Source organism: Paenibacillus solani (assembly GCF_050475945.1).
Lineage (GTDB): Bacteria > Bacillota > Bacilli > Paenibacillales > Paenibacillaceae > Paenibacillus_AQ > Paenibacillus_AQ solani_A.
Map to the genome: position 1 here is coordinate 922744 of NZ_JBCMXJ010000005.1, position 57671 is coordinate 980414.

Genomic DNA, 57671 nt, shown 5'->3' on the forward strand with positions numbered 1-57671 from the left:
GACCGATGACGGCAATCGTTCCGACATTCGGATCCAAAGGCAGCGTGTTTTCTTCATTCTTGAGGAGCACGATTCCTTCAGCTGCTGCTTGATAGGCCAGTGCTACATGTCCCTTGCATCCTATGATTCGCTCCGCCCATGTCAGATCTGCATAAGGACGATCAAAGAGACCGAGCATGAACTTCAGTTCCAACACGCGTCCGGCTGCCTTGCTCAGATCGTCTTCGGTGATCCGTCCCTGCTCCAGCGCTTGATGAAGATAAGTTTGGAACATAGTCCCGGACATCTCCATGTCGACACCGGCTTTTAACGCCTGGGCCGCTGCTTCCTCGCCTGAATCAGCCGTATTATGGCCGCTTGTCAGCATATGGATAGCGCCGCAGTCGGTGATGACAAAGCCGTCGAAGCCCCATTCCTCGCGAAGCACATCCTGCAGCAGGTACCGATTAGAGGTGCAAGGTATTCCGTCAATTTCGTTATAGGCGGTCATGACGGACAGGGCTCCCGCTTCAACGGCCTTGCGGAACGGTAACAGATCAACTTCATGAAGCTCCCGGATGCCTATATGAGCGGGTGCTCCGTTCCTCCCCCCTTCGGAAGCGCCGTAGCCAGCAAAATGCTTCAGCGTAGCCAGAAGACTGTCATGCGAATCAAGGCTCTCGCCTTGGAGTCCCCGCACTGCGGCAACCGCAAATTCGGCCACCAAATAGGGGTCTTCGCCGAAGGTTTCTTCGGTACGGCCCCAGCGGGGATCCCGTACCACATCCAGCACTGGCGAATAGGTTGCCGCTCCCCCTTGTGCTCTGGTCTCGGCAGCAACAGCTCGGCTCATGCTTTGGAACAGCTCCGTGTTCCAGGTGCTTCCGATCGTGAGTGGAACCGGAAATACCGTCGCTCCGATCGCCATATGCCCGTGGGAGCATTCCTCTCCGAACAGAATCGGAATCCCGAGCCGCGAATGCTCAATGGCATAACGCTGAATCTCGTTGACCGCTTCAGCCCCTTCCCGGGGAGACAACCCGTTCGCAAGCGTCACACCCGTCCAAGGATCGGCACGCAGCGTACCGTACAAAGAACCGATCCTTCCCTCCATAAGCTGCGACTTAAATTCTTCGGTAATCCGAATCGTGCCGTCGTCGTTTCTTGTATAGGCCTTCCAGCCGAACGGCTGGATCAGCTGACCGATTTTCTCTTCTGCCGTCATCCGTTCCAGCAAGTCCTCGACCCGCTCCGAAATGGGCAGTGACGCATCTTTGTAATCCATGGTACACCCTTCCTTTTTCCATTTGATTGTTCGAATGATTACATAGTGAAAGTCTGTTGTGATTTCTTCGTGTTAGATGTTATTCCCCATTTAAAGAGGAGGCTCTCCGGTACGATTCAATCGGCCGGAGAGCCTCCTATATGTGTATCCTGCAGAAGGATCGCTTCATGCCTTAAGTAGCCTGTTCATCCTCAAGCGAACACGCATCTTACCTTTTAAGGGCGAAAGCAATTCAAGATTTAGAAGGTTAGCTCTGCAAGATGCGAACTTCCTCCGGCCGGTATATCGTCCGCACACTTCCCCCCGCGTCGGTCGTGAACATCACGGTACGTTCCCGTTCCAACCCGAAGGCATAGACCGTCCCTGAAATAGGGTCCTTTACTTCAATTTCTGTGTTTGCCCCATACTCGGAGACGAAGACATAGAAGCTTCCTTGTCCAAACGACAGCTTGCGTCCATAAATCCCCGGGAGCTCGCCTCCCTTCAGCCATTCTAGCTCAGGTGATACGGCTGCTGTGCGAATGGCTTCAGCGTATAGCGCCTCAATCGGCTCCCAACGCTCGTTCAATTCGACAGGGAGCGGACACCAGATGAATCGTCCTGAACCCAAAGTCACCGTGACTGGCTCTAGCGGCCCATTCAACCGACCTTCCGGACGATCCACCGCCAAGGCGTTGATCTTCCGCTCACCGTACGAAACGGAATAATGCACTCCCGCCAGCTCCAGCATTTCTTCTCGGAGAACGTTAGCATGGACGGTTTCCCCAATCTCCTGCTGCAGACGATCGGATACCTGTCCCCAATACGCATCGGTGCGCAGCGGGCCTGTCCACAGGACAGTGCTTCCTTCTCTTGCTAGCTCGAGGAGCTGCGCGAACGCAGCATCATCGAAATTGTGCGCACTCGGCACGATGATCAGCTTGGCCGGATAGCGCTTCAAGTCCTCCAGCTGGTATTCACCGATGCCGCGAGGATGGACGTTCATGCCGAACGTCAGCGTGCGTATAGCCCTTGTTGTAGCTTCGTACGCCAGCTTGCGGCTGGAAAAATCATTCGAATACGGGAATACGACGGCTATTTCCTCCAGCTGCCGTTCATTGTCAAACAGACCAGCTGCTTCCTTCATGAAGCCGCCGAAGTCATAAGACACATCGGCCTCAGGCTTCTGTGTTCCGTCAGCCCGCAGCGCTCCGATGTTGGACTCATTGGCATTGTCCATGAAATAGTTTATATTCCAAATCCACTGAACCGCCCCGGCGCCTCCGGTCGAAAACGCATAAGCATATTTCCGCTCCAGGATGTTGCGCAGCTCTTCCTCCGTCCGCTTGGCAATCCCGTCCGGACGCTGAACGTGCATAATGCCGGTCTCTTGGATCAGATTCGGCTTATCCGGCGTTTTCGTGAAGATACTATCCCAAGCCAGATGATCGTTCTGCCACCAGGAATGGACCGTCGTGTAATCGACGACAGGACCGTAGAATGACGGCGACGGACGCTGAGAGCAGATCCCCTCATCCTGTCCGACCGTTACCAGCTGGCGAGGGTCCGAGCGGCGTATAGTCCCGATGAGCTGGGATGCCCAGCGATTATGCATGTCCATCGTGAAGAGCGTGAAATCCACCCATGGGCCCCATTTTTTCGGCTGCAGCACGCTGTTGAACAGCTTGTCATCCGGGTTTGGCGCCGGCGCCACGTTGAACGATGGCAGCTCGCCTGGCGTCATGTTCCAGCATTCCTGCAGAAGTTCAATATCACCTGAATAACGGTCACGGAGCCACTCGGCCCAGGCCTGACGCTCAAAGCGGTCCCCTACCGTCACCGGCCCTTCGAAGATTCGCTTCGGATCAAACAGCGAGGGCTCATTGATCAGGTCCCAATGCACATTGGTTGTGCCTCGGTGACGGGTTACAATAGAAGAGATAAAGCGTTTCTGCGCCTCCACCGAACGCGGATCCAGGTATGGATTCACTCCTTCCCATGCTTCCGGGGCAAACGAGAAGAATGTGAACGTCACTTCCAGCTCATGCCGCTTGGCAGTCAGGACAAAGGCATCGATCGCCCGCATCACGTCTTCGACGGCATGGCCATCGGCAAACATGATCATCCGGTAGCCTGTCCATATGCCCGTCCGAATCAAATTGATCCCTGCCCGCTTCATTTCAGCCATATCCGCGTCCCACCGCTGCACGTTTGGCAGATGAAGAAACTTCCGCGCCACGTCGGAGGTCATATAGGTCATGCCCACAATCGGAACCGTCCGCTCTCCGCGGCGGAAGTAATCGCGTCCGCATTCCAACCTTTGCCCGGCTTGCAGCAGGGAACGGTCAACGCCCCAGACCGCCTGGGTCAGGCAACGGTGCTCCCCGGATTCGGACACGGCTTCACAAACGATACGGTACAGCCCTGCTTCCAACCGTACGGGCACCGACAAACGAATCTGCTGCAAATCCCGTTGATCCATGTCGGTATCCGTTGCCGCATGACCGGTCCAGACGGCTTCCCCGTTATCCACTTTTATAACGCGAACCGCAAAATTCCATCTCCGCTCCGGAACAGACGTCCGCGACAGGGCCTGCAGCTGAATCGTTAACCGCAGCTGTTCGCCTGGCTCATAGGAGGCATAGTTCGGCTTCAGCCAGAGCTCGGTAACGCCCGCGCCGGCATATTCGGCCAGCTCCTGCAGGACGTCAAGCCCGCCCATCTCCCAGAAAGAGGCACTAAGCTGCTGGTTGAGCAGTATCCAGCGACCGCCGGCATAATCGCCTTTGTGCTGCTCCAGCATCACGACCGGAGCGGACCTCTCGCGTTGATGTTGGTCTATTCCCGTCAGCAGCGGCGAAATGACAGCATCCATCGGGCCACACGCGCCCATCTCGGACGGAATGTCGCTCGCTTTGGTCGGATGCAGCGTCAAGCCCCAGGTAGGCTCGATGCCGAACAGATCCTCGTGCCCTTGGAGAATTGGATATTCGGTGGATGCCTTCAGCTCACGGACTCGTGACACATCAACTGCCAGAGCATCATGAATATCCATTCGCTGATGATAGGCCAACTGCTCACGTTCGGCTTGCCAGGCACCATTTACCTCCCGGACTGGCCTGCGGAATGGCACGCCTCCGGCATGCACCAGGCCACCGCCATCCTTCAGATGGGCTTCAATGGCCGTCCATGCCGCTTTTGGAAAGTACGCGCCGTGAAGATGAATCAGAACATCCCAGCCGCCTTCCGCCAACCGCTCGGCCAAATTCGCAGCACCAGCGACCTCCGCCCATTTCCGCAGATGCTCCAATGCCTTTGCCGCTGGGCGTTCACCTTCATAAGGAAAATGTTCATCATAAAATAATAGTGTTTTCATACTCTACTCCTTTCCCGTTCGTGGTTGACCATCAACGTACACGGACGTTCCACGGGTCCTAGCCCAATCTGCAATGCGGGAGGGATCACCGGTCCAAAGGCGTTCCTGTCCCCATTGATTAGTCTCCGGCCGGCTCTCACACTCGATGCGGATGACAGGGAAAAGCTCGGTCGGTCGTTCCCGCGGCAGCCCCTCGATCAACAGGACATCATCCTCCTGGCGGAACGCCAGCTCCTGTCCCGTCGTCAGCAGGGTCACCCGAACAACAGGTGTGACCAGATCCGCCAGCCTCAGCACGGGCCTCCCATCCCAGAAACGAATGATAAGATACAGATGATTGTCTTTCGTCGTCTGCCGCCCGTAGGTAATAAACTCCGTGAGGTTACCTCCATCCGAACCGTATATGGCCTCACCGTGGACATCCAGCCATTCGCCGATCTTCAGCGCTCGCTCCACGAACGCCGGTGGCAGTTGACCGTCCGGCTGCGGCCCGACATTAAGTAGCAAATTCCCGCCCACGGTACCGCCCTTCTCCGCGCATTCACACAGCATATCGAGGAGGACGTCGGCTGGGCGCCATCGTTCGCCGTTTGTATATCCCCATAGCCGCCACGTTGTTACCTGGCTGGATTCCCACAGACGCTTCTGGTCAGGAACAATGACATGCTCCGGCGAGCCGAAATCGCCAAGTACCTCGGAATCTCCCGACCCGCCACCGCCATCCGCGTGCAGCTTCTCCTCCTCGGATAGCCCAAGACGGTTGTTGACCAGAATATCTGGCTGAAGCGATTTCATCCGCTCGACCAGCTTGATACTGTCCAGATCCTCCGCAGTTCGCGGCCAGACTCCATCAAAAAAGAAATGATCGATGCGTCCGTATTTTGTTACCAGCTCCTCCACCTGGGCATGCAAATAGCGTTTCATATCATCCCAGCCCTCCGGGTCCTTCTCCGGCCCGTCGAAATAAGCCGGAATGCGCCAATCGATCCAGGAGTAATATAAGCCGACCCGAAGACCCTGAGCCCTGAATGCATCGGTAAATTCGCGCACCAGATCCCTGCCGGGCGCCTGCTTCGCGCTTGAATAATCCGTTGTTGCCGTATCCCATAAGCAATATCCATCATGATGTCTTGTCGTCAGGCAGGCATATTTCATTCCCGCCTTGCGCGCTGTGTATGCCCACAGCTCGGCGTCAAAGAACTCGGGATTCCACTCGCAGGCATGTTGCGCGTATTCTTTCTGGTCCAAATGCTCCCGGAACAGAACCTGTTCGCCTCGCCCATACTTAGCATAGGGACCGAAATGAATAAACATGCCGTACCGGCTTTCAGTAAACCATTGCCATCCTTCTCGAATGGTTTGTTCTTGCTTGGTCATGAACTGCGTCCTCCTTATGCTGCACCGCTCTTTTAGATGTGGTCATGCTTGATCGTCGTTATCAGTGTTATCCTACGAGATGCATTAACGCTTCCTATGTTCTTTACTCTAGCCCGGGTGTCCCTGTCTTGAACACTTTACTTTTGAGAGAAAACTTTAATTTTAGTCAATATCGAAATATTGAAGGCAAAAAAAAAGCAACCCCTCTCCGGCCCTGAAGCCAGGTAAGGGATTGCCTGTTCCAAAATGTTTCGTATCACTTAAGGCGCAGTGCTTACGACTGGCCAGCTCTCCACTCATCGAATTGCCGTTGATACTCATCCACGACCTCATCCAGACCGGCCGACTTCATAGCCGCCAGCATTTTGTCGTAGCCATCCTCAAATTTCACGACTCCTTGCATGACCGGGTAAACACTGGTCTTCAGCTCGGCAATGCAATTCGCGTATTGCGAAGCAACGTTTGTTGGATCAAAAGTAAAGCCGATCGTGATGCTGTTCACCGCATCATCGGCAACCGTCGTCCGGCGCTTCAGCCGTTCAGGGTCTGTGTTGGTTGGATAACGGTTCATCTCCACATGGCCGAGCAGCCAGTACGGAAGCTCATAGGCCGGAGAACCATTATCGTTCTTGGCCAGATAATCCTTGGTATTCTTGCCGGTATCCTTCCAATGCACGTCCTTCACACCGCTTTGAACGAGATCCATGTTTTCCTGACTGCTGTATACCCAGTTCAAAAATTGAACGCCAGCCTCCGGATGAGGGGACGTGGCCGATATACCGTTGGAATTCCGGATCGCATAAGATCTGAACTTCGGCTGATCAGCCAAATAATAAATATCCAGCTTCGCATCCGGGAACGTTTGGCGTATCGTGTCGCTCACGCCAACATCGCCAGGGCGGTACAAATAACGTCCCGCCAATTCTTCCTGATTGATGACTTCCGTCGGCGTTGTAAGCAAGTCACTCATGATGAGCCCGCGCTTGTATGCCTTGTTCATATACAATACATCTTTCTTGAACTCCTCGGTTTCAAACCAGGACTTCACATTCCCCTGCTGGTCCACGTAAATCATATTGTCCGCTACGGTAAAAGGGTAGGTATCGTACGTCGTATGAAGGAAGTAGGCAGGCTCCTCCAGCATCTTGATGTACACGTTCTTGTTGTCCTGCGGCCAGTTTTTCTTCAGCGTCTCCGCTACATCAAGCAGCTCCTCCGGTGAAGTCGGTGGCTTCAGGCCGTTGGCTTCAAGCAGGTCGGTACGGATCGTGAACATGCCGTCATTAAAAGCAGTATCCGCCCAGAAGTTCGGCACATAAGTGATCTTTCCGTTGATTTTGGACGATTCCCAAATCCATTCCGGCATGGAGGCTTTCAGCTCGCTGCCGTACTGATCCAGCAGATCGTCGATCGGAATGATCCCGCCGCTGCCGGCGAGGACCGTTGGGCCTTTACTATCATGCATGATGGCGATCAGCTCGAATTCCTCACCCGTCGACATCATGAGGTTCGTCTTCTGATCCCATACGTCCCAAGCAATATATGTCGGTTCGTACGTAAGATTCAGACCATCCGCCTCAAGCTTCTCATTAATCGCCTTTACCACCGATGCCAGATCCTGCGGCGCGGAACCCGGAAGCAAGTAACGTACAGGCAGCTTGGCCACGCCGTCTTTCTCCCCGCTTGCCGATCCGCTATCACTCCCGCCGGAGCAGCCTGCGATCATGGAAACCATGAATATCGCGACCAAGAATAATGCTAGCGCTTTCCTTTTTTTCATCTGTGTCTCCCCCTGTCTTCATTTTGTTTTGTCATGCGGTACGATTCCTATCTTAAGGAGACATTAGGGATGACGTATACTTCAAAATAATCGTTTTCGCCATTTTAAAACGCTTGTAGAGGTTGTTCAGAAAGTCATCTTTTGATCACGAAGCAGGTCAGGAAGCAATCTCGACGTCGAATCTTGAACTCAGCCGGGCCTTCCGTTGCTCACGTAGATTACCTACGCTTATGCTTCCGAAGCCGTTTTCTCATGAAAACGTTCAGCTCCGCTACTCAGTCCTTAGCTTCATCTAACCTAAAGCGTTTTGAAAAAACGCACATCGGAAGCAAAAACTTCGGTGCTGAAAAGTCGATTTTCTGAACTCGCACTTGATCTCACCCATTACTGAGCCTTTTTCGTCTCGATTGCATGCTGGCTTCTGAACTGTGCAGGCGAGATTTGATAGTGTTTTTTAAATAACGTGTAGAAATAGGTTGTATTCAAAATGCCTACTTGTTCGCTTATCGATTGAACGGATTCTTCGGTGCTCGCCAGAAGCTCCCTCGCTTTTTCCAATCGCACGGCATTCAGGTAATCGTTGAACGACAGCTCGCAATGCGCTTTGAACAGCTTGCCAACATAACTTCGAGATAGCTTTACCTCACCTGCAACCTGCTCGAGCGACATATCCGGTCTTGCATAATGCTTCCTTACGTAGATCTGAATAAAATCCACCACATCCGCGTGTCGAACCGTTCCCGATTCTTCGGACAGGCTGCACAGCCGCAGGGCGAGATCCTTTAAGGCATCCGCGGTTTCCTGAAGCGTCTGGAAACGGGTGATCCGCCGCGTAAAGTCGAGGAAGAGGTCCGCGCTGTCCCGATTTTTCACCGTATGGACATTGAGCTGCTTATACAGTCCGCCGATGAACTGGTTAAAGAAAAACATGACTTCATGGTAGTTATAATCGCGGATTTCCTTGATCCAATGATCAATTTCCTTCTCCAGTTTATCGCGTTGCTGCAGCTTGATGGCTTCAATGATACGCTTCTCCCGTTTGTCCGGATACTGCGCCTCGGAATGCTCCGCATCAGCGGTAATGAGTGGATCGCCGTAGAACAGCCTGCCCTTGCCTTTAAAGAAACGCTGGTGGAAGCAGGACTGCGCGCAATCAAACGATTCGAGCAGCTCTTCGTATGTTTGCGCAGCGGTTCCGATACCGACCGTGACCGATACGCGGAGCGTTCGGAGAATCTCTCCCTGGATCTCCTCCAGCATGCCCAATACATGAAGCGGAGGCCTGCTCTGTTTCATGGGGAGAATGATCGCCACGGTTCCGTCCCCGACTGTCGCAACGCTTGCTCCTTCCGGCTCCAGCATTTGCTGGGCCGCTCTGGCAACAGCAGCAGAGGAATAAGATTGCAGATCCTCATCCTCGCCTCCGGGTGAGCCGTCCTGACTGTCGAGCAGAAGTACCGCTGCCAAGAAATAAGGGCCCCTGCCCTCTCCTGCCAAACGGCGATATGCCGTCTCGTCGCCGCCCTTCAGCAGCTGCAGCACATGAGCCGCTCGCGCGACGGAGGCCTCCGACTCCATCGAGCGCATTTTCTCCGTCATCTCGGCGTACGTTGTGTCCAATATCATAAATTCGTTGATTTGTCGCCGGTTCTCCTTCAATCTCGGAATGGAACTCATTTTTTCCAGCAGATGCCGAATCGGATTATACGCATGATGAGTCAGCCAAATCGACAAGAACATGCTGATCACAAAGCTTGCTAGAGCCAGTACCAAAGCCGAGGTTCGTAAGGCCTGCATATTGAACAGTAAATTTTGATATTGACTTACGCTGATAAATGTCCAGTTCATATCCTTGGATTTGACGTAAGTAACAAGGCTCTTGCGGCCATCAATGGAGCGGGTGAAGTAGCCACTCTTCGTATCCGATGCCAGAATGGATTGGACGTAGGACTCCTTCGAAATATCCTCCATAAACCGGGACTGATCTGAGTGGGTGATGATGGTCCCCTTGTCGTCGATGACGTACAGTGAATCCACCGCTTCATTACTATAGCCTCCGATAAGATCCTGGATGGTGTCGGTACTCATGTTGATCACGATCGCACCTTTGGAGCTTAACGGCGAATAGTAGCTTGGGAGGAGGACAAAAGTAAGGACGTCTTCGCTCTGGTTTGCCGAAGTGGTGGAGATGGTGCGCGGGAACAGGTGAAAATAAGATGTATTCTTGCTGTTAATCTCCTCCAGCAGCACATCCTCCTGCTCTTTGGTGATCCCCTTTGTATTCAAATAGGTGTTGTTAGAGCCGTTGTAGATCCCGATCGAATGGATGAACGGGTATGTAGATTGGACTCGATTAAGAGTGCCGAACACTCCATATTGTTTCAGCGGATCGGCCTCTTTGTCCAAGAGGGCGTTCACGATCTCCTTGTCGCTAAGCAAAAGATTGCCTACATTATACACCTGGTCGCGGATTACACTGGATACGGCGCTGTTCTGCTTCAGCATCGACTCGGATATTTTCCCTACCTCCTTCGCGGTGCTCCAGGAGAACATCATGTACAGGACGACGGTAACGAGGGCAATCATGGCTGCCGTAAGCAAAACAAAGCTGAGAAACATATTTCGGTAAACTGCATAACGGAATAATCGCTGCCGGATCATATTCTCCCTCCTTGCCATTTGGTCATTATAATAGGTGAAATTTTATCCATTACTAACACGATATGTAATCTGCATGTTAATTGTAAGCATACTTCCTAGGGATCCAATCACTTGGAAGGGATACATATTTCACTCTAATCTTACATTTGCTCAGGGCATTCATCAATATGAAAACGCATTCTTTATTTTCCTTGCCTGGCTTAAATTCAATATAATCTTAGGACTAAACCCTTATAAAATAAGGGTTTTTCGGTCATTGTTCAATTCGGATGAAGCTGTGCGAAATACTCGAATTTGAAGTTTTTCTCGTTTTTTATAGCACGCCGCTATCCCTTCAATCCGTTCGATCTCCATTTTCATAGTTTACCGCTCGCGGCAACTCTCTTTACACTCAAGTCAGAACCGCTACGATTGCAAACCCATCACACAAAGAAAGGACGTGCTCACCTATGAAAAAAAGCCGCTCCGGCTTCCTGCGTGAAATCCGGTCGAACGGATCCGCATACCTGCTCGTCGTACCGGCAGCCATTTATACGCTGGTCTTCGGTTATTTCACGCTTCCCTACATGCTGATCGCATTCCAAAAATTCAACTTTAAAACGGGACTCTTCAATTCTCCTTGGGTCGGCTTTGACAACTTCAAGTTCTTCTTCTCGTCACCTCGGGCATGGGAGGTCACCTTTAACACGCTGAAGCTTAATTTCTTATTCATCATTGTCGGGACTCTTGCAGCTATGGCCATGGCTATCCTCTTCAACGAACTTCGCAGTCGCTGGTTCTCGAGAGTGACCCAATCCACCATTCTGTTTCCACATTTCTTGTCTTGGGTCATCGTCAGCTATATCATCTACAGCCTGCTGTCGACCGATTACGGTATCCTGAACCGAATCCTGGCATTCTTCCATATCGATCCCATCAACTGGTATGCCTCTCCACAATACTGGACCGGGATTCTTACAACCGCGGCGGTATGGAAGGATCTCGGAATGAACCTCGTCATCTATCTGGCGGCCATTACAGGGATTGATGACAGCTACTACGAAGCTGGCCGGATCGACGGTGCCACACGTTGGCAGCTCATTCGCCATATTACCATTCCGCTAATGCTGCCGACCGTATCGATTCTAACCTTGCTGGCCTTGGGCAAAATCATGTATGGCAGCTTCGACATGATATACGCCATCGTGAAGGACAATGGCCTGTTGTATCCTACCGTCGACGTCATCGACACGTATGTGTTCCGTTCCCTCCGCACCATCGGGAATCCGGCACAAGCAATGGCTGTCGGTCTGTATCAATCTGTAGTTGGATTTATTCTTGTATGGAGCAGCAACAAAATCGTGAAAAAGGTGAATCCGGACCATGCATTGTTCTAAGATGAAAACGGAACCATTCGGAAAGGAGCGAAACCTAGATGACGTCCAGACCTAAATTTGCCGACGGTGTTAACGCCGTTCTGATCGGCATTATCTCCATCCTCTGCATCTTGCCGATGCTGCTGGTGCTCATGGTGTCCTTTACAGATGAAGCCAGCATTAAACAATTCGGATACCAGCTGTTTCCGACCGAGCTGTCCCTTGATGCCTACAAGCTGCTCCTGTTCGGCAGCACACCGCTGTACAGAAGCTACATGATTTCAATCCTTGTGACGGTGGTCGGTACGGTCCTGGCCGTCACCATTACATCCATGGCTGGCTATACGCTAGCCGCCAAGCATATCCGTTATCGCAACGGACTCGGACTGTTCTTTTTTATCACAATGGTGTTTAACACGGGCTTGGTGCCCTGGTACCTGATCAACCTCAATCTCGGTATAAGTAACACGATCTGGGCCCTGATCATTCCATCCTTGGTGTTCAACCCGTTTAATCTGTTTCTCGTACGTAACTATATGTCCCAAATTCCGCCATCCCTCACGGAGGCGGCCAAGATTGACGGTGCGAGCGATTTCTATATCGCGTTCCGGATCTTCTTCCCGCTGTGCATGCCCGTCATTGCCACAATCACGCTCTTCTATGGCATTGCCTATTGGAACAACTGGTTCAACGCCATCATGCTGGTGGACAATGAGAAGCTCTATCCCCTTCAATACTTGCTGTTCAAGCTGAACTCCGAAATCAGCATGATCCAACAGATGCAGAGCAGCGGAGCCATTCTTGGCAGCCAGACGCTTCCTCAGGAATCGGTGAAGATGGCTACCGCCATTCTAACGATCGGACCGGTCGTGCTGTTCTATCCTTTCCTGCAGCGGTATTTTATTAAAGGCTTGCTGATTGGATCTGTGAAGGAGTAGGTGGCGATTTATCTACTTTTCCTCCGAAGGTCACAGGACTTCGTGGCGGGAATCATCCGTATAATCATAAGAGGCTAACCGCGAAAGCGGTTAGCCTCTTTGTAATGATGAGCAGTTGTTGGAGTATCACCTATTCATGCCGTGCTCCATGACGCCCCATTGTTCCACTAACGCAAGCGATCCTTCATTTCCTCGAGCACGATTCCCCACCAAGAAGAGGAACGAACGGCAGTAAGATCTATGTCTTTAAGCTCTCCCTTCATTTGCTCAAAGGCTGCCTTCCACTCACGCTGAATCTGCGAGGCGTCCGGGCGGGTTTTCGGCTTGATCTCTCCTCTTCTGAACTTCTCAAGCATCTGGCGAGATTGTTCTGCCGTCAAGATCATGGGAGGAAGATCGGGCTGTAAGTGTTCTGTCTGTTGTTTGAATACAAGTACCCTGTCCATGAATGTGAGCAGGCTTTCGATGGAGGCGTTCATATAAGTGGGTTTCTGTGCACCATCCTCGGTTACTGCCCAAATCCCCCCTGTGTCTGTATTCATCGCGACATGAAGCCCTTCGCCCCAAATCTCTCTTCCGATTGCGATATAGTCTCCATGAACGTTCTTAAGCTGAAGAGCTTCATGAAATAAAACGCCTAAAGCAGGCTCCTGTTTATCAAAGTCCGGTAGTCCCCATTGCACTAGTAATTCTGCTGCATCTTCGGGCATCCCTAAGCTGTCTAAAGCATCCTTGGTATAAGACAGTGCTCCATGAGCATACAACGTTTCGAATTGCTGCTTCATATAGATACCTCCTCTATAAACCTGAACTGGTACGCAGACTTTAACGCATTATGACTGAACACAATCTATAGATATTTACCAAAATAGAACTCTAACGCTTTCCGGGAATATCCGTCGCTTCCTTGCCACTCCGACATCGAGAAGAAATCATCGTCCCTCCTCGGGCGTGTTCGAGGCGTATCCTGCGGAGCCAATATGCCGGTATATCCCCAAATTTCCATAAGCACATCTCGTTCATGCTTGCTTGAAGGCAGCACATCCTTCCAGCGTTTTTCCAGATGACGGGGGCTTTCTTGCTCACCGCATTCTTCGACCGTTCTAAGCAGATTGTGCAGGATGCCAATATCCTCATCGCTTACCGGCAAGCTCTCTTCATGGCTTAGCTGCTCCAGGTCCAGCCAGCAGTAGAGCAGGTGATTCAAACGGATGCCTCCCCATTTGACACGTTCGAAATTTAGCACGTTCAGGTCGGCCTGCAGATAGTCACGATCCGACTGAAGCCCGGCGTGATTGCAATCCCCGCAGCTGCTGTAATTCGGCAAGGCCGAGCGCCGTTCTTCGTACGTATGTAGTGGCAGATGCGAGGTTAGCGCCCAGCTGGAGAGCGCGCTACGCAAATGAACTTGTCTCGTGGATAAGCTGTGCAGGTATGCGGCAGCTACCCTCTCTTTAGTAACCTCCTGATGCAGGCTGTGGAGCCTCTGTATCAACTCATCGTGCCCGATTGTGATGGGATCGAACATCAGCCCCTTGCTTTTTGCATACTCATAATCCTCACCAGCGAACGGCAGAGGACTACTCTTCCAGCCGCTGGATGACCAAAATGTTTGCATTAAGATCTTCTTCGCCTTTTTGTCCATACTCTCTACTTCCTACTTCCCATTTTTTTCTTTTTCTATCATATCAAAATAAGCCCTTGGTTCAACACTATGAAAAATTATAGATTAGGGATCAATGCACCTTTCAAGCTAAATAACCAGTCTCCTGAAATTATTCAGCGACTGGTTATTTAGCGTTGTCTTATGAATTGAATAATAACAGGTTAGGTGATCATTCTGTTTCACGCTATCTCACAGATTGACCTATCATTTTAATGATAATACTAGGAATGACCAGCAGCAGCACGATAGTGCCGTAAACGCCAATTGTATAGCTGGTAACGTAAACGAGACCGAATCCCTGATGAAATAGGGTGGTAATAAGATGAATTAACATGTTCGTAAAACAAAAAGCGTAGCTTCGGATCATCCAGCTCCGGTGCTGGAGGATTCGTTTCTTTTTAATCTGTACGAACGCCACAATGGTGATAACCAACCAAATCATATTAAGAGCATTGAAACCGATACTGCTTATTTTTCCACCTGTAGCGTAAGGCGCCATGTATCCGGAAGTAATCACGACAACAAGTACGGACAATAAATAGACATAGCCGTTTAGGCGGTGGAATCTGCGGCTTTTGTCAAAGATTTTACGCGAAAAGTTTAACAGCCCCGCCGCCATGGCGATACAGGCAAACACAACATGAATACGCATGACGGTTAACCAGGCCGGAAGATTAAGCTCGCGCTTTAAGCCAATTTTATGGCTTAGAAACCCAGTAGCTTCGGGATCGCTAATAAAATTAGCCACCAAGCTGTAAAGGATAAATACAATACTGATACCGGCTAAGAGTCTATATAATAACTTCCGATTCTTCATGCGATCTAAAGCTCCCTCCGTATCACTATTCCTATGTATTCGCATGTCAGAATACCCTCTTGCCTGTTAATTTGGATGCCGGCAGGATACCAGCCCTGGCCAATCCAGTCATCTGATATCCATCGGCAGTCACTTCAAATTTCAGGTTTAATCGCATGGGCTTCGTGATTCGCAGCGACCAGGTAAGCTTGTTGCCTTGAAGTAAGGGGGTTATAAATTCGACCGTCTCATCCCCTTGAGTTGCCTTGCCTTGTATGATTCCGTTCCTTATGGCGATGGAGAGCCTCACTTCCAGTTTACCAACAGGTGTTGCGATTGTCGTATCCCAGTCTCCGTTAAAGTCAGTTTCCATGGCTGAGTTTATGTCCTCGGTGTTAGTCATCCCCGCTTTGTTCATTGCCATGTTCGTTTCTTCATCAGTCACTGCCACATGAGAGCTAGGCATAATTCCCTCTTCCCGCCATACCGTTCCTCTCCGTTCATACTCGAATAGCTGCTCTACCGCGTGTGCGATGCGTGGTCCGAGCTCTCTTTCCACCAGATACAGCGCTACATCGAGTCCTGAAGTAACACCGCCGCCTGTAACCAGGTTCCCATTGTCCACTAAACGCGCCCGCACAGGAGTGGCACCAGTTGCTCCAAGTGCATCCATTCCCATATGATGCGTTACTGCCGGTCTGCTTTCCAGTAGCCCTCCCATAGCCAGTAACAGAGAACCACCACAAACTGTAGCAACGATGATGTCTTTTTGTTCCAGTGCCTGCCCGATCATCCCTGTCAATTCTGTATTCATAGCTCGCGACAGAATTGCAGGGGGCGAATCGGGACCCTCACCTGTGGGATCGCCCGACGCACCAGGTATCAGAATGATGCCCGCTTGTTCCGGATTCAGTCTGCCACTCGCTTCAATTATCAAACCTTTGGTTCCGCTAGCGACGGATCTTGGACCTTCAGCAGTGACAAGTTCTATGCTTAACGCGTTTTCAGCATATATTTCAGCAGCACTAAAAACTTCGTACGGTGCAAGGGCATCCAGAAGATCGAAGCCATCAAATAACACGATTTGAACCATTAACATTGATAAACCCCCTTTAATTTCAAGTCAGTGTGTTGACTTTCCAAACCTGCGACTCGTTCCACAAAAAAATGATAACAAATGAATATCTCAAACTAAGCTGAACAATGGTAACAAAAGTATAAACACAGCATCACAAAACATGAAATTACGCTTGTTCTAGTAAAAATAAATGATAGACTAGGCTCAAAGGTGGGATATTCATGATCGAAGGACTTACGATACTGGTAGTAGACGATGACCCAAGTATTGTCGAACTATTGAAGGATTTTTTGGAATATGAGAATTTCAAAGTTATAACTGCTTACGATGCTTCTCAAGCTTGGGCCTTGTTAAAGCAAAATTCCATTCATTGTATTATTCTTGACATCATGATGCCGGGACAGGACGGATTGGAGTTATGCCGCCGGATTCGGGCCGAGAGTAATGTACCTATCCTTTTCTTGAGCGCACGCAGTGATGATGTGGACAAGATTCGCGGGTTGACGCTTGGCGGCGACGATTATATCGTCAAATCCGCCTCACCCGGTGAGATCGTAGCTCGGGTAAAGGCTGTATTGCGCCGGTCTTCTTCTGGGCTGCAAATAGAGGACAAAATCTTGGATTTTGGTCACATCAAGCTAAATCTATCTTCAAGAGAAGTGACGGTTGATGGAAAAAATATCGTGCTCACACCCAGGGAATACGAGCTGTTACAGCTATTTCTCGAACATCCCAAGCATGTTTTTTCATATGATCAGCTCCTCTCCAAACTGTGGAATGGAGTAGGTGATAGGCATACGATTCGGGTGCACCTCGGTCGTCTGCGCGATAAAATCGAACCCGATCCGAATCACCCTCAATATCTGGTCAATATATGGGGAATAGGGTATCGCTTTGAAGGAGGATAACATGAGAACTCTTCGCATTCGTTCATTTATCATACTGATCCTTTTCTTTCTAATGATCGTGCCGTGGCTCTTCTTTGTTTCAGCTCACTTCATGGAGACAGGAACACTCAGCTTTACAAAAAAAGGCCCTCGAGATGAAATGATGCAGAAAAATTTGAAAGAGACCATACAGCTGATCGAAAGCAGCACGGACAAGTGGAGTGATCCAAGTTGGCAAAATCAATTACATACCCAATTGCAACAAACCCAGATGGAAGCAGTTATTGTATCCGCAACAGATCAGGAAATTTATCGGTCTAATCCGGAGAAGAACAGTAGATTATCCTCAAGCGAACGGTTCTCCGTCATAGAAGACAGTCGGTTGCTTGGAAATGTCGTCATTTATATGCCGAATTCAAATACAATACCGATCATTTCGATATTAGCTGGAATATTATTGGCCTTCTTTATAATCGGTGTTGAAATGCGAAGGTTCCTTCTGAAGCCTCTTGAGAAGATGAGCTTGGCAGCTAGGCAAATTGCCGCAGGAGATTGGGAGGTGGAGCTGCCTCAGTCCAGAATCACCGAAATCTCGGAGGTACGTGATGGATTCGAAGTGATGATTGAAGGACTTCAGGCATCTATTCAAAAACAAGCGGAATTGGAGGAAAAACGTCGATTCGTGATCACAGCCATCGCGCATGATTTGCGAACCCCATTGTTCGCATTACGAGGTTACCTGGATGGCCTGGAGCAAGGCATCGCCCAATCCCCAGATCAAATAGCTAAATATATAGCCGTATGTAAAGAGAAATCGGCGCAATTGGATGGGTTAGTAGAAGATCTTTTCACGTTTACAAAAATGGAACATGTAGAGATGAAGCTCCATAACCAGACAATGGATATTAAGACCATCATCCAGAAATCAATTGATAATCTAAGTCCTTTAGCTCAGCAAAAGCATATCTCCATCTCGTGCCATATTTCAGAAGACTCCTTCATTAAAGGTGACAATCAATTATTGGAACGAGCGATGAACAATTTGCTGGATAATGCCATCAGATACACTCCCGCTTATGGCGAGATTATTGTTCAATGTCACAAAGTTGATAACAAGATCCAGTTTACGATTCATGATACGGGGCCAGGGTTCTCCCTGGAAGAACTGCAGCGAATTTTTGAACCTCTATATCGTGGCGAAGCATCCAGAAACCGTTCAACCGGCGGCAGCGGATTAGGTCTGGCGATATCGCAAAAAATTATAAGGCTGCACGGAGGCGAACTCTCCGCAAATAACCATTCGGATGGCGGCGCCCTGCTAACAGGCTGGATACCTGTGGTTCTATAAATATAGGGATACAGGATGTGTTCAATGGTTAAAGATAGGCTTTCCGTTTATTATTCAACAGAATGAATCGAATTGTTCAATATCTGGAAAAATTACGGAGAGGCATTAAAGTGACTAAAGTAGAGACAAGCTAATCTTCCGGTTTCGTAAAAAAACAAAACAAGAACTGTACATCAACAGTTCTTGCAGTGCTCCTCATCTTATTTGGAATTTAAAAATGGGTAGTCCGTGTAACCTTTGCTGCCTCCACCGTAAAATGTTGTACGATCTGGTTCGTTAAACATAGCACCCGTTTTGATTCGTTCAACAACGTCCGGATTAGCTAATGCCCATGCTCCGACGGGAGCAACATCAGCAAGATTCGCCTCAATGTCCGTATCAACCTGTTCGAGAGGACGTCGAGACTATCTTCTCCTTCATTTATACCTACAAAGTCCAGATAGAAATAATGTTGCCTACAACGAAAATACCAAGAACAAGCAGCATCGCCTTCTTACGTTTTATGCCAAAAAATAATAACGGCATGGTCGGACCTGATATGGCAACAACAAGGGCAAAAAGACTCACTAACAACCCCGCTTTAGATACACTGACATGAAAGTGCTCAGCAATATGGGGTAATATCCCTGAATCACATAAGGAAAATGTTACTTTTATATAGTCAACCCTTTATCCAAAATGGTCAATTTTTCAAACCCGCCATGATCCTTAAACGTGAGGGTTAATGGCAGCCTTGACATAAAATCCCGGCTCGTCGGATTATCATACATTTTAATTATGAATTCTTCGTTGTTGAAGGTCATTTTGATCCTCATATCTGTCAAATCGTTATTCGTCTGCTTGTTTGCTTCAAACGTATTTTGTACTGATTTTGCAATTTCGGCGTGAACGGCGCCCTCTTCTACCAATCGAGCCGTTTTCTTTCTCTTTTTATGTTAACTTGTGCTCGTTACCGATGTTCAATTTGTTATCCCATACTCTGTCTCTGTTTCTTGATCCATTGTGCATTTTATTTTTCTTCGAACAATTTCTCGCCGCGATGGAGCCGCCATGCAATTTTAGCCGTATGAGGCGTCTCACGGGAAGTCGGGGCGTGTGACGCCAAATAACGGGTAACCGCAACAATCAGCGTTTCACGAGCCTTCTCAGCGAACGGTCCAGACTCGGAAGCCCAGCGGTCATATTCCGCCACGGCCGCCTCGTACATCTGGAAGGTATGGAATTCCGCATCCTCTCGAAGCAGCGCATGACCCAGTACATTGAATAATGGCTCCGGCTCTCCGCCGCTGCCCAGATAGCTGATCACCCATGCCGCTGCTGGCGCCACTTGCTGTTGCTTGTCTAGAATCTCTAGCAACTCCGTTGGCTCCGGTACTTCCTTCGCCGTGTCCAATACCTTCGGTCTCGGGGCAGCCGGAATGTTCAAAAACCGGTCAAGGTAAATGGTAGCCGCCGTGTGGAAAATACCGCGAACCAGCATGGAATCGGCGGAACGGATCAAGCCTTCGTGAACGGCATGAGCATGCGTAAACGTGTGCAGGACTGAGATCCAATCCCCAAAATCATTATTCGTATGGAAGCGAACGATCCGTTCCGCAGCAGCCAGAGCGGCAATTTGCGAAATGCGCACCGGAGAGGCACCTCCGAGCAATGCGTCCTTCAACATGCGAACCGTCTGAAGTGGATCGTCTCCAAGCAGCGCTTGGAACAGCTCTTCGTCATCGATGTCAGAACTGCCGCTTTCAGAGGATATGTCCTTTTTAGAAAGCTCCTCAAAGGCTTCCTTCAATGGTTGAACCAAATTGACCGGAGACTGCCAGCTATGAAGCTCTTCGCTGCGGGATACATTTCCGAACATAGGAACGAGTGAAGCAAGGACATATTTGCGTTGTTCCTGTCCGACATACTTCAAACTCTCGAATGCCTTGTTATGGAAATCCAGCGTATGACCGCCATTAATATAAAAATGGTCTGTCGCCGCCATGCTCATCATAGTGAACAACCGCGTATCATCGACTCCCGCTTGTACGGCTGTCAGCAGTACCCGTTCCGCGCCGCGTGTATCCCGAACCTCCATACAATCGCGGTACCATTCCGTTAATCGTTCTTCGGAGACGCTTGTATTCGGAAGCGGGTCGAGCAAGTAGCGCGTTCCGCTTCCGGCTGATTCGCGCGCCGTGTGCACTAATCCTTGGAACAACGCAAGGATGCGGCCTTGTTTATCAAGCTTTGGCAGAATGTTAGCCATCGCAGCCAGAATGGTTAATCCGGAACCCCACCCTTGCCTGCGCTGTTTAACTCCAAACTCGATCCCGATCGCTGCAATGTCCGTCTCTGGAACACCCGCCTCCATTAATCCGACTATGGCCTTGGCTATGACAAGCCCGATATTTTGTTCAAGACCGTTCAGAAGCCGGTCTTTGTACTGCTGTACTTGATTGCTGTTCCTTGAATTCGGATTGACCCAAATCCATCCCTGATGAATGGTTACGTCGTGTACCGGAACATCGTCCGCCCAAGGATCAAGCGTTCCGCCGCTGCATACGTCAAACCTCGCATGATGCCAATGACATGTTAAAATTCCGTTGCATAAGCTTCCCATATGAAGCGGAAAACCGAGGTGAGGGCAGCGGTTGTCAAGTGCATGCACCTTATCCTCGTGATAAAAAACTACGATGCCTCCCTTGACCAGCTTCGGGCCTTGCTCTTGAAGTTCATCTACCGTACCTGCTTGAATCCAACCGTTCATGTAAACGCCTCCAATTATCAATAATCTAAATTGCTTTATAGCTTATAGAATATCTTATTCCCAACACTTTTTAAACATTAATGTTTAAAAAGTGTCCGTTTTTTTATATCGCATAGGCCATAAACTTCACTCTGGGACCTGAATATTAATTATCAGTTCGTATGTTCCAGGGATAGCATGCGAATGCTTGAATGTACTACTGCGATGCTGCAGCCTATTCTGTAAAAGGGTCCCACGATCCGGTAATCACCAGCTCTTTACTTCACTTTTTCAAACGTTACTGTGAAATCATCGTTCATAGACTGAAGCTTGTTGGTAAACGCCTCAAGGTCAGATTCAATCTTTCCTATTTTAACCAGTTCGCTTGAATAGCTCCAATCTTGATAATACATGTTTACATCTTTCCAAGGGGCGTAATAACCGATATCCCCCACTTCCGGTACGCTTCCTGACGGGGCGCCTTCCGTAGTCAACCCTTCATCCAAAATAGTCAATTTCTCGAATCCGCCATATTCCTTAAACGTAAGCGTCAATGGCAGCCTTGAGATAAAGTCCCGGCTCGTCGGATTGTCAGGCATCCCTACCGTGAATACTTCATTGTCAATCGAGAACGGAGTCAACCATGCAGCCTACGCCTACACGATCGCCAACAGCATACTTGGTCACTTCCGAACCAACCTGAGAAACAATCCCGGCGATCTCGTGTCCTAGGACGAGAGGATATTCAACCTGTCCCCAACTTGAATCGGCGACTGGTTGTTTAGTTTTGTCTGAATGTGAATTTAATGCTATATTTAACGGCTGACTGCCAACATATCAAGGTTCTTGCTCATATCTCTACATATTCGAGAAACTTTTTAATCAATCCATACTGATTGCGATTTTTATAATAAATTCCACCCACCGAAAGGTTAAAGTTAAATGGATAGCTTAGCGGAATCGCAAGAATTCTTCCACTTTCCAAATAGGGATCGTCTTTAATCATCAAGCTGGTCATCAAAGCTATGCCCAACCCCTCAGATACAGTCTTCTTAACTACCTCCGAGTTAGTCGTTCTAAAAATAATATTGAGCGGTCCATAATGCTTCTCAAAATCCTCGATCAGATTATTGTAAAAACTTCGATCGTATAAAACAAAAGGATACTCCTTGACATCCATAAGTTGTAATTCTTGATTCAGTGCCAGCTCGGAATGGTTGGGAACAATAACATTAAACCTTCCCTGATGACGAAAAGATTGCAGCGTTATGTCTTTAGGAAGCATCTCTTCACCATTATTAAATAGTGTGATTAATCCCAAATCAGCTTTCTTCTGCTCCACTTCCTTCATGATCTCTTGGCTTTCCATTTCTTTGATCATCACGTTGATTTGCGGATAATCTTCTCTGAATCTGGCGAGTGCCTTTGGTAAAAATGCCATGAATATGCTTGGACTTGTAGCGACATGCAGTTCCCCGTTGTAAGTAGACGTTAGGGAATGCACTTCTTCCCGTAGTTCATCAGCTTTTTTTAATATTTCCATTATTTTTTTGATAATGGTTTTTCCTTCTTCTGTCGGAATCGTTCCAAGCCGCGATCGCTTGAAAATTTGGACCCCGAATTCTTTTTCCAACAAAGAGATGGATTGACTGATGGCCGATTGCGATACGTGCAGATTTTCCGCAGCTATAGACATTGATTTGGTATCTATCACTTCTTTTATATATTCCAACTGTTCGAAATTCATAATTATCACACCCATATATCATTTTTACTTATGTAAGTATCAGTAATTTTAATTTTACATTAATATTATACAATCGTAAAATGAAATATGTAAGCTGATTTCAAGGAGTGACAACCCTATCTGGCAAGTCAAAAATGGAAATTAAATAGAAAGAAGGTCCTTTCCATTGGATGCAACGAAATTATGGACAAAAGATTTTTGGGTGGTATCCCTTACGAATTTTTTTCTGTACTTTATCCATTATTTATTAATTGCCTGCATTACCGTATTTACGGCAGAGAAGTTTCATGCTTCAGCTAGCATGAGTGGCTTGGCCGCAGGCATTTTTATCATCGGTATGTTATTCGGGCGTCTTTATTCAGGCAAATCTATTGAGAGAATCGGACGAAAAAAGATGCTGTATTTCGGAATTGTTTTTTCTCTGATTGCGGTACTCCTATATTTTGCAGTCACGAGTTTACCTCTGCTCTTGCTTATCCGTTTTTTGCACGGTATTGGATTTGGAATTGCTTCGACCGCAACAGGAACTATAGTGGCAAACGTCATTCCGAATGAGCGACGCGGCGAAGGTACGGGTTACTATGCGCTAAGCACGACCATCGCTTCCGCGATTGGTCCGTTCCTCGGTATTTATATTAATCAGCATTATGGATTTCAGATGAATTTTGTTATATGTGCCGTATTAATTGTGATGAGTCTCCTGATTTCTGTATGGATAAGTGTTCCAAAAGAGACAATCAATCAAGCGCAATTGAATCCAACAAAAAGCTTTAAGCTAAGCAGCTTCTTTGAACCGAAGGCACTTCCAATTTCGATTGTCAGCATTTTCATTGGATTGGCCTACTCCAGTATTCTCTCGTTCCTTAACACCTATGCGCAGCAAATCCATTTAGTGGATGTGGCCAGCCTATTCTTTATTGTTTATGCTATTGCTACTTTGGTATCAAGACCATTCACAGGGCGGTTGTTTGATAAAAAGGGAGAGAACGTTGTGGTGTATCCGGCACTTATCATTCTTGCTATCGGTTTTCTGGTGATAAGTCAAGTACATCATGGCTACACGCTGTTGATATCCGCCGTTTTGGTTGGGGTCGGTTATGGATCATTTATCCCAAGTGCCCAAGCCATTGCTGTGAAAGCAGCGCCGCGAGACCGAATGGGTTTGGCAACTTCAACCTTCTTTATGTTTGCAGATTTTGGTGCAGGGTTTGGTCCGTTTATCATCGGATTTTTAATCCCCGTCTTAGGCTTTAAAAATTTATATATCGCGATGGCTATCGTCGTGTTAGCGGACATCGCTATATATTATCTCTTGCAGGGAAGAAAAAAGAGAAAAGTAATCGCGCTGTAAGAGGTACCACCAGCAACTTGATCACAGGGGGAATTTCTAAAATAGGATAGCAAACAAGGCAGCTGGCCAACGTGGATCGGCTGCCTTCTTGATTTTATTGAGCTATCAACCTCCAAAAGAGGAAAAATATACTAATAGAGAAGCCTTCATTTTTATGGTAGCATCACTACTGTTGTGTTCATTTATTTTCGATCTGATTATAAAAATTCCCGGGAGAGTTGGGTAGACCAACTAGCTGAATGAACTATGAAGAAAAATCATTCCAGAATCATCCTATTGGTTACCGTATTCTTGATCATTGCTTCACTTATTATATTCATTGACAATGTAAACACTAAGAAAGAATTTGAGGTTAATTCGTCTTATTATACGGGTTTTGTTGCGAGAGTACAGCGGTTAGATGAGACACTTTCTCAAACAAACGAGACCAAGTCTAATGGAGATGTTGTGCACATGCTTGATGTGTATACTTCCATTATTTTAGTGAATGACCAATTAACTCTACTAAAAGAAAATACTAAAGGTTTCCCCGATATAGATATTCTCATCAATGATTTTTCGATATTTAGGAATGAATATGGTTATCTTGTAAAAAATCAATTAGAGGGTCATCATGTCGATCCTGAAATACACTTAAAGGTAGTCACGCAGATCCAATTATTTCTAAATAATCTACCAGAAGAATACGAGAATTCCAGAGAGTTTACTGATCAATTTAATGCAGCAACTGTGCATATTAAACCATTGCTGCACCTTAACTTCTAATAATAATCTGCTATTACGGTGTGATTTTTTCGTGTGTTCAGACAGCTGACTCTTGTTACCAACGTGAAAAACACCTCCAAGGTTATCTCCATGTCTTGACGACATGATTGTATTCCCTTGAAGGTGATTATATTTAACTATCTATCGTCCAAGCCTCTGCAACTGCCAACAAATCTCCGCCTAGCCTATGATCGATCGATATCAATAACAAACCAGTGGCGATACATTGAAGAAATCCCCATTCCCAAATGTTCTCCAGATGGATTCTAGAAGGCTGTAGAACGTGAATATATAGGGATTTTCCTGTAAAGATTTCACAACCAGGGGATAGCTGGATTTCCACTTGGTACAAAACTCTTCCAGAGCGACCCTTCCTTGTTCTTCGTTCTCCGCACGATAGACGGTTTTGAAGTATGGCATATCTCAAGACGATCGCTCACACGTACTTTATGGGCTATGCTGCGTACCACGTGGACGCAGCAGGACTGGTATTTCGCTTGAGGATAAACCTGTTCACTATAAATTAGCAGTGCAGCAACTCTCAATGGTATAAACCCAAAGGTAGTGTTAGTAACACTTCAAAAAGAAAGTTCATTAGTGAGCGGAGCTCCTCCTGGCTCTGTTGCTTATAATCACCGCTGTTTTTATTTTGCAATGGGTAATGGAGCCTCTGATTCAGGAGATGACTATACTAAATCAGGATTTGATAATTTGAAAAGTTTTATCAATAATTATGACGTCACACAGGCATCACACACTGTTCTGTTCGAACTTCTCTCATATGAGATTTAGGAGATTACTTCATCACTTTCGCAAGCTCCGTGAAAATAACCCCGAGTGCGTGAGCACCTGCATCCGGATAACCAATGCTGCGTTCGCCAACAGTACCTGCTCTTCCCATTCGGGCAACAATGTCGGCCGTCTTCTGGGCTCCAAGCACAGCCGCTTCCGCTGCTTTGGTTGCTGCCTGCTTCATGTCTTCGCCTTGCTCTGCACTCTGCGACCAGGCATCTGCGAACGGTACGAGTGCATCGATCAATGTCTTGTCGCCAACGACAGCTCCTCTTCCGAATGATCTTTCACCCGTATCCTGGATTCCTTTGACAACGGCCTGCATCATATTAGCCACCTCTTGAACAGACAACTCCTGCTTCTGACCGGCAGATTTACTCGCCGCTCGGAATGCGGACCCCCAGATCGGTCCGGAAGCCCCGCCGCAATGCTCCATAATGATCATCGAGCAGGCATCAAGGAAATCACCGATTTCACTGAGGTGATGGTTTAGAATATCGTCCCATTCCTCCTTTAGCTGCTTGAAGCCCTTGGCAACACTCATGCCGAAATCACCATCTCCGGCATGGGCGTCCAGCTCGCAGAACGGAACTTCATTCTTAATAATGACCTCGCTCATTTGGTCGACAAGAAATACGATGTTTTGCAAGGAGAGACGGTTATTATTAATCACCGCTGCGGCAGCTTCCGTGTTATTAGTATACGAAACCTTACCCTCCGGCTTCTCTTCCTGGATTACCTCTACATAATTCACTGGCTCAAATGGACCTTTGATCGACAAGGCTGGCGTATCGCATGGTGCGGAGAGCCACTTCTTGAGTGGCTCATCCAGCTTCATAATCGTAACTGACGCGCCAGCCATATCGATGCTGGTCATGTAATTACCGACAAAAGCTTTGAATACCCGCTTGTTTCGGGCCGTCAATTCGCGTATCACGGAATTGTTTAATAAGTACAGCTCCTGCAAGGGCGTGCCGCCAAATCCATTGATCAATACGGCAATCTCTTGTTCCGCTGAATCATTCATCTGCAAGTTGTCTAGCAAAGACGTAACCATCCGCTGGGCTAGCTCATCCGCAGTCACCGCTGTTTCTCTGCGAATTCCCGGTTCGCCGTGAATGCCAACGCCGTATTCCATCTCGTGATCATCGATATGGAATGTCGGGGACCCCTTGGCCGGAACCGTACAGGAGGTAAAAGCGAAGCCGATGCTGCGCACATGATTAATCGCGTGCTGTGCCGCTTCCTTCACTTCAGGCAGGGACAGACCAGCTTCTGCCGCCGCTCCGGCGATCTTATGAACGAGTACCGTTCCGGCAACTCCACGTCTCCCTACTGTATAGAGACTGTCTTCCACAGCAATATCATCATCAACCTTGACATAATCTACTTGAAGGCCATCTTCGCTAGCGAGATGAGCCGCATTTTTGAAATTCATAATGTCGCCGCTGTAGTTCTTGATAATAAGCAGCGTTCCCTTCTTGCTCGCAGAGCTGCGAATCGCTTGATATACCTGAATTTGGGATGGGGAAGCAAACACATCTCCGCACACGGCAGCATCCAGCATGCCGCCCCCCACGAATCCGGCATGAGCCGGTTCGTGTCCGCTTCCGCCGCCGCTGATCAGCGTCACTTTTTCTTGATTGATCTCTTTTTTGGAAATCACTTTGTACTTGGAGTTGAAGTCCAACTCAGGATGTGCCAGAACTAGCCCATTGCACATTTCCCGAACCAGCGTTTCCGGCACGTTCATCAATTTCTTCATTTTATACCTCCTTATTCACTTTATATTGACGTCCCAGCTGGTCTGCGGCCATAATAGCCGACGCCACTGCTTCTTCAGAAATCGGGAATGGCATCGAATGAATGGATTCCTCCGCGATACATGCTTTCTTGGCAACCTCAAGCAGTTCCTCGTAAGTCACATGCTCGACTCCGATATCCGCCAAACATACAGGAAGACCGATCGACAGACAGAAGTCCAGCACTTCCTTCATTTCGGCACGATCCGCATTCTCAAGCATTAATTGAGCAATCGTACTGAACGCTACTTTCTCGCCATGATAATAATGATGTGTTCCTTCCAAAGCAGTCAAGCCGTTATGAATAGCGTGAATCGCCGCCAAACCGCCGCTCTCGAAGCCCAGACCGGATAATAGAATATTCGTCTCAATGATATCCTCTAACGCAGGCGTGACGATATTTTGATCGCATGCCAGCTTCGCTTTGTATCCATTCTTAAGCAGTGTTTCGTAGCACAGTTTGGCAATTCCGAGGGCTGTAACAGTCCCTTTTGCCTCGCCGCACACCCCTTCGCGAACACCGCATGGCAGACCAGCATTGACATTCGAATACGAATTGGCGGTTGCTCTTGCTTCAAAGTAGGTAGAGAGCGCATCCCCCATTCCAGCTACGAGAAAACGAGTCGGTGCATTAGCAATCACCGTCGTGTCAATCATGACTACGCTCGGACTTTGCTTAAAATACGCATAATCATCGAACTCCCCTTCCGGAGTATAAAGTACCGCCGAGTGGCTAGTCGGTGCATCGGTTGCCGCAATCGTCGGTACGATGATCAGGGCCTCGCCTTCAGCGACGCATTTTGCCGTATCAATGGCTTTGCCACCGCCGAGACCAATCGTGCAGGCACATTGATGCTCTTTGGCCAAGGCCTGTAATCTGGCAACCTCCTGCCGAGAGCATTCACCATGAAAGCCGCTTTCTACCAGCGTTATATTAAACTTCTGTTTCGTTGACTCCAGTTTGTCTTTCACCCGGGCAACATCATCGGGATGAGCAATCAGCAGGGCGGATTCACCAAATGTTTTAACAAAATAGCCTAAATTATATAATTCATTCTCACCTTGCACGTATTTCGTCGGGCTAATAAACGCTCTTCTCATGTTCATTCCTCCTGGGCTTCATATTATATCTATCATTATAGGTTACAAATATTCGGGAAGCATGAAACAATAAGGTTTGATTAAAGCGTTTTCTTATCGTATTTTTTTGTTATCTTTATAAAAAATTGTATTATCTTGTCCTATAATAGAATCATTCGATATAATATTCAGTAGAACTACTATAACTTTTTTAGGAGAACATCGTCATGTCCAAATCCCGGTTCGATTTAGAAGAAATCATTGATTTGGAGAAATGGGAGAAGCTGCAGGATTCCTTATCGCTCGTTACCAAAATGGCGATTCTTACGATTGATTACAAAGGTGTACCCGTAACCAAACACAGCTATTGTCAGCCCTTCTGTCATGGCGTACGCCAAGATGCCCATCTCTCGCAATACTGTCAAAAATGTGATGCCCGTGCGGGCATTGAAGCCGTTCGGCTGAACAAGCCCTATATCTATTTATGCCACTTTAATATTATCGATATTGCTATCCCCATCATTATAGATAACCAGTATCTAGGTGCAATTATGGCCGGACAGCTCAAGCTTCGTGAACCCGACGCTCCGATGCTGGAACAGATTGTATCACGGCCACCTAACGTCGAGTCCAATCGAAAATTCAAGGAACTCGAGGAGCACTATGATGCGCTGCCCGTCTTATCCTACGATGAAGTTACGAAGTGCGTGGATCTGCTGCTGCAATTAAGCACCTATATTGTAGAAGAAGCCATTCACAAGCATACCACGATCGATTTATACAAAAAGGTGCTCACTTCCGGCACGGATACGCCAGCTTCCATGGAAGCCTTTCATCATGAGCCCAATCGAGCCGTACGCAACATCCAATCCATCCAGCATGAGCTGTCAGGGGCGCTGATCGATACCAAATTGAAGAATGGTGCTCAAAGATTCGTCTCTTCGAACACTATCCTTCAACCTGCGTTTGATTACATTTTTGCACACAAACATGAGAGTTTCAGCCTGAAAGAGATGGCTAAGCTATGCCATATTAGTCCAAGCTACTTCAGCCGCATCTTTACAAAAGAAACGGGAGAGAATTTCTCCGTCTTCATCGCCAGGCTCAAGATTGAATGGGCTAAGCAGCTGCTGGAATCAACCGATTCGCCGATCCATCAAGTGAGCGATGATTTAGGCTTCTGCGATACGGGCTATTTCATCAAAACCTTCAAAAAGTTCGAGAACCTCACGCCAGCTGTGTACCGGAACATGTATATAAGTAGCCCATCTAAGTAACCTGTTCATCTTAACGCCCATTCACGATAAAGCACCCCTTCGTCCTTAAACGAAGGGGTTTTACACAATTAATTAAATATCATATTCCGATTTCCAGCATTTTCGCCGTTACACTCTCTACCCTGCGATCCATATCCGTTCCGTCAAACTTGGGAAGCTGGAGTTCGCTGACAATGCTCCCGTCGCGCATAAACATAATTCGCTCCGTCCTCGCAGCCACATTGGCATCATGCGTTACAAGCATGACCGCAGTACCTTCCTCGTTGATTTCAGAGAAAATGTCCATGATTTCCTGCGCGGATTTGGAATTGAGCGCACCCGTAGGCTCATCTCCAAAGATAATTCTTGGGCTGTTCATCAGCGCCCGACAGATTCCCGCACGCTGAAGCTGTCCTCCCGAAACCTGGGTAATATCGCGCTTTTCGAGCTCTGCAATCCCTACTCTTTTCATAAGTGCCCTTGCTTTTCTCGTTAAGGATGCAGCGTTCTTTCGCTGATCCCGCATAGACGGAAGAATGATGTTGTCGAGGATATTGAGATTCTTAAGCATCGTGGGCTGCTGGAACACAAATCCCATGCTGGTTCTGCGTATATCAGAAAGCTCATTCTCCGAGGCAGCCGATAAATCCTGATTGTCAAAGACAACCGTCCCGCCATTCACGCCATCAGTCCCGCTTAGTGCAAACATTAACGTTGATTTTCCAGAGCCTGAAGGTCCCATAACTGCAACAAACTCGCCCTCGTTAATGTAGGCGGACACGCCGTCCAGTACATGTCGCTGTTCATCACCTTCGCCGAAGGATTTTACGATATGATCGCCGATAATTAATTTTTTCATAGGTTAAGGTTACTCCTTCATATTCTCGGATATATTAATCTGTCCAACGCTGGAAACACCAATCACGGTTGCGATAAGTACCGAGCCGATCATCATCATTGGACTATACAGATACGCCGATAGCGGATCGATCTCAAAACGAAACATCGACGCTCCGAACGAGGAGATCGCCGCACCTGCAAGCATCTCTCCGGCCGTGTTGGCAAGGATGGTTCCGGCTATGATTCCAACAATCAGAACAAGGACTGAGCGCGAGATATACTGCATCTTCATATCCGAGTTTGTAAAACCGAACGCCTTCATAACAGCGATAGCATGTCTGTCCTTGGCAACAAGCATTTTCATAAACAGTAAGGTAACCAGAACCATGATGATCAGCGCGACGATAACTGCGGCTTTGGCCGCTTTTTTAACGGAGCTTATGGTCGAACCGAACGTTTGCGAAACAAACTCATCAACGTCTGAAATCTTTGCATAATCGAACCTTTCCGCATAAGCGGAAACCTTCTCATGGACCAGAGCTTTATCTGAAAGCTCGGCACTGACAATACTCCACATTATGTCCGCCGTATCGTCGGTGAAAACAGCCTTTGCGGTTTTGCCGCCGTTGGTAATGTCGGAGTAGATTCCACTTACCGTGAGAGCTTTCTCCTTCCCATTGATCACCACCGTGATGGCATCGCCAACCTGTTTACCCATCTCATCGGCGTTCATAGCCGAAAGTGCAATTTCGTCCTCAGCGGGTGCTTTGCCCTTGGCATATGCTATAGGGAATATCAAATGGTCGCCGAGCTCGATCTTGATATTTTCCACAGATCCATCTCCTGTTTTGACTTTGAAGGATTTGGTTGTAAGGACTGCTGCCTTGGTAATGGCAGGGTCGCTATTCATCGTATGTAGTACCTCAGCTGTTTTTTCCGAAATATGGTCGGTTTGTTGAATATCAACACGCATATCGTAGCTTCCGATCCCCATATATTGAATGAAACTCTTGGAGGAGATCGTATTGTGCAGGTTCTGAGGCACCAGGATGATAAATGCGGAAATCACCAGCACGATCAGGCTTGTAACGTATAACCTTTTTCTTGAGAGAACATCTTTGATACCGAGAAAAACATTCGTGCTGAACAGCCTGTTTCCACTCAAGTTAAACCGATTGGTGCCTGTGTTTTTTTCCTGTGCAGTGCCGTAACGTATAGCTTCCGCAGCGGATATGGTCCGAAAGCGTTTCAGAACTCTGTTTGCATAAGCGATAATAGCCAGAAATACAAGCAGTATGCCGATGATTCCAAACAGCGAGGCATAGGAGGAATTGTGGCTTTCCCCCATATAAAGTCTTATGTTCTCAAGAAGCATGCCTTTGAAAACAAGCGAAAGTGCAAACCCCAGCATACTCCCTGCTGCAGCAATCGCTGCGTATTTTGCAAGATAGATCTTCTTGATGTCGGATACACGCAGCCCTATGGCCTTCATGACACCAATCTCGCGGTAGTCGTCTTCGATTTTGGCAAGGAGGGTAAAGCGTATGCACATCAACGAAATCACAACGATAAGAACGCTAACCAGAAGAATAATCCCGATCATCATTCCGTCAGAAAGGGCGTTCATCATTTTGAAAAGTGTATATGTAACCGTTGGTCCGTTCGCTTCAAGCCCTGCGGCAGCATAGGCCGCTTCAAATGTGCGGAGCTCCGACATATCCTTCAATCTAAACTCAATCAGATACTCCATACTGCCTAGGTTTTTAATTTCTGCGTAGTCTTGTTGACTGATCAGAAATCTCTTCGAAGCGGAAAGGCTGGAATTCATTTGCGAATCGCGAAGGAAGCCGGCAATGGTAAATTCCTTCCCGCTAATCATCGCAATGTCGCCAACCTTGGCCGTATTGTCCCTCATATAGCTTATGGGAACATATAGCTCACCGTCGTTAACGTGAATGATGTTTCCGTCCAGATCAAGCAGGTAGTCGAATTTCTTGCTCTGTGTGCTGAATCCGTTATCCTGGACGCTATTCACAAGCGAATGCTCTCCTAATATGATCTGTGCGCCGTCCATGTTGAGAAATTCAGCCACCTGAAAATCTTCGACATTGCCGTGCTGCTTAGCAAAAGCTGTCAGTCGCGCAGTATCGATGTCACCCGAATGCATCTGCATAAAATGTGGGGTCTTCGCTTGTGTCATTAAAGTATGTATAGAACCGGATAAATTAACGATAAGTACGGCCGCTAGTGAAACCAGCATCGCCGCTGCTGCAACGAATATCATGGTCGTGAGCGTGATGAGCTTGCTATTTGATATATCATTGCGAATTATTCTGAAATACATAAGGCACCCCTGTTTTCAAGCATTTTAACCGATCTCAATTGATACAGAATGACCGAAGTCACGCATAACAGCATACCTGCGATGATAATGAGAAACCCTGATCCTCTGCCATCGCCCGTGCCAATGATCTGTCCCACGCTGTCAGCAAGCGCTCCCCCGTCAACTAATAAAGGTGTGAACACATAATCCGCCATCAAGCCCGAAAGCGCATAAGCGACAACAAATCCAATCTGGGAGAGGATTCCGATAAGCGCCCACGCTCTGCCCTGAACCGCATTGTCGATATTGGTCCGAACCAGAACATCTAGGCTCGTGTTGGCAAACGGAAGCATCGCAAAGAACAGAAAACCGGATATACAGATGAATACAATGTTTTCGCGAAATCCGAATCCAGCCATAAACAATCCTACAAAGAACAGAGAAATCGAAAGAATTTTCACATAACCTTTTTTTATAGGAAGAAATCCTATCACCACACTGGATACAAGCATTCCTGAAGCGATAATAGTTTCAACCGTTCCTACGACGGAGCTATCAGTAAAAGTTAGCAGCATCGGTATAGAGAGCGTTTCGATAACTCCAAGGTAAAAGGTCAGAATCGATGTCATGATCACGAGAACCAGTACACCTCTGTTTTTGGAAACAGCATTCCAACCGTCTTTGAATTCGTGGATAAACGACTTAGTCTGTTCGTATGTCTTTGAGGCTAGACCGCTGCGTACAGCTAGAGTAGTAGCCACGGTGACAAAAAAGGTGCAGATATCGATGACAAGCAGCAGCTTAATATCCGAAACGGTGAGCAAAAACCCGGCAAGTATAGGAGATATCAGAAATTTGGCCGAACCCGCCACCTGAACAAGACCGCTTGCCTTGGTGTACTGCTCCTCTGTAAGCAAATCCGTAACCGTCGCTTTATACGCAGGGTCGAGCAGCGATGAAAATATTGAACTGATGGTAACACCCACGCATATCTGCCACAGCTGTGCTTCTCCGCCAAGCATACAGATGAGGATGAATACAAGTCCTATCGCGGAGAGGCTATCGCCTAAAATCATTAAGAGTCTGCGATCATAGCGATCCGCCAGCACTCCCGCAAATGCGCTTAGAAGAAGCGAAGGCATAAATGCTAGCAAGGTTACAAGTGCCATGGCCGAAGCCTTACCCGTTTGCTGGAACACATAGATCCCCAGACCAAAGGCAGTAAGCCCGTTTCCTATTGTTGAAACCAACTGTCCTGACCACAAGAGAAGAAATTTTCTAAAGGACTTTCCCGGATTATTCATCGGTGCGTTCACTCCCTCCACCAAACATTTCCATTACGGCCATCAGGCTTCCACTTTCTGCGCCGAGCAGTCTCTCTACGTTGCAAACAAAGGCCAGCATCCGCGATCCCCGATCCTCGTCCGTCATCGTAACCATATCACCATCAAACACAGTATTCGCATAGATCACCACCATTTCCATGCATTCATATGGGAAAGGAGTACTGAATAGCCCCTGCTCGATGCCTTCACGAATGATCTCCGCCAGAATCGGCGGGACTCCATTGACGATGACCTGTTGTATTTTCTGATGCATAAGCGCATTCTGAGGCTTGTGGATATGCTCCATAATTTCCTTGCTGCTTCCGCTTTCGACATTGCTTATGTTCAGTGCCATCACAACGCGAATAATGCGTTCGATTACAGGTATGCTCTTATCTTTAGCGATTTCCTGTGCCCCATCTAATAGATGAACGTTATACCGATCGATCAGCGCATCCATAATATCCTCCTTCGATTTGAAGTGATGATACAAGGTGCCCCGCGCTATTCCGACCTTCTCGAGAATATCGTTTGTGCTTGTGCCGTCAAACCCCTTCTGAGCGAAAAGCTCATCTGCTGCGTCAAGGATTTCATTCTTACGTTCCTCAGCTTTTTTTACGACTCGCATTATGAAATCACCTCCAATAGACCGACTGTCTGTCGGTATTAGAATAACATGATTTTTTATGTTGTCAAGATGTTGTTAACGTCATGTTAGTGTCATCGATATAACCCGTCGTCTGCTAAAATGCCAAATGATCTCCTTAATCCTGCAGATGTCGCCTGGTTGCTATTTTGATATAGCAAAAGCAGCCCACCCTCTAAGGAGGAATGGGCTGCTTTTTAGTTATTCATAATCCTTAGTTCTCGCAGAATTACTGTCTGATTACGAGAATGTCTTGAGGCGGTCTAGCGGTGCTTTGAATTTGGGCAATTTCAGCATTGGTCAGATTGCGTCCAACCACGATGAAAGAAGAAGTTACATTGTTAAAATTAAAGTTACCCAGGTTCGCAACATTCTGGCTTCCTCTGAACACACGGAAAGATCCCTGAAAATTAGTGCCCGAGAACAATTCAAGCGTAACTTCAGAGCTCGTCAATGTTTCTGAGTCGGAAGCTGGAGAGGACATTGTTAAACCGGAATGCTCCAAGATCCCGAACTGCAACGCCTCCTCGTCTGAAAAGAATCCTCCGAACTGAGAAGTTATTACCAGACCAAAGCGCAAGACGTACTCACTGTTAACCATCTAGGAATGATATAATCTATTACGAAAGTCATTTATTCTCTTATACAAATTCATCCTTCAATAGACCATAATACACCAGGTCTTCATATTGACCTGACTTCTTAACATGCTGCCTTAATATCCCTTCATACTTCATTCCTAACTTCTCCATGACCTTACCTGACGCGGGATTCTTTCCTAGGTAACGGGCAAAAATACGGTTTAATTTCATATCATCAAATGCATATTTTACGATTCCTTTTGCAGCTTCCGTACAATAACCGTTATTCTTGTACCTCTTTCCGACCCAATATGCAAGTTCACCATGATCAAACTTCCTATTAATCCCTATGCAGATTGCACCGATTACATCGTTCTCCTCTTTGTGTACAATGGCTAATTCCAAGGACCGGTCTTCATTAAACTGATGACTATGTGATTTTATCCATGCTTCTGCCATCCCATCCTCGTATGGGTGCGGAATATATAATGTCGTCTCAGCAACATATGGATCACCTGCTAGTCCTTGAACGACTGCTGCATCATCTAGAGTGAATGGGCGTAATATGAGCCTTTCTAAAGGAATGGTTGGCAGTTTCTTCATTGGTATCTCCCCTTATCATATTCTCTTCTGTTTCGGCAATAACACGGTAAATGTCGTCCCTAGAGAGAGCTCGCTCTCTACAGTGATCGTGCCGCCATGAGCCTGAACCAGCTTCTGGACGATAGCCATTCCCAGTCCGGTGCCGTCTGAAGAAGTGTCCGTGGTCGTTCCACGGTAATATTGCTGGAATAAGTGCTCTACCATATGGCTCGGCATCCCGACTCCATTATCCCTGATCCGAATGACAGCATGCTCTCCAGCATCGGTTATTTGCACATAGATATCCGTATGTTCAGGATTGTGAATAATAGAGTTCATCATCATATTTTGCAGGATGCGCTGCATGAATTTTGAATCAAAATCCACATGCATTTCAGGCGGATCTGTTTGAAAATGCAACTGATATCTGCTGGCTTGCGGACTATTGCTGATATCGGCAACTACTCTTTTTGTAAATTCAACAATATCTTGATTCGTCTTCTGTAATGGCAGAGTGCCGTCGACACGATTGAGCTGCGTAACCAAGCTTAAATCTTGTATCAATGCCTCCATATGCATTCCTTTGTCATCGATTTCCCGAATGAAAGAACTCGCCTCTTCCCTCGACCACTCGTACTGCTCATTCAATAAAAGTGCAGAGTATCCCCTGATATAGGTTAACGGTGTCTTCAAATCATGGGAAATCCCTGCAATCCATTCCTGCTTGGCTTCTTCGATCTGAGCTCTTTCGATTTCGTTCGCCTGCAAGATGCCACTCAAGGATTGAAGATGCTGGAGCACTTCCTTGTATAGGCGATACCGCATGCGCAGTTTTCCTTTGCGGTTCACTATTTTGGACATATGATCATCAGGCTGCTTGTAATTATTTTGTGAGAGCTGATGGATCCAAGCCATGATGAAACCGAGCGGACCGCCAAAATACCATCCAAACAAAGCAATGCATAGCAGCGCGCTGGCTCCGAAGGTCACTCCTACGATAAGACCTTCGTCATCTATACTGATTTGATAGCCAAGCGACGGAAGCAGACCTTCGGTCAATATAACAATAAAAATCCCCGTTCCAAGAAGCCACAGGGTGAGTCCTAATGTCAAGTGAATCGTAAACCGAGTTTTTATTCGCATAGCGATGCCTCATTTGGAGGAATGAACTTATAACCGATTCCCCGTAAATTTACGATGATTTTGGGTTTCCGGGTATCATCACCGAGCTTTTTACGCAGCTTGGCAATATGGATGGTGACCGTTTTCTCTTCCCCGAACGCATCATTTCCCCATACCAATTCGTAAAGCTGGGCCGTTGTAAAAATATGATTCGGATGCTTGCAAAAAAAATGCAGCAGCTCAAGCTCCTTTGCCGTGCAATCAACCGGTTGATGCTTCACGGTTAACGTGGCCGAATCCGGATGAAAAGAGAAGTACCCATAATCATACGCTGTATTAGCTGTATGAAGTTGATATGTATTCTCCGTAAGCCTCTGCCGGCGCAGGATCGCCTTGATTCGGGCAATAACCTCCATGGGATTAAACGGCTTGGTGATATAATCGTCTGCGCCGATTCCTAATCCTGTTAATTTATCGAAATCAGTTGAGCGTGCGCTAATAAAAATAATCGGAGCGTTCGTATGTTTTCGAATCTCCATACAAAGCTCAAATCCGCTTAGATCCGGAAGCATAATATCGAGCAGGATCATATCATATGCCTTTTCTCTAATACGCTGCAGTGCACCTTTACCGGAGATTTCTGTATCAATATTCGTAAAATTCTCTTTTCGTAGTGTAATCTCCAATAACTTCAAAATGCCAATCTCATCATCGACAGCTAATATAGCAGCAGATTCCATGAATTCTCCCTCACTTCAAAACTTAATCCTCGAATCAATTTCTATCTTACCCTATTTTTATAGATTACGAGTTTACTCCAGGAATAATATTACGAGTTTTTTCCACAGCGTTTACTTTATTTTTACTTTCACTCTTTAAGCTGAGTGTAGCACATCAATTCGAATCAGGAGGAACTCGGAGTGGAAACCGTCATTCAAACCCATCAAGTTTGCAAAACATTTAAAGGTACAGAAACCATCAGTAACGTCAATATGAACATAACCAAAGGAGAAATTTATGGTTTTTTAGGTCCGAACGGAGCCGGGAAAACCACCATCATGAAAATGTTGTTAAATCTGGTCAAGCCATCATCTGGTGAAATTCGAGTATTCAATCAGCCCATTTTGCCATCATCCGTTGAATACTTGCGAAGAATCGGCAGCATCATTGAATACCCGGTGTTTTACGATCGCCTAACCGCAGAAGCAAATTTAGAGCTTCATTGTAAATACATTGGTTATCAGGATAAGAAAGCGATCAAGGAAGCACTGGGAATCGTAGGGTTGTCCGGAGTGGGGAAGAAGAAAATCCATGAATTCTCACTGGGTATGAAACAGCGGTTAGGGATTGCGCGGGCGATTGTGACGAAGCCTGATATTCTCATTCTCGATGAACCAATCAACGGACTGGATCCGATCGGCATTAAGGATATTCGGGAGCTTCTGCTGATGTTAAAAGAAAATCACGGAACGACCATATTAATTTCGAGTCATATCGTATCTGAAATCGAATCAATCGCTGATACCATTGGTATTATTCATCAGGGGAAATTATTAAATGAGGTCAAGATGGAGGACATTCGAAGACAACAAACCGAATCGCTCGAAAACTACTTCATCAAACTCGTTCATGGGGGTCAACGATATGCTTAAATTATTTCGACTGGAATGGCAAAAAAACAACTTATCCAGCTATCTTAAAGGATTAGCTATATGTATTGTGGCTATTTTTGTTGCTGTGACGCTAATGTCATGGGGTTCTAAAAGTGAGAACGAACCGATGAATTTTGCTGAATTCATGTCTTTGTCGGATATTTTGATTCGAATCACGTTTACTATTTTCTCAAGTGTCATTCTATCTCGTTTAGTCATTGACGAATACAAGAGTAAGATGATCCAAGTGTTATTCACTTATCCGCTGCAGCGAAAAAAAATCCTCCAGGCCAAGCTATCGATTGTCTTTGTTTTTTGTTTTATGAGCATCATCATAACGACGTTTGTGATCAGCGTATTAACGTATTTCTTGAATCCGATGATCGGTTTATTTGAATCTCCGGTACATGTAGCCGATATAATAACTCAAATTCCTGCCACCGTAATCAATGCCTTCATGATCGCTGGAATCAGTCTGATTCCTCTGTGGTTCGGCATGCGCAAAAAGTCGACAGCATCCACAATTACGTCGGCTGTCATCATTGGTTTCATCATTAATTCAACGGTGACTGACGGAAGCAGTTCAACCAGCTTGTTCCAATTCCTTGCTATTCCAATTACACTCTGCCTCATCGGCCTATTATTGGGTTACCTTTCATTCTACAAAGTGGATCAAACTGATGTGGCATAGGAGTTCTAAGCACGTGAATATAGGATAAAAAAACGGGGGGAGTCATGGGGTCGGGGCATATATCCCAAACATTGGGTGAACCCTTGCCCTCATGACTCCTACTTTGCCTTGGCTTGGCTATATCGTTCCATTCGTACTAAACAGATATCCAAAATCTATTTACTATGTTTCCATCCTCTTCAATATAATCGATATCTTGAATCCCGCCGTTCTTTAGTATGGTTTTTTTTGATCCAGTGTTGTCCGCATCACATACTACCAGAACTTTATTTATGCCTAAGTCCTTTGCCTTTTCCAATGCTAAAGACAATAATTGTGTTGCATATCCTTTTTGCCTTTCAGAAGGCCGAATTCCGTATCCGATATGACCACCTGCATTAAACAACTTTTCGCTTAGCTGGTGCCTGATATTGACTGCCCCAACGACTCGATTAGCCTCTGTAACCAACCAATAGGTGGAATCCTTGACCCATCCATCAGGGATATTAACACCTTGTTCATTGTTGTTTAGAAACTGAAGCATGTCATCAAAATCTCCGGGATCTCGATCTATTACCCAAGGCACCATATCTTCTTGACTATCCTTCCAGTCCTGATAAAAGGATAAATACTCGTCTTTAAATTCCGCTGAGGGTTTAACTAAGTTTACAGCCATCTCGTTGTTCACCCATTCCTGTATTAAAAATTCATTTATTGATATTATTGAGTTCTTCTTGCAGTTTGTCTACTTTCTCCTCTAATCTTCGTAAACTTTCTTTTGTATTTTTGGTATGTTGGATTAATCTGGATACGAATCGATATAAACCAATAAAAAACAATACCACCAAAACTACGATAATGATTTGATAGATTAGAGAAGCTGCAAGCATCCAAGTAGCCATAAAATCCCTCCTTCAATCATTCTTTCGGATAGTAAATTTCTGTTATTCCATTTGGCTGCAAGGTATCATTAAAAGTTTCAAATCTTGCCTTCACGGTGTTGATGCCATATTTTTTCTGATGTTCGTGATCGCAAAAATACTGCCAAAATGTACAAATATACTTTTCTTCAAACCGGAATACTTCATATTCTTCTTCAGGCAGCGCCAATGAAACCATCCCTGCAGGCACATCGCTTACACGACTTACCATCCTAGCTACTGTCATGCGCGAACCATCGTCATGGATCACCATATATGTATTATGATCCTTGGTTAGGTTCTGAATCTCACTTCTTCTGGCTTCCAAAGTGGCAAACAATTGCTGTTCTTCTTCATACGATTGTGGAAGTTGGTTCTGCACTCCGATAAGCAGTCGATTACCCAGGCGTTCTGTTCTTGTTGTCCATAAATTCTCCATATTGACGACATTTTGCTCAGACATTTATACCGCCTCCAGTGTTTTTTTACCATAAGAATTATTGGATCGTGTCGTATAAATCAACCTTTACATTACTTTCATCAAGTACATCCCACTCTTCCGTTATTTCCAAATGCCAGGCTCTTAGTTTTCTTTCATATCCGTTCTCCCTCATCCATTGATGCAAAGTTTCATATGTGTGCCTAATCTCATGATTTGGTCCTGTATGTCTAATGACAGCATAATTCTGTTCCGGAATTATTACAGATACCATGCCTTCCGGTACTTCAACAACATCCTTTACCTCTACACAAACCCAATAGCCGTCTTCCGCTTCCGAATAGTCTCCCGCAATGAAAGCTCCAACTAATCGGACTGGGTTGGCAACTTCCTTGATTTCAGAAAGCCGGCTTTTAAGAAGAATGGAAGCTTTAGGGATCTCGTTAACATATTGGTCGCCCTCACAAACCACCCGAAGTCCAACCAGCCTCATCTGCTTTACTTCCTCCATGGTTAGAATATGTATTGATTCTCTAAATTGTTTAATTGATGTTTATATCTGGATCACCAATACCTTCAATTCTTTTTTCTTCTTAATACAAATGCATTATGATTTCTTTCAAACCCGAGTTTCTCATAAAATCCTAGAGCTTTCGGAGCTGATGTGAGCACATATTGAACTTCTTCCTCTCCTAATTTGCTCCTCAGTAGTCGTATTAGTTCTTTTCCAACTCCTAGCCCTTGATAGTCTTTATCTACTGCAATGTCTGATACATAACAGCAATAGGAGTAGTCAGTGATAGCCCTTAAGAATCCTACCAATCTGTCTCCATCTTTTGCTGTTATGATTTCATCGGCATGGTCTATCATTCTTTGCAGCCGGTCGGTATCACCTACTGGTCTTCTGATCCCCGATCTCATAAAGACTTCTTGAACTTCATTGACAGTACAGGCATCATTGATTACATATTCCAAGCTCACAATCAGTCTCCTTAATCTTTTGTTTCTTCTCACGAACCCCTACACGAGTTGCACTTTATCCTTCAACTCTTCATAGGCATCTCTTAACCATGGATGAATGACTTTCAGGGTCTCTTTGCGTTCCCACAGAAAATGAAGATATGCAAATGCCCCATGCGTTAAAGACACCTCCAAATTTCTATTCAGATCATCGATATAAGGCGGACTTCCCTCCTGATCCCAGGCAATCTTGTCAGCTACAAACAATACCCGGTCCAGCAATGAGGAATTGGATCGTAATGTAGTATGACAACCAACGGCGTTCAGGATATCCTGATCCGTAATATTAAAAATCTCTTTCGCCATAACCTTGGATATCTTCTGGTGAATAATCATTGGAAAGATTTCTTCTTCAGGCAATACTTCAATATCTAGCTGTTTTGCTACGTCTATCCTCTCATCGTTTGGAAAAACTGCACTGATGTCGTGCAGCCAACCGGCTATTTCTGCTACAGCAGGATCTGCGTTAAACATCAAAGCGATCCTCCTGGCCTCTGCTCCGACATCCATACAGTGCTTTGCTGTATTTGGACACTGATTCGCCGACAAGAACAATTGAATATCCGTCTTTAAGTCACCCGTTAGAACAAGATGCCGGGTTAAAGGCTGAAAAACAGCATGCATCCTTGATGCCTCCTCTATTTGTACTGTCCTGGGCGGTGGATTATCCTAATAGTTCTTTCTCACTATTCGCTGCTCTGCCTATATTTTTTCTCTTGCCAACTCCACACCCAGAGCCCCCAGAAGTACCCACCGATTGGAAACAAGATAAAAGCTAGTACCGCTTTGGATATAATGTTGCCACTTAGAGTCCATCCATTCTCCAATAAATGAAGATAAAGCGTATAGAGGATAGCTGTACTCAACCCCCATCTCAGAACACCGCTTTGTATGACAAAATGACTCTTTCCTTCGATTCTCAGCTTCTCCCACTCTCTTCTTGATCTGTCATTCATGAATTACCCTCCCTTATACTTCTCCAGATAAATTAAGGTTAGATTTTCATCTATAACAAGTGATTTAAATGTTCGATAGCCGAGCTTATTGTACAAATATAAGTTTCGTTCACTCTTATGTCCTGTAAATAATTCAAATTTTCTGCAATGTGAAAAACTCTCCTCGACTTCATTCATGAGCTTTGTCCCAATCCCCTTGTTCTGGTAGTCTCCATCAACGATAAGTTTTCCAACCATACAAGTTCCATCAAATTCATACGCTCTAACGGAGCCTACAATCCTATGATCCAATACCGCCTTTAGAATGAGTTGACTGGTGTACTCTTCTATCAATTCGTGAAGCGTCTGCTCTAACGGTTGGATGGCATAATCATTATAAATCTCTGCTTCGCTTTGATATGATCGATGCTGTAGGTCTAGAATCTCACCTAAGTCTGTTTCCTCTGCCTGTATGATTTTCATATCATAATCCTCCAGGAGTGCGATAAGATAGATTACTGGATTTGCCTAATATCATCATGAAAGTACTCTGTTATAAGAAATAGAAGTTTACGAAACGCTCTTATGTATCACGATATACGTGTTTTTACAAAAAGGAACCCAGGTCCTCCACAGTATCTCAAAATCACGAATCCCTATTTTTCGATTATAGCTGGTTTCCTTGCAGTTAATGGTGTGCTCCAAAGAGTCTGCCAAGTAAAAGAATTCTTGGTCATACCCAATCACGGGTACAAAGTGTAGATACCTCTGTTTAGGAGAAACCCTTATAAACGCAATAACTGGCACACCTTGGCTAATATGCTTCTTTAGCGTATGAAGGTTGCCGCGGTAAAACAACGCATCGTAACCACGCTTTTTAAAAAATATTAGGATGCCTTTAGGAGTAACCGTTCCATCGGCCAGCTTTCTCGGAAATTGTTTATAAAGCTCGTTACCGTCGGCTTCGATACCTAAATGTCTCAGAACATATGCGCTTGAAAAAGCTGCACATTCATAATGAGGCTGGATGTCCATCCTATTGGGAGTTAGAATCATATACGATCCAGGAATATCGCTAGTGATAATTACGTCCTTTCGCGGAATCCTATAATAATAGAACATCATTACGACTATGAAGATGACTATGATTAGATTGATAATAATTAGCGCCCGCCCCCATCGTAACTTTTACTTTTAACCTTCTTATATTGAGCCTTATTCACTGACAAGCCAAGTTTTTGCATCCTCCGGATCTTTGTAATATCGAATGGAACAATTAGAACTAATCCCCAACTTTTTGCTTAATCTGTTCAGTCGCCATATATCAAAAAAAGATAATCCCACTATCGATATTTTTAAAATATGATCATTTATACGGTTGATGCTTGCCAGGAATTTGGTTAATACTTCTTCAGATATGTTGGTCTCATAAAAGTCGACCCATATCCTTAATCTGCGTTTTGTGTTTCTAATAAAGTCCTCTTCTGCCTTAAACAAATCAAACAAAGCAGCATGGTTCTGAAAGAAACTGCCGTACTTAAGGCAATGTATTTCCCCGTCCTTATAATGATAAGGATAAATAGAGCCTCCAGGCGATTTAACTGTACGCATCATAATTCCCTCCTGTTTTCTGTTCTAATTAGGGGCTCTCATGGTGTTTCGAACCCATATTGCTGCATTTACGAAACGACCCGGCCTTAGATACTTCCTCATCTTAGGCCGGGTCACTGGTTGTTATGAACTTCTTCCATGATTATACATCCGATTAGCAGAGGTGGGTACCCCTGTAGCTTGGATACCTTATAAAAGTATGAGCTTTAATAAATTGCTTTATCTTGGTCTGTATTTATGATAGATTAGTCTAGTTGGGCGAAATATCAGACTTCAGAGAGAAGAAGAAATAATCCGTCTAGAAAAATTATATATAGAATCTATAATTTTTCTAATTGAAGAACCCTCCTTTCTCTCTGAATGGAGGGTTCTTGTCGTTCGTGAATATTCTTAGGAGGGTGTTGCTATGAATTTATTGCCAAGAGAAATTGACAAGCTCATGATCGTAGTTGCAGCCGATCTAGCCAAGCGCAGAAAAGACAGAGGGTTGAAATTAAACCATCCCGAAGCTGTCGCTCTCATCACTTATGAAGTCATCGAAGGAGCGAGAGACGGGAAAACCGTCGCTGAGCTGATGGAGTATGGTGCTTCCATTTTGACCAGAGACGATTGTATGGAAGGAATACCCGAAATGATTGAAGATATACAAGTTGAAGCAACCTTTCCAGATGGAACTAAATTAGTAACCGTTCATAGCCCAATACGATAACTAGAAAGGAGCCTTCATATGATACCGGGAGAATATGTTTTAAGAGACGAAGACATTATTTGTAACGAGGGTAGCGAAATTTTTACCATTTCGGTTACAAACACTGGAGATCGCCCAATCCAAGTAGGTTCACACTTTCACTTCTATGAAGTCAATGAAGCCCTAGAGTTTAATCGGCAGGAGGCATATGGCAAGCGACTCAATGTTCCTGCTGGAGCAGCCGTGCGTTTTGAACCCGGAGACGAAAAGGAAATACAGCTAATTAATTTTTCAGGAGAACGCCGTGTGTATGGGTTCAACAACAAAGTAGATGGAAAATTAGAAAGCGAGGATTCCAAATGAGCTTTAGAATGTCCCGTAGGCAGTATGCTGAAATGTATGGTCCAACGAAGGGTGATTCGATCCGTCTAGCAGATACAGAGCTATTTATTCAAATCGAAAAAGATTACACATCGTTTGGAGAAGAAGTTGTCTTTGGCGGAGGCAAGGTCATAAGAGACGGCATGGGCCAGCATCCTCTTGCAACCCGAAGTGACGGCGTGCCCGATCTAGTCATTACCAACGTTATCATTTTGGATTACACCGGAATTTGCAAAGCCGACTTAGCCATTCGTGATGGAAAAATATTCGGAATCGGTAAAAGTGGAAACCCTCTCATTACGGATAACATCGATATTATAATCGGTGCTTCCACGGAAATCATTGCAGGTGAAGGATTAATTGTAACAGCCGGAGCCATCGATACGCATGTTCACTTTATAAATCCTAAACAAGTAGAAGTGGCGTTAACATCGGGTACAACAACTCTAATCGGAGGCGGTACAGGTCCTGCCGCAGGGTCCAAAGCTACGACGGTAACCCCGGGCGAATGGAATATACACCGAATGCTTGCAGCTGCCGAAGGCCTACCGATCAATATTGGATTTACGGGTAAAGGTCATGCAGCTTCCGTCGAACCATTAGCCGAGCAAGTCAGAGCAGGAGTCATCGGATTAAAAGTTCACGAAGACTGGGGAGCTACCGGTTCATCACTGGACTATGCTCTGCGAGTAGCGGATGAATACGATATTCAAGTTGCCCTTCACGCCGATACATTGAATGAAAGTGGCTTTATGGAAAATACCATGGCCGCTGTTAAAGATCGAGTGCTTCATATGTACCATACAGAAGGCGCAGGCGGTGGCCATGCCCCGGATTTGATCAAATCTGCCGGCTATCTGAACATTCTGCCTTCTTCAACGAATCCTACCCTCCCTTATACGGTAAATACGATTGACGAACACCTTGATATGGTCATGGTTTGCCATCATTTAAATCCTTCTGTACCAGAAGACATTGCATTTGCAGATTCTAGAATTAGAAAAGAGACTATCGCAGCTGAAGATATCCTGCACGACATGGGCGTCTTTAGCATGGTTAGCTCGGACTCCCAAGCGATGGGACGTGTCGGAGAGGTTACACTGCGCACATGGCAGGTTGCCGACAAAATGAAAAGACAACGCGGGCTCTTAAGTGGCGACAGCCAATATGCAGATAATAACCGGGCGAAGCGCTATATTGCCAAATACACCATTAACCCTGCCATTACACATGGTATTTCAGAACATGTAGGTTCTATTGAGATTGGGAAAATGGCTGATTTAGTCCTATGGAATCCCAAGTTCTTTGGGGTAAAACCTGAGATGGTGCTTAAGAACGGCATGGCGGTTACAGGCTTAATGGGCGATGCCAACGCTTCGATTCCGACGCCACAGCCATATATTCATCGTCCAATGTATGCCCAGTTTGGAAAGGCCTTAGCCAGAAGCTCGGCAACTTTTATATCCCAAGCGGCTTATGACGATGGGGTCCACGAAAAGCTCGGATTAGAAAAAATCATCCTGCCCGTAGGTGGAATTCGTACACTAACGAAGAAAAACATGAAGTTAAATTCGGAAACACCCGAAATTACAGTAGATCCACAAACCTATGAAGTAAAAGTAAACGGTGAACTGCTGACATGCGAACCGGTCGATATCGTACCGATGGCTCAGCGTTATTTCTTATTCTGAGGTGAGCGACTTTGATCATTGAGAAAATAGTAACCAATCTGGAACAAATGGATCGTAGCGAAATTGAAAAACGACATATGGAAAAAGTGTACCTGGAGAGCGCGCATTTAATGAAGCGCATTCAGCGAGTCAAAACAGACCATGGCAACGAGCTCGGTATTCGCTTGCTTGAACCCCGGGATCTTGTAGCCGGTGATGTTCTCTATATGGACGATAAGAACATGATTGTCATTGATGTTCTGTCCGATGATCTTCTTGTCATCAAGCCTAGAAGCATCAAGGAAATGGGCACCATCGCCCACCAGCTCGGCAACCGCCATCTTCCAGCTCAATTTGAAAACGATGAAATGCTGGTTCAATATGATTATCTGGTTGAAGAACTCCTCCAACAGCTTGAAATTCCTTATGGGCGAGAAGATCGAAAAGTGAAACAGGCATTCCGCCATATAGGCCATAGTCATGAATAACCAGCTTCTCTCTTTGTTTCAATTATGCGATTCTAATTTTCCTACTGGCGCTTTCAGCCATTCCTTCGGCTTGGAGAGCTATATACAAGAAGATAAGGTGCATAATCAGGAAACAATGCTGGAGTGGTTGAAAGCATACTTACATGAGCAGCTCGTCTATTCCGACGGGCTTGCCTCCAAGCTTGTTTGCGAAGCTTTGATGAATGATGATCTGCAGCAAATCTGGCACCTGGACCGCCTGTTAACAGTCCAGAACTTGCCAAGGGAAACACGTGAAGGCACACAAATGATAGGCGACAGGATGTTGAAGCTGACCGAGTCCATATACGGCTTCCCTATCTTAACGCAATACAGAGATGAAATAAGAAACAAGCATGCATTCGGCCACCCTGCTGTTGTCTTTACGATGGTAGCCCACGGGCTTGCCGTAATCAAAGAAGATACCATCCTCTATTATTTGTACTCTGCGATTTCCAGTCTGGTCCAAAATGCGGTACGAGCCATCCCCCTTGGACAAACAGCAGGTCAAATGATTATTCATCAGTTTATACCCGAATTAAAGCAAGCTGTAGAGCGAATCAAGGCGCTCACAATCGAGGATTTCGGCGTTGTGTCTCCAGGAATTGAACTCTCTCAAATGAAACACGAACGAGTGAATATCAGAATATTTATGTCCTAATTACCAACAAAATGTATAAAGGAAGTGTGTTTAATGAACCCAATTCGAATCGGTGTTGGAGGACCTGTTGGAGCAGGTAAAACGATGCTTGTAGAAAAACTGACCCGGCATCTGGCAAATGAAATTAAAATGGCGGTAGTCACAAACGATATTTACACAAAAGAAGACGCCAAATTCTTAATTCAAAATGGGGTTCTTCCCGAGGATCGTATCATTGGTGTAGAGACGGGCGGGTGTCCTCATACCGCCATTCGTGAAGATGCCTCCATGAACTTCGCGGCGATTGATCAGTTAGTTGAGCGTCATCCTGATGTGGAACTTATATTCGTTGAGAGTGGCGGCGACAATCTTGCTGCTACGTTCAGTCCTGAACTTGTTGACTTCTCGATATATATTATAGACGTTGCGCAAGGCGAGAAAATTCCTCGTAAGGGTGGACAAGGGATGATTAAATCTGACTTATTCATCATTAACAAAACCGACCTTGCTCCATATGTCGGTGCCAGTCTCGATGTGATGGCAAGTGATACCAAGGTATTCCGCGGCGACAAACCTTTCTTTTTTACTAATTTAAAAAATAATGAGGGTCTTCCTGATGTGATGGACTGGATTAGACAGCATGCTTTACTAAAAGGTTTAGAGTAATATGAACGATTGGACTGGCTCTTTATCTTTAGACCTGGAGGACCGCAAGGGGAAGACCGTTGCCAAGCGAGTGTACTTCCAGGGTGCATTCAAAGTGATGCGGCCGATATATGCCGATGATTCGGGACAGGTCTGCTATTACCTTCTTAATCCCGGCGGTGGTTACTTAGACGGTGACCGATACAAGATGCAGTTCTCGGCAGATGAAGGGTCGAGAGTTACTTTAACCACACAATCAGCAACAAAAATATATAAAACGCCTAAAAGTCATGCCTATCAGGAGACTGAAATCAACTTGAAGAAGGGCAGTTACTTAGAATATCTTCCCGACCCACTGATTGCATATCAGCACGCGCATTATAAACAGAAAACGGTTGTCTATATGGAGCCCGGAGCCACTTTTCTATATACCGATATCCTCACCCCAGGCTGGTCACCAAGCGGGGAAAAATTCAGCTATGACACCATCCAGCTGGTGACCGAGATTTATTGGGATGGGAAGCTTGGCGTATATGATCACTTGAAGTTAGTACCGCAGCAGCAGAAAATATCAGGCCTCGGATTCATGGAAGGCTATACCCATCTAGGCTCCATGATTGCGATTAGCGAACAAATGGATGCTGCGCTCCTCGATGAGTTATATGATGCGGTTAAGTCCGTAGAAGCCGACTTTACATTTGGGATATCAGAGGTATCAATCCCGGGATTTTGTCTGCGAATTCAGGCCAACACGACCCAAACCATTGAGCGGATCGTAAACCAATGTCATGCCATCCTTAGCGAGAAATGGAATCATCGTACTCCGAGTTCATTGCGTAAATATTAATACAATTGGCGTCTGCCTTCAGTTCATATTGTCCTATCTTTATACTAAGAAAGACCGATTTCCATTTATTTTGCCATTTAATTGGACATACTGGAACAAAAACCTTTATAATAGGCAACTAATAACTGAACTTTCTTGAGAGGAGACACAATATGACTGAAGACAAGAATGTCCAGCATGAACTTGAGGATTTTGAAGTTGAAACCCTGTTTGAAGATCGTGTGCATGAGCGACTTGCATTCACCTTCAAAGTGGATGGCGATGAGTTCAAGGGACATTTCCACAACGATGAAATTATGTGGCTTAACCCTCACCCCAAGCAGATGATTGGTGAAGAGAAAGCGGAAGATATTGAGTCCACCATTTACTCCTTAATGAGGCACTATGGAATTACGAAGGACATTCAAGACCTGGAGATAAAACCTGTATTTGAAGATACCGCTCATATGCGTCAGCAATTTTCTCTGATAGTGCAAGGTGAAGAGTACAAAGGATTCGTTCACAACGGAGAAATCCAGTGGTTTCATCCCCAGCCGCAACAGAAACTAGAAGATGACCTTGTACAAGTATTAGAATCTGAAATTCATGAAAAAGTTACTCAGCATGAACAAGATCGGAACGCGGGACAGAAGAATTAGAATAATCAGATAATCAAAATCGCCCTTGGCTAGACGGATGCTTGTCGCTTCCATTTAGCCCAAGGGCGATTTTTCTGAGTCTGTAGATCGTTCTACAGTTACGCTATAATTCAATGACACGATCGCAAAGTCTTTGCATCAGCTTCGCTTCATGGGTAACAACGATAATGCCCATCTCTCGCTTCTGAGCAATTTCTGTCACCGCCTGCCAGATTTGCGCTTGTGTAATCGCATCGAGCATGGTGGTCATCTCGTCTGCAATGAGAAACCGAGTACTCGGTCCTAAGGCGCGGGCAACACAGAAACGCTGCAGCTCTCCCCCGGATAACTCGTGGGGCCAGCGTGTTAACCACTCCTGCTCGATCCCCAGAATTTCTAGCAATTCTGCATCAGGATGATATCCTTCATTCAGTATGCTATGCATTTTCCATCTGGCATTTACCGCTTTCTCCGGATGCTGAAGAACCATCTGTACAGGATGATATCCCTTATCGGGTAACGGAGAATCGTTAAAAGTAACGAATCCCTCCAAAGGAGTTTCATAACTGGAGAGTATTCGGCATAATGTTGTCTTTCCTCGTCCGCTCGGACCAGCAATGCCTACGATCTCTCCTGGTTCTACGGATAAATTCACTCCCCGAAACAACCATGGACCATTTTCATAATGAAATCCGATATTGTTTGCTTTAAGTTGCATGGATACACCTCACCATTCCATCCCTGAGCGGCCGCATTTCCGGCTGTGCTAGCATGCATTCAGGTGTCGCCATTCCACAGCGGGGGGCGAATAAGCAGCCCGGCGGCAATGCGCTGGGATGAGGCTGGGACCCTGTAATGGGAACGAAATCATTCTGGGGTAAAGCACGCCATAAAGCCTTGCTGTAAGGATGTCTGATCGCCTCCCCTTGACCTGCAAAATCTTCTACTCTCGCGATTTCGACGGTCGTGCCAGCATAGAATACCGCTATTTTATCAGCAATCTGCAGTGCAGACTCAATATCATGGGTAATCAACATGACTGCACAGCCCTGGTTGGCAAACTCTCTAAAATGGCTCAGCGCTTCCTTAATGACAACAGGATCCAGACCGGGCGTAGGCTCATCTGCAATGATGACCTTCGCTCCGCTTACCATCGCAGTTGATAGCAGCGTCCTCCTCGCCATACCACCGGATAACTGAAATGGATACAAACGCTCTACCTCCCGTCCCAGATGGAAGCGTTCAAATACTTTTCGCTGAGCTTGTACAGCATCTCCGTTTCGCGCGGAGGTACGCACTTGCTTGCCTACCTTCATCAGCGGGTCCAGATAATTGACGGATTGAGGGACAAGTGCAATCTCCTTCCCTCTCAGAGCCTTCTGCCGAGCAGGGGTCAGCTCTTCCCCTTCATATGTCATGACACCACTGACACTTGCATTGGCTGGCAATATGCCCAGGATCGCATGGGCGAGCAAGCTTTTACCTGAACCGCTTGCTCCGACGACGGCAAGAATCTCACCCGCTTCAAGGGATACATTTAAATCGGATATGACCTTATGTTGGCTCTGTTTAAGTCCAGCTGTATATTGCTTAAAAGAGACTGATAAATGGTTCACTTCAAGAATTGACATTTCTTAACTCCTCTTTCTATGAAACGCAATGAATCTCCTTAATCACGATTGCTATCAGAAGATGTAAGCAGTCGGATATTCTCCCCAATCTGATCAAACATTCTCACGATGATCAATAAGCAAAGTCCCGGGAAGAACGCCAACCACCACATCCCTGAAGATAAGTATTTCATGGACTCGGACAGAATGATACCGATCGCTGGCTCATGCGGAGACAAACCTAAGCCGATAAACGTCACAGCCGCCTCATGCAAAATAACATGGGGAAACAACAGCATGAAGCCGACCAAAAATTGCGGGATAATATGGGGGACAATATGATGCAAGGCAATCCACCAGCGGCTCTTTCCCATCCGCCGAGAGACATGGACATAATCCGCAGACCGAATCTGCATAACCTCTGCCCGAATGACCCTTGCCAGACTCGGCCAGTGGGTCAATGTTAATCCGATGACAATGCCTTTGAATCCCCCGCCTAATGTGAAAGCGATAAGTATCAGGGTAACAAGGTGAGGTACACTTAGAAACAGATCAATGAACCAAGAAATCAGCCGGTCAGCCCTCTTGCCCATGGTTGCCGCTGCCATCCCCAGGAACATTGCAATTGAGGCACTTCCAAGCGCCCCGATCAGCCCAACACCTATACTTAGAGTAAGCCCCATGATCGTGCGTGTGAACATATCTCGTCCAAGCCAATCCGTACCGAAGAGATGCTCCAGGGATGGTGGAGAGTTCCGATCCGTCAGGTTCGTTACAATTCTTCCTTCGTCGAGGAATAGACCTCCTATAATGACAAGTGCAAGTAACAAAGTGGACAGGATAATCTTTGCAAGCGCCCATTGCTTATGATTCAGAGGGAATTTCTTCGGCATGATATTCATACCTATCTCCCCTCCCTTGTTCGTGGATCAAGTACACGATAGCTTATATCCGCAAGTAAGTTTCCTACAAAAACAAATATTGTTGTGAAAATGACAATTCCTAATAACAGCGGAACATCTCCCCGTAGCCCTGCTTCTACCGTTGCCTGTCCTAACCCGGGATACGAGAACACTTGCTCAGCCAATACCGCTCCGCCAAACAACTCACTGAACCCAGCAAACTGCAGCGTAATAGCAGGCAAGGCAACATTTCGTAAGCCATGTCTCCAGAACAACACCATACCTTGTTCCCCTCTTGCCCTGGCGAATAAAACATAATCACTGGCCAGAACGTCAATCAGCTTTTCCCGTGTATGAAGAGCCACATTAGCAATACCGACAATACTAAGGGTCAGCGCCGGCAGAATAAGATGCTGAATTCGATCCAGCAATGTCACATCTTCGGCAAGAACACCGGCAGGTACCCCCATGCCAACAGGGAACCATCCCAGCCACACAGCAAAAACGATAAGAACCAGAAGTCCCATCCAGAAGGTAGGAGTTGAAGCCAGGGTGAAGCAGTACCATTTGATTAAACGATCGATCCAGGTCCCCTTCTTCATGGCTGCTAAAACACCCATAACAAAACCAATCACGCCTGATAGAACCCAAGCAGATAACATCAACGCAAGGGAATTCGTGAATCGTTCACCAATAACCTCTATAACCGGACGGCGATAGATCATGGAGGTTCCCAGATCACCGGATAGAACGGCAGAACCCCAGTGATAGAACTGCACCATGACAGGCTGGTCCAGTCCCCAATATTCAGTGATTTTGGCACGCTGCTCAGGGCTAACCTTCAGCATATCTGCGCCAATGTAAGCTTGAATAGGATCAATCGGAGAGTTTTTCACTAACAAAAAGGATATGAAACAGATGGCTACCAATAAAGTAACCATCCGAAATCCTTTTCGCAAAATATATATTCCAAGCTTGCGATCTATTAATTTACGCACCTTTATTTCGTCCATTTCCATTCTACGATATTATCGGTTGCAGGCCAGCCGTGTCCATGAACATGAATCCTTTGATCTCCGATATCCAATCCATCCTTCACAAGGTACAGATGATTAATATTGACTAACCACGCCCAAGCGGCATCACCTTTACCACTGAGGCCCGTAGTCCAATCCCATTGAGCTTTTTTCCAGAACTCAATCGCTTCTTCCTCGGTCTTCGCATGAAGGGCCTTCTCGAAATATTCATCAACTTTCTTATTCGAATAATAGCCGGTGTTATAATAATCGATCCCTGCGGTTTCACTGCTGTAAATATTGTACATTTCCTGCGGATCATGGCTTCCCCAGCCCATCAGTACAGGGCTTGAATACATATTCTTGCCGATGACATCCCAGCTTCCGCCCTCTAACTTGATATTGATTCCTAGCGGCTTCATCATATCCGCAACCGATATCGCCAGAGATTGCCTGATGGTATCACTTGCTAAGTAGTACAAAGTGAATTCGGCTTTCAAGGAATCCTTCTCCCTGATTCCATCCCCGTCAGTGTCCTTCCATCCGGCTTCTTCCAGCAGCTTCTTGGCACCTTCCATGTCTCCATCTTGGATGACAGTTTCCGGGTTCCACCAAGGAAGACCGTCTACAGAAGTATAAGCTGGTGTTCCTTGTCCTTCCAAGACGCCATCAACCAGAGCTTTACGATCTACAGCCATATCAATAGCTTGACGAATGGCTGGGTCTGCAGTGACATCATTACCAATAGGTAAACCGTCTTCCGTAACACTGCCAGATTTCACATATGGAAACGCGATTCCACGGTTATCAACCGTTTGAACAGATTCCAGCCTCATGCCGGTTACTTTCTGGTTACTAAATGCAGCTGGTATATAAGCAAGATCTACGGTTCCTGCTTGAGCAGCAGCAAACGCGGCGTCCTCATTCAGGAATAGGAATGTTATTTTCTTAAAATACGACGCTTTATCGTAATATTCCGGATTCGCTTGAACAATCAGCTGCTGTCCCTTATCCCATTGCACAAGCTGATAGGGTCCAGAACCAATGGGATTCTCGGCGTAGTCTTTACCATATGCGTGTTTAGGAACAATTCCGGTTGCTATGAGTGTATTAACAAAAGTAGATTGAGGCGCTTTCAACGTAAATTTGACGGTGTAATCATCCACAGCCTCTACTTTACTCATACTATTAAGATCCACAACTGAACCATTGTTAGTTGCTGTTTCAAATGTAAAGACGATGTCAGCAGCCGTTAAAGGCTGACCATCCGAGAATTTAACATCATCGCGGATTTTGACTGTCCAAACCAAACCATCCTGGTTAACTTCATAACTTGTTGCAAGATCATTGACAATGTTCAGCTCGTCATCTCTTTTTAGGAGCGTACTTTGGAAAAGCGGCGAGCCGTAGCGCCCCCAGCCTGTCGTTGGATCAAAGCCTGCTTCGGGTTCAGACCCAAAAGCTAACACCAGCTCGTCCTTTTTCTCTTCCTGATTCGCGCTAGTTCCAGCATTGGCTCCACCCGGTTTGGAAGAACCACAACCTGCCAGAATAACTATGGACATTAACATCACCAAGGCCATCATTCCAACTAATTTTTTTCTCATCTGTCTCACCTCATCTTGAAATTCAACCACTCAAAAAACCCTACTTAACCGCAAAGTAAGGAAATAAATGGAAGGTATAAACGCCAATCGATTATTCTAACGTAATTCATACCAAGCTACATATAACAGACGTGTCCTTAATATCTTTCAGAAGGAGTTGTTATAGGAGATGCTGCAAGTTGTTCCCACCTGGAAGGCAAACAAAGTTCACAGAGTGAAACGGCGGATAGAAATGGGGAAAGCATAGAGACTACTATGCTCAGGGCGGTGTCCTACACCTATCTTAATAGCTAAAGTGCGATTAGGCAACTTATATTCACAAGGGGGAGGTGGACTTCTCATATGTGCTGGCCCGCAACTATTGATAGCTGCGGTTATTGGGCCATTCTAACATATGCGAATATAAGTTATATGAACTATGTCACAAGTCGTGGTATTTATAAGGTTTCTTCAATTTCGAAGAAGTCTTCTTTATTATTTCTAATATACTCATTCATATCTTCTATAAAGTCATGTGCTAATACCTGATATTCCTTGTAAATAGGCTCCGTCATATCAAACAATTCGGGATCTCTGTCCAGATCTGAAGGTGAAACTTCTCTCCAACTACCATCAGCTAATCTGTTCTTCTGGTGTATGACTTGCTCCCATTGTTCTAATATACTTAGCAATTCATCTCCCTTGAAAAAGCGCACACCTTTCTTTACACCATCCCAAGCTTTCAGGTCACCCATAAAGTACGTGGTGAACCAGTAAAACTCGGATATTGAATTGCTATGATTATGAAATGCGTAAAATAAATACAAAGCTTGTTGTCCTTCGTTTAGCAGATTGTACATTTCGGATTTTGCACTAAGATTCCTTCCTCGGATCGACAGTAGCATCGGTTGTATACACAACCAGCTTAGATTATCTTTATTAAGGTCTTCTTCCTTTATTTTGATAAGCATGTAACTCTCCTTTCACTCTAATTTTCCCCAAAAGGTAATTCTTGAATATCCCTCTGTGAAGTAATCCTGCTCATTCTTAACATTATCAAATCCTAAACGCTCATAAAATGCTACGGTTCCTTCATTTCGTTCATGCCCTAATGTTGTTAGAAAGACTTGCTGTTCTCCTCTGAGTTTTAAATCTTCACAAATCCATTCTATTAATCGTTGTCCTATGCCTTGTCTCTGCTCGTTCAGACTAACAACTACACCAACAATCTCAAACATACTGTCTTCATCATTCCATATGTACCCTGCATGTCCAACAATCTTATCCCCCAAGTGAACAACATAATATTGTGATTGGGATGTTGGAGTTTCTATAAATTGTCTCCATCTGTCCGGATAGCGCTCTATCACCATATCAGGAAATTGGAAGCTGTTCTCTTTCATCAAACCAATGACCGCGTCCGCATCTTCGTGCGAAAAAACTTGAATCTCCAACCTATTCACCACCTTGATTCATGTCTCATGAAATAACGAGCAATTAATCATTCACTTCTCGCGGGGGTGCGGAGGAGAATATTTGAATGGGGCCATCCCAATCCTCTTCTCGGATTACTTGATAACGATTATTCGTATATCTTTCAATGGTCTTTCTCCAAAATTTCTGAGCTGGTTTGTTTGATTCTAATACAGCCACTTTCCATATGCCCTGGAATCTATTAAATAATTCTACTGCTATATATTGTCCAATTCCGTTTTTGCGATATTTCTTCATGACAAAAAACTCAGCCATCGAATAGATCGTCTCGTCATTATCCGTGGTTCCGAGCTCTCTAACTAAGGCAAAGCCAGCTAAACAAGCATTTACCCGAATAAAAAAAGGGTGTCTCCCGTCTTCAGTCCAATAATGATCCA

At 46.0% G+C, this 57671-nt stretch carries 57 protein-coding genes and 4 pseudogenes (2 of these 61 only partly in view); 17 read left to right on the forward strand and 44 right to left on the reverse strand.

The annotated features are described in order from the left end of the window. The 5 genes from ABEQ74_RS06100 to ABEQ74_RS06120 all read right to left on the reverse strand — a co-directional run. Window positions 1-1264, reverse strand: the 5' portion of a protein-coding gene (locus tag ABEQ74_RS06100; RefSeq protein WP_430120441.1) for a glycoside hydrolase family 3 N-terminal domain-containing protein. Its footprint begins 1037 nt before the window's first position; 1264 of the gene's 2301 nt are visible here — the first part of the coding sequence; its start codon is at window positions 1262-1264; its stop codon lies beyond the left edge, outside the window. Between the two features lie 247 nt (window positions 1265-1511). After that, window positions 1512-4619, reverse strand: coding sequence for a glycoside hydrolase (locus tag ABEQ74_RS06105; protein ID WP_430120443.1), 3108 nt, complete (start codon window positions 4617-4619; stop codon window positions 1512-1514). Window positions 4620-4622: 3 nt separating this feature from the next. Next, the gene (locus ABEQ74_RS06110) at window positions 4623-5996 is read right to left on the reverse strand and encodes an alpha-L-fucosidase (protein ID WP_430120445.1); all 1374 of its coding nucleotides are present in this window, start codon (window positions 5994-5996) and stop codon (window positions 4623-4625) included. 274 nt (window positions 5997-6270) lie between these two features. Continuing rightward, complete coding sequence (locus ABEQ74_RS06115) at window positions 6271-7776, reverse strand: extracellular solute-binding protein (RefSeq protein ID WP_430120447.1); 1506 nt, start codon at window positions 7774-7776, stop codon at window positions 6271-6273. 384 nt (window positions 7777-8160) lie between these two features. Beyond that, window positions 8161-10437 carry a helix-turn-helix domain-containing protein gene (locus ABEQ74_RS06120; RefSeq protein ID WP_430120449.1) on the reverse strand — a complete coding sequence of 759 codons (2277 nt, stop codon included), beginning with the start codon at window positions 10435-10437 and terminating at the stop codon, window positions 8161-8163. Window positions 10438-10886: 449 nt separating this feature from the next. On the opposite strand from ABEQ74_RS06120, the gene ABEQ74_RS06125 reads away from it, so the two are divergent. Both ABEQ74_RS06125 and ABEQ74_RS06130 read left to right on the forward strand, forming a co-directional pair. Beyond that, window positions 10887-11813 (forward strand): ABC transporter permease, encoded by a 927-nt coding sequence (locus ABEQ74_RS06125; protein WP_430120451.1) that lies wholly within the window; start codon window positions 10887-10889, stop codon window positions 11811-11813. Between the two features lie 38 nt (window positions 11814-11851). Continuing rightward, the gene (locus ABEQ74_RS06130) at window positions 11852-12730 is read left to right on the forward strand and encodes a carbohydrate ABC transporter permease (RefSeq protein ID WP_430120453.1); all 879 of its coding nucleotides are present in this window, start codon (window positions 11852-11854) and stop codon (window positions 12728-12730) included. Window positions 12731-12897: 167 nt separating this feature from the next. On the opposite strand, the gene ABEQ74_RS06135 is transcribed toward ABEQ74_RS06130, so the two are convergent. From ABEQ74_RS06135 to ABEQ74_RS06150, 4 genes are all read right to left on the reverse strand, one after another. Continuing rightward, on the reverse strand, window positions 12898-13515 hold the full coding sequence (locus ABEQ74_RS06135; protein ID WP_430120455.1) for an SUKH-4 family immunity protein: 618 nt from the start codon (window positions 13513-13515) through the stop codon (window positions 12898-12900). Window positions 13516-13580: 65 nt separating this feature from the next. Beyond that, window positions 13581-14375: a hypothetical protein gene (locus ABEQ74_RS06140; RefSeq protein WP_430120457.1), complete on the reverse strand. Its 795-nt coding sequence runs from the start codon at window positions 14373-14375 to the stop codon at window positions 13581-13583. A gap of 205 nt (window positions 14376-14580) precedes the next feature. Next, window positions 14581-15213 carry a DUF2306 domain-containing protein gene (locus tag ABEQ74_RS06145; protein WP_430120949.1) on the reverse strand — a complete coding sequence of 211 codons (633 nt, stop codon included), beginning with the start codon at window positions 15211-15213 and terminating at the stop codon, window positions 14581-14583. A gap of 46 nt (window positions 15214-15259) precedes the next feature. Beyond that, window positions 15260-16291 (reverse strand): DJ-1/PfpI family protein, encoded by a 1032-nt coding sequence (locus tag ABEQ74_RS06150; RefSeq protein ID WP_430120459.1) that lies wholly within the window; start codon window positions 16289-16291, stop codon window positions 15260-15262. Between the two features lie 200 nt (window positions 16292-16491). Here ABEQ74_RS06150 and ABEQ74_RS06155 point away from each other — a divergent pair, with 200 nt between their 5' ends. Then, window positions 16492-17178 (forward strand): response regulator transcription factor, encoded by a 687-nt coding sequence (locus ABEQ74_RS06155; RefSeq protein ID WP_430120461.1) that lies wholly within the window; start codon window positions 16492-16494, stop codon window positions 17176-17178. A 1-nt stretch (window position 17179) separates the two neighbouring features. Then, on the forward strand, window positions 17180-18505 hold the full coding sequence (locus ABEQ74_RS06160) for a sensor histidine kinase (RefSeq protein ID WP_430120463.1): 1326 nt from the start codon (window positions 17180-17182) through the stop codon (window positions 18503-18505). A gap of 432 nt (window positions 18506-18937) precedes the next feature. Here ABEQ74_RS06160 and ABEQ74_RS06165 read toward each other — a convergent pair. From ABEQ74_RS06165 to ABEQ74_RS06190, 6 genes and pseudogenes are all read right to left on the reverse strand, one after another. Beyond that, window positions 18938-19132: pseudogene (locus ABEQ74_RS06165) on the reverse strand (MFS transporter); the annotation flags it as partial. A 26-nt stretch (window positions 19133-19158) separates the two neighbouring features. Beyond that, window positions 19159-19320 carry a cyclophilin-like fold protein gene (locus ABEQ74_RS06170; protein WP_430120951.1) on the reverse strand — a complete coding sequence of 54 codons (162 nt, stop codon included), beginning with the start codon at window positions 19318-19320 and terminating at the stop codon, window positions 19159-19161. A gap of 194 nt (window positions 19321-19514) precedes the next feature. After that, window positions 19515-21254: a Rieske (2Fe-2S) protein gene (locus tag ABEQ74_RS06175; RefSeq protein WP_430120465.1), complete on the reverse strand. Its 1740-nt coding sequence runs from the start codon at window positions 21252-21254 to the stop codon at window positions 19515-19517. A 257-nt stretch (window positions 21255-21511) separates the two neighbouring features. Next, window positions 21512-21874, reverse strand: a complete 363-nt coding sequence (locus tag ABEQ74_RS06180) for a cyclophilin-like fold protein (RefSeq protein WP_430120467.1) — start codon at window positions 21872-21874, stop codon at window positions 21512-21514. After that, window positions 21867-22004 (reverse strand): annotated as a pseudogene (locus tag ABEQ74_RS06185) (alcohol dehydrogenase catalytic domain-containing protein); the annotation flags it as partial. The gene ABEQ74_RS06180 and the pseudogene ABEQ74_RS06185, both read right to left, overlap by 8 nt. Before the next feature lie 79 nt (window positions 22005-22083). Further along, window positions 22084-22980: a LysR family transcriptional regulator gene (locus ABEQ74_RS06190; protein ID WP_430120469.1), complete on the reverse strand. Its 897-nt coding sequence runs from the start codon at window positions 22978-22980 to the stop codon at window positions 22084-22086. A gap of 166 nt (window positions 22981-23146) precedes the next feature. Between ABEQ74_RS06190 and ABEQ74_RS06195 the strand changes: the two genes are divergently transcribed. Continuing rightward, window positions 23147-24331: an MFS transporter gene (locus tag ABEQ74_RS06195; RefSeq protein WP_430120471.1), complete on the forward strand. Its 1185-nt coding sequence runs from the start codon at window positions 23147-23149 to the stop codon at window positions 24329-24331. A gap of 246 nt (window positions 24332-24577) precedes the next feature. Beyond that, window positions 24578-25096: a hypothetical protein gene (locus tag ABEQ74_RS06200; RefSeq protein ID WP_430120473.1), complete on the forward strand. Its 519-nt coding sequence runs from the start codon at window positions 24578-24580 to the stop codon at window positions 25094-25096. Between the two features lie 249 nt (window positions 25097-25345). Here ABEQ74_RS06200 and ABEQ74_RS06205 read toward each other — a convergent pair. From ABEQ74_RS06205 to ABEQ74_RS06215, 3 genes and pseudogenes are all read right to left on the reverse strand, one after another. After that, window positions 25346-25605, reverse strand: a pseudogene (locus ABEQ74_RS06205) (transposase); the annotation flags it as partial. A gap of 287 nt (window positions 25606-25892) precedes the next feature. Further along, complete coding sequence (gene dhaK / locus ABEQ74_RS06210) at window positions 25893-27653, reverse strand: dihydroxyacetone kinase subunit DhaK (RefSeq protein WP_430120475.1); 1761 nt, start codon at window positions 27651-27653, stop codon at window positions 25893-25895. A gap of 1 nt (window position 27654) precedes the next feature. Further along, entirely contained in the window at window positions 27655-28791 is a 1137-nt protein-coding gene (locus ABEQ74_RS06215) for a glycerol dehydrogenase (protein WP_430120477.1), read from the reverse strand. Window positions 28792-28997: 206 nt separating this feature from the next. On the opposite strand from ABEQ74_RS06215, the gene ABEQ74_RS06220 reads away from it, so the two are divergent. Beyond that, window positions 28998-30047 (forward strand): PocR ligand-binding domain-containing protein, encoded by a 1050-nt coding sequence (locus tag ABEQ74_RS06220; RefSeq protein WP_430120479.1) that lies wholly within the window; start codon window positions 28998-29000, stop codon window positions 30045-30047. Between the two features lie 79 nt (window positions 30048-30126). Here ABEQ74_RS06220 and ABEQ74_RS06225 read toward each other — a convergent pair whose 3' ends face one another. The 8 genes and pseudogenes from ABEQ74_RS06225 to ABEQ74_RS06260 form a co-directional block, all read right to left on the reverse strand. Then, window positions 30127-30885 (reverse strand): ABC transporter ATP-binding protein, encoded by a 759-nt coding sequence (locus ABEQ74_RS06225; RefSeq protein ID WP_430120481.1) that lies wholly within the window; start codon window positions 30883-30885, stop codon window positions 30127-30129. A gap of 9 nt (window positions 30886-30894) precedes the next feature. Continuing rightward, entirely contained in the window at window positions 30895-33210 is a 2316-nt protein-coding gene (locus ABEQ74_RS06230; RefSeq protein WP_430120483.1) for an ABC transporter permease, read from the reverse strand. Beyond that, window positions 33195-34493, reverse strand: a complete 1299-nt coding sequence (locus ABEQ74_RS06235) for an MFS transporter (protein ID WP_430120485.1) — start codon at window positions 34491-34493, stop codon at window positions 33195-33197. Before ABEQ74_RS06235 ends, ABEQ74_RS06230 begins: the two co-directional genes overlap by 16 nt. Further along, window positions 34486-35142, reverse strand: coding sequence for a TetR/AcrR family transcriptional regulator (locus ABEQ74_RS06240; RefSeq protein ID WP_430120487.1), 657 nt, complete (start codon window positions 35140-35142; stop codon window positions 34486-34488). Before ABEQ74_RS06240 ends, ABEQ74_RS06235 begins: the two co-directional genes overlap by 8 nt. A 247-nt stretch (window positions 35143-35389) precedes the next feature. After that, a pseudogene (locus ABEQ74_RS06245) lies at window positions 35390-35702 on the reverse strand (hypothetical protein). 99 nt (window positions 35703-35801) lie between these two features. Then, window positions 35802-36344 carry a GNAT family N-acetyltransferase gene (locus ABEQ74_RS06250; RefSeq protein WP_430120489.1) on the reverse strand — a complete coding sequence of 181 codons (543 nt, stop codon included), beginning with the start codon at window positions 36342-36344 and terminating at the stop codon, window positions 35802-35804. Between the two features lie 15 nt (window positions 36345-36359). Next, window positions 36360-37466, reverse strand: coding sequence for a sensor histidine kinase (locus tag ABEQ74_RS06255; RefSeq protein ID WP_430120491.1), 1107 nt, complete (start codon window positions 37464-37466; stop codon window positions 36360-36362). Then, a complete protein-coding gene (locus ABEQ74_RS06260) occupies window positions 37457-38185 on the reverse strand; it encodes a response regulator transcription factor (RefSeq protein WP_430120493.1) in 729 nt (242 codons plus the stop codon). Before ABEQ74_RS06260 ends, ABEQ74_RS06255 begins: the two co-directional genes overlap by 10 nt. A 180-nt stretch (window positions 38186-38365) precedes the next feature. Here ABEQ74_RS06260 and ABEQ74_RS06265 point away from each other — a divergent pair, with 180 nt between their 5' ends. Both ABEQ74_RS06265 and ABEQ74_RS06270 read left to right on the forward strand, forming a co-directional pair. After that, window positions 38366-39097 (forward strand): ABC transporter ATP-binding protein, encoded by a 732-nt coding sequence (locus tag ABEQ74_RS06265; protein ID WP_430120495.1) that lies wholly within the window; start codon window positions 38366-38368, stop codon window positions 39095-39097. Then, window positions 39090-39788: an ABC transporter permease gene (locus tag ABEQ74_RS06270; RefSeq protein ID WP_430120497.1), complete on the forward strand. Its 699-nt coding sequence runs from the start codon at window positions 39090-39092 to the stop codon at window positions 39786-39788. The genes ABEQ74_RS06265 and ABEQ74_RS06270 overlap by 8 nt, the downstream gene beginning before the upstream one ends. 136 nt (window positions 39789-39924) lie before the next feature. On the opposite strand, the gene ABEQ74_RS06275 is transcribed toward ABEQ74_RS06270, so the two are convergent. The 10 genes from ABEQ74_RS06275 to ABEQ74_RS06320 all read right to left on the reverse strand — a co-directional run bounded on the left by ABEQ74_RS06275 (window position 39925) and on the right by ABEQ74_RS06320 (window position 44692). After that, on the reverse strand, window positions 39925-40443 hold the full coding sequence (locus tag ABEQ74_RS06275) for a GNAT family N-acetyltransferase (protein ID WP_430120499.1): 519 nt from the start codon (window positions 40441-40443) through the stop codon (window positions 39925-39927). A 31-nt stretch (window positions 40444-40474) separates the two neighbouring features. After that, window positions 40475-40669 (reverse strand): DUF4083 family protein, encoded by a 195-nt coding sequence (locus ABEQ74_RS06280; RefSeq protein WP_430120501.1) that lies wholly within the window; start codon window positions 40667-40669, stop codon window positions 40475-40477. Between the two features lie 16 nt (window positions 40670-40685). After that, a complete protein-coding gene (locus ABEQ74_RS06285) occupies window positions 40686-41150 on the reverse strand; it encodes a GyrI-like domain-containing protein (protein ID WP_430120503.1) in 465 nt (154 codons plus the stop codon). Between the two features lie 34 nt (window positions 41151-41184). Then, window positions 41185-41637: a GyrI-like domain-containing protein gene (locus ABEQ74_RS06290; protein WP_430120505.1), complete on the reverse strand. Its 453-nt coding sequence runs from the start codon at window positions 41635-41637 to the stop codon at window positions 41185-41187. Window positions 41638-41702: 65 nt separating this feature from the next. Then, on the reverse strand, window positions 41703-42107 hold the full coding sequence (locus ABEQ74_RS06295) for a GNAT family N-acetyltransferase (protein WP_430120507.1): 405 nt from the start codon (window positions 42105-42107) through the stop codon (window positions 41703-41705). A gap of 39 nt (window positions 42108-42146) precedes the next feature. After that, window positions 42147-42770 (reverse strand): bis(5'-nucleosyl)-tetraphosphatase (symmetrical) YqeK, encoded by a 624-nt coding sequence (gene yqeK / locus ABEQ74_RS06300; RefSeq protein ID WP_430120509.1) that lies wholly within the window; start codon window positions 42768-42770, stop codon window positions 42147-42149. A gap of 62 nt (window positions 42771-42832) precedes the next feature. Continuing rightward, window positions 42833-43102, reverse strand: coding sequence for a hypothetical protein (locus ABEQ74_RS06305; protein ID WP_430120511.1), 270 nt, complete (start codon window positions 43100-43102; stop codon window positions 42833-42835). Between the two features lie 3 nt (window positions 43103-43105). Then, on the reverse strand, window positions 43106-43564 hold the full coding sequence (locus ABEQ74_RS06310) for a GNAT family N-acetyltransferase (protein WP_430120513.1): 459 nt from the start codon (window positions 43562-43564) through the stop codon (window positions 43106-43108). 87 nt (window positions 43565-43651) lie between these two features. Continuing rightward, window positions 43652-44206 (reverse strand): C39 family peptidase, encoded by a 555-nt coding sequence (locus tag ABEQ74_RS06315; RefSeq protein ID WP_430120515.1) that lies wholly within the window; start codon window positions 44204-44206, stop codon window positions 43652-43654. Window positions 44207-44296: 90 nt separating this feature from the next. Beyond that, window positions 44297-44692, reverse strand: a complete 396-nt coding sequence (locus ABEQ74_RS06320; RefSeq protein WP_430120517.1) for a hypothetical protein — start codon at window positions 44690-44692, stop codon at window positions 44297-44299. Window positions 44693-45098: 406 nt separating this feature from the next. On the opposite strand from ABEQ74_RS06320, the gene ABEQ74_RS06325 reads away from it, so the two are divergent. The 8 genes from ABEQ74_RS06325 (at window position 45099) to ABEQ74_RS06360 (ending at window position 50707) form a co-directional block, all read left to right on the forward strand. After that, a complete protein-coding gene (locus ABEQ74_RS06325; RefSeq protein ID WP_053492406.1) occupies window positions 45099-45401 on the forward strand; it encodes an urease subunit gamma in 303 nt (100 codons plus the stop codon). Window positions 45402-45419: 18 nt separating this feature from the next. After that, on the forward strand, window positions 45420-45743 hold the full coding sequence (locus tag ABEQ74_RS06330) for an urease subunit beta (RefSeq protein WP_430120519.1): 324 nt from the start codon (window positions 45420-45422) through the stop codon (window positions 45741-45743). Beyond that, a complete protein-coding gene (gene ureC / locus ABEQ74_RS06335; RefSeq protein WP_430120521.1) occupies window positions 45740-47452 on the forward strand; it encodes an urease subunit alpha in 1713 nt (570 codons plus the stop codon). Before ABEQ74_RS06330 ends, ureC begins: the two co-directional genes overlap by 4 nt. 11 nt (window positions 47453-47463) lie before the next feature. Next, a complete protein-coding gene (gene ureE / locus ABEQ74_RS06340) occupies window positions 47464-47919 on the forward strand; it encodes an urease accessory protein UreE (protein WP_430120523.1) in 456 nt (151 codons plus the stop codon). Continuing rightward, window positions 47912-48598 carry an urease accessory protein UreF gene (locus tag ABEQ74_RS06345; protein ID WP_430120525.1) on the forward strand — a complete coding sequence of 229 codons (687 nt, stop codon included), beginning with the start codon at window positions 47912-47914 and terminating at the stop codon, window positions 48596-48598. Before ureE ends, ABEQ74_RS06345 begins: the two co-directional genes overlap by 8 nt. A 33-nt stretch (window positions 48599-48631) precedes the next feature. Next, window positions 48632-49243 (forward strand): urease accessory protein UreG, encoded by a 612-nt coding sequence (gene ureG, locus ABEQ74_RS06350; protein WP_430120527.1) that lies wholly within the window; start codon window positions 48632-48634, stop codon window positions 49241-49243. Window position 49244: 1 nt separating this feature from the next. After that, window positions 49245-50069, forward strand: coding sequence for an urease accessory protein UreD (locus ABEQ74_RS06355; RefSeq protein WP_430120529.1), 825 nt, complete (start codon window positions 49245-49247; stop codon window positions 50067-50069). A 152-nt stretch (window positions 50070-50221) separates the two neighbouring features. Then, window positions 50222-50707: a hypothetical protein gene (locus ABEQ74_RS06360; RefSeq protein ID WP_430120531.1), complete on the forward strand. Its 486-nt coding sequence runs from the start codon at window positions 50222-50224 to the stop codon at window positions 50705-50707. A gap of 103 nt (window positions 50708-50810) precedes the next feature. On the opposite strand, the gene ABEQ74_RS06365 is transcribed toward ABEQ74_RS06360, so the two are convergent. The 8 genes from ABEQ74_RS06365 to ABEQ74_RS06400 all read right to left on the reverse strand — a co-directional run. Next, window positions 50811-51404 (reverse strand): ABC transporter ATP-binding protein, encoded by a 594-nt coding sequence (locus tag ABEQ74_RS06365; protein WP_430120533.1) that lies wholly within the window; start codon window positions 51402-51404, stop codon window positions 50811-50813. Then, complete coding sequence (locus tag ABEQ74_RS06370; RefSeq protein WP_430120535.1) at window positions 51394-52317, reverse strand: ABC transporter ATP-binding protein; 924 nt, start codon at window positions 52315-52317, stop codon at window positions 51394-51396. The genes ABEQ74_RS06365 and ABEQ74_RS06370 overlap by 11 nt, the downstream gene beginning before the upstream one ends. A gap of 38 nt (window positions 52318-52355) precedes the next feature. Beyond that, complete coding sequence (locus ABEQ74_RS06375) at window positions 52356-53198, reverse strand: ABC transporter permease (RefSeq protein ID WP_430120537.1); 843 nt, start codon at window positions 53196-53198, stop codon at window positions 52356-52358. A gap of 2 nt (window positions 53199-53200) precedes the next feature. Continuing rightward, the gene (locus tag ABEQ74_RS06380; RefSeq protein ID WP_430120539.1) at window positions 53201-54196 is read right to left on the reverse strand and encodes an ABC transporter permease; all 996 of its coding nucleotides are present in this window, start codon (window positions 54194-54196) and stop codon (window positions 53201-53203) included. 2 nt (window positions 54197-54198) lie between these two features. After that, complete coding sequence (locus tag ABEQ74_RS06385) at window positions 54199-55821, reverse strand: ABC transporter substrate-binding protein (protein WP_430120541.1); 1623 nt, start codon at window positions 55819-55821, stop codon at window positions 54199-54201. A 437-nt stretch (window positions 55822-56258) separates the two neighbouring features. Beyond that, the gene (locus ABEQ74_RS06390; protein WP_430120543.1) at window positions 56259-56771 is read right to left on the reverse strand and encodes a hypothetical protein; all 513 of its coding nucleotides are present in this window, start codon (window positions 56769-56771) and stop codon (window positions 56259-56261) included. Window positions 56772-56783: 12 nt separating this feature from the next. Further along, window positions 56784-57254 carry a GNAT family N-acetyltransferase gene (locus ABEQ74_RS06395; protein ID WP_430120545.1) on the reverse strand — a complete coding sequence of 157 codons (471 nt, stop codon included), beginning with the start codon at window positions 57252-57254 and terminating at the stop codon, window positions 56784-56786. Window positions 57255-57297: 43 nt separating this feature from the next. Next, window positions 57298-57671: the 3' portion of a GNAT family N-acetyltransferase gene (locus ABEQ74_RS06400; protein WP_430120547.1), read on the reverse strand. The gene runs 133 nt beyond the window's last position; the window shows 374 of its 507 coding nt (coding positions 134-507); its start codon lies beyond the right edge, outside the window; its stop codon occupies window positions 57298-57300.

What these genes read in the sequence shown, in the direction of transcription:
- ABEQ74_RS06105 (WP_430120443.1), bottom strand. Translation starts at nt 4,619, where the DNA reads ATGAAAACACTATTATTTTATGATGAACATTTTCCTTATGAAGGTGAA.
- ABEQ74_RS06110 (WP_430120445.1), bottom strand. Translation starts at nt 5,996, where the DNA reads ATGACCAAGCAAGAACAAACCATTCGAGAAGGATGGCAATGGTTTACT.
- ABEQ74_RS06115 (WP_430120447.1), bottom strand. Translation starts at nt 7,776, where the DNA reads ATGAAAAAAAGGAAAGCGCTAGCATTATTCTTGGTCGCGATATTCATG.
- ABEQ74_RS06120 (WP_430120449.1), bottom strand. Translation starts at nt 10,437, where the DNA reads ATGATCCGGCAGCGATTATTCCGTTATGCAGTTTACCGAAATATGTTT.
- ABEQ74_RS06125 (WP_430120451.1), top strand. Translation starts at nt 10,887, where the DNA reads ATGAAAAAAAGCCGCTCCGGCTTCCTGCGTGAAATCCGGTCGAACGGA.
- ABEQ74_RS06130 (WP_430120453.1), top strand. Translation starts at nt 11,852, where the DNA reads ATGACGTCCAGACCTAAATTTGCCGACGGTGTTAACGCCGTTCTGATC.
- ABEQ74_RS06135 (WP_430120455.1), bottom strand. Translation starts at nt 13,515, where the DNA reads ATGAAGCAGCAATTCGAAACGTTGTATGCTCATGGAGCACTGTCTTAT.
- ABEQ74_RS06140 (WP_430120457.1), bottom strand. Translation starts at nt 14,375, where the DNA reads ATGGACAAAAAGGCGAAGAAGATCTTAATGCAAACATTTTGGTCATCC.
- ABEQ74_RS06145 (WP_430120949.1), bottom strand. Translation starts at nt 15,213, where the DNA reads ATGAAGAATCGGAAGTTATTATATAGACTCTTAGCCGGTATCAGTATT.
- ABEQ74_RS06150 (WP_430120459.1), bottom strand. Translation starts at nt 16,291, where the DNA reads ATGTTAATGGTTCAAATCGTGTTATTTGATGGCTTCGATCTTCTGGAT.
- ABEQ74_RS06155 (WP_430120461.1), top strand. Translation starts at nt 16,492, where the DNA reads ATGATCGAAGGACTTACGATACTGGTAGTAGACGATGACCCAAGTATT.
- ABEQ74_RS06160 (WP_430120463.1), top strand. Translation starts at nt 17,180, where the DNA reads ATGAGAACTCTTCGCATTCGTTCATTTATCATACTGATCCTTTTCTTT.
- ABEQ74_RS06170 (WP_430120951.1), bottom strand. Translation starts at nt 19,320, where the DNA reads ATGAGGATCAAAATGACCTTCAACAACGAAGAATTCATAATTAAAATG.
- ABEQ74_RS06175 (WP_430120465.1), bottom strand. Translation starts at nt 21,254, where the DNA reads ATGAACGGTTGGATTCAAGCAGGTACGGTAGATGAACTTCAAGAGCAA.
- ABEQ74_RS06190 (WP_430120469.1), bottom strand. Translation starts at nt 22,980, where the DNA reads ATGAATTTCGAACAGTTGGAATATATAAAAGAAGTGATAGATACCAAA.
- ABEQ74_RS06200 (WP_430120473.1), top strand. Translation starts at nt 24,578, where the DNA reads ATGAAGAAAAATCATTCCAGAATCATCCTATTGGTTACCGTATTCTTG.
- dhaK (WP_430120475.1), bottom strand. Translation starts at nt 27,653, where the DNA reads ATGAAGAAATTGATGAACGTGCCGGAAACGCTGGTTCGGGAAATGTGC.
- ABEQ74_RS06215 (WP_430120477.1), bottom strand. Translation starts at nt 28,791, where the DNA reads ATGAGAAGAGCGTTTATTAGCCCGACGAAATACGTGCAAGGTGAGAAT.
- ABEQ74_RS06220 (WP_430120479.1), top strand. Translation starts at nt 28,998, where the DNA reads ATGTCCAAATCCCGGTTCGATTTAGAAGAAATCATTGATTTGGAGAAA.
- ABEQ74_RS06225 (WP_430120481.1), bottom strand. Translation starts at nt 30,885, where the DNA reads ATGAAAAAATTAATTATCGGCGATCATATCGTAAAATCCTTCGGCGAA.
- ABEQ74_RS06230 (WP_430120483.1), bottom strand. Translation starts at nt 33,210, where the DNA reads ATGTATTTCAGAATAATTCGCAATGATATATCAAATAGCAAGCTCATC.
- ABEQ74_RS06235 (WP_430120485.1), bottom strand. Translation starts at nt 34,493, where the DNA reads ATGAATAATCCGGGAAAGTCCTTTAGAAAATTTCTTCTCTTGTGGTCA.
- ABEQ74_RS06240 (WP_430120487.1), bottom strand. Translation starts at nt 35,142, where the DNA reads ATGCGAGTCGTAAAAAAAGCTGAGGAACGTAAGAATGAAATCCTTGAC.
- ABEQ74_RS06250 (WP_430120489.1), bottom strand. Translation starts at nt 36,344, where the DNA reads ATGAAGAAACTGCCAACCATTCCTTTAGAAAGGCTCATATTACGCCCA.
- ABEQ74_RS06255 (WP_430120491.1), bottom strand. Translation starts at nt 37,466, where the DNA reads ATGCGAATAAAAACTCGGTTTACGATTCACTTGACATTAGGACTCACC.
- ABEQ74_RS06260 (WP_430120493.1), bottom strand. Translation starts at nt 38,185, where the DNA reads ATGGAATCTGCTGCTATATTAGCTGTCGATGATGAGATTGGCATTTTG.
- ABEQ74_RS06270 (WP_430120497.1), top strand. Translation starts at nt 39,090, where the DNA reads ATGCTTAAATTATTTCGACTGGAATGGCAAAAAAACAACTTATCCAGC.
- ABEQ74_RS06275 (WP_430120499.1), bottom strand. Translation starts at nt 40,443, where the DNA reads ATGGCTGTAAACTTAGTTAAACCCTCAGCGGAATTTAAAGACGAGTAT.
- ABEQ74_RS06280 (WP_430120501.1), bottom strand. Translation starts at nt 40,669, where the DNA reads ATGGCTACTTGGATGCTTGCAGCTTCTCTAATCTATCAAATCATTATC.
- ABEQ74_RS06285 (WP_430120503.1), bottom strand. Translation starts at nt 41,150, where the DNA reads ATGTCTGAGCAAAATGTCGTCAATATGGAGAATTTATGGACAACAAGA.
- ABEQ74_RS06290 (WP_430120505.1), bottom strand. Translation starts at nt 41,637, where the DNA reads ATGGAGGAAGTAAAGCAGATGAGGCTGGTTGGACTTCGGGTGGTTTGT.
- yqeK (WP_430120509.1), bottom strand. Translation starts at nt 42,770, where the DNA reads ATGCATGCTGTTTTTCAGCCTTTAACCCGGCATCTTGTTCTAACGGGT.
- ABEQ74_RS06305 (WP_430120511.1), bottom strand. Translation starts at nt 43,102, where the DNA reads ATGAATGACAGATCAAGAAGAGAGTGGGAGAAGCTGAGAATCGAAGGA.
- ABEQ74_RS06310 (WP_430120513.1), bottom strand. Translation starts at nt 43,564, where the DNA reads ATGAAAATCATACAGGCAGAGGAAACAGACTTAGGTGAGATTCTAGAC.
- ABEQ74_RS06315 (WP_430120515.1), bottom strand. Translation starts at nt 44,206, where the DNA reads ATGATGTTCTATTATTATAGGATTCCGCGAAAGGACGTAATTATCACT.
- ABEQ74_RS06320 (WP_430120517.1), bottom strand. Translation starts at nt 44,692, where the DNA reads ATGCGTACAGTTAAATCGCCTGGAGGCTCTATTTATCCTTATCATTAT.
- ABEQ74_RS06325 (WP_053492406.1), top strand. Translation starts at nt 45,099, where the DNA reads ATGAATTTATTGCCAAGAGAAATTGACAAGCTCATGATCGTAGTTGCA.
- ABEQ74_RS06330 (WP_430120519.1), top strand. Translation starts at nt 45,420, where the DNA reads ATGATACCGGGAGAATATGTTTTAAGAGACGAAGACATTATTTGTAAC.
- ureC (WP_430120521.1), top strand. Translation starts at nt 45,740, where the DNA reads ATGAGCTTTAGAATGTCCCGTAGGCAGTATGCTGAAATGTATGGTCCA.
- ABEQ74_RS06345 (WP_430120525.1), top strand. Translation starts at nt 47,912, where the DNA reads ATGAATAACCAGCTTCTCTCTTTGTTTCAATTATGCGATTCTAATTTT.
- ureG (WP_430120527.1), top strand. Translation starts at nt 48,632, where the DNA reads ATGAACCCAATTCGAATCGGTGTTGGAGGACCTGTTGGAGCAGGTAAA.
- ABEQ74_RS06355 (WP_430120529.1), top strand. Translation starts at nt 49,245, where the DNA reads ATGAACGATTGGACTGGCTCTTTATCTTTAGACCTGGAGGACCGCAAG.
- ABEQ74_RS06360 (WP_430120531.1), top strand. Translation starts at nt 50,222, where the DNA reads ATGACTGAAGACAAGAATGTCCAGCATGAACTTGAGGATTTTGAAGTT.
- ABEQ74_RS06365 (WP_430120533.1), bottom strand. Translation starts at nt 51,404, where the DNA reads ATGCAACTTAAAGCAAACAATATCGGATTTCATTATGAAAATGGTCCA.
- ABEQ74_RS06370 (WP_430120535.1), bottom strand. Translation starts at nt 52,317, where the DNA reads ATGTCAATTCTTGAAGTGAACCATTTATCAGTCTCTTTTAAGCAATAT.
- ABEQ74_RS06375 (WP_430120537.1), bottom strand. Translation starts at nt 53,198, where the DNA reads ATGAATATCATGCCGAAGAAATTCCCTCTGAATCATAAGCAATGGGCG.
- ABEQ74_RS06385 (WP_430120541.1), bottom strand. Translation starts at nt 55,821, where the DNA reads ATGAGAAAAAAATTAGTTGGAATGATGGCCTTGGTGATGTTAATGTCC.
- ABEQ74_RS06390 (WP_430120543.1), bottom strand. Translation starts at nt 56,771, where the DNA reads ATGCTTATCAAAATAAAGGAAGAAGACCTTAATAAAGATAATCTAAGC.